Genomic DNA, 56,129 nt, shown 5'->3' on the forward strand with positions numbered 1-56,129 from the left:
CGCGCCGAAGCTCACCGAGCGGTCGTCCTGGAGCAGGACAGGGCGGTCGGGGGTGCGGTCGGCGCGGCGGACGAGCAGGTCCCAGAGGGTACGGGAGGTGCTGAGCGCGTGCGCGGTGTCGTTCACGTCGGCCCCCTGTCCAGCTGACGGCTAGTCAGATAGTGGGGTGAGCGTAGGGCTCGGCGCCTTGTCGGTCCAGGGGTGCGGGACTAGCCTTCCCTCAGCGCGCTATCTGACGGAGCATCAGATCCGTATCTCCGCGGAGGGGACCCATGACCGAACTGCCCCGCATCATCAGCGTCGACGACCATGTGATCGAACCCGCGCATCTCTTCGAGACCTGGCTGCCGAAGAAGTACCGCGACCGCGGCCCCAAACCCCTCACCGCCGGGATCGGCGAACTCGCCTACGTCGGCGGCAAGTACCAGATCACCATGGACCCGGACGGCCCGCCCACCGACTGGTGGATCTACGAGGACCTGAAGTTCCCGTACAAGCGCAACATCGCCGCCGTCGGCTTCGACCGCGACGAGATGACCCTGGAGGGCATCACGCGCGCGGAGATGCGGCCGGGCTGCTGGGACCCCGCCGAGCGGCTGAAGGACATGGATCTCAACCACGTCGAGGCGTCCCTGTGCTTCCCGACCTTCCCGCGCTTTTGCGGACAGACCTTCGCCGAGGCGCACGACAAGGAGGTCGCGCTGGCCTGTGTGCGCGCCTACAACGACTGGATGGTCGAGGAGTGGTGCGGGGACAGCGGCGGCCGGCTCATCCCGCTGTGCCTGATCCCGCTGTGGGACGTCGAGCTGGCGGTGGAGGAGATCAGGCGGAACGCGGCCCGCGGAGTGCGGGCGGTGACCTTCTCCGAGATCCCCACCTATCTGGGGCTGCCGTCCATCCACTCCGGCTACTGGGACCCGTTCTTCGCGGTCTGCCAGGAGACGGGGACGGTCGTCAACATGCACATCGGTTCGTCCTCGCAGATGCCGGCCGCGTCTCCCGACGCCCCGCCCGCCGTCCAGGCCTCGCTGTCCTTCAACAACGCCATGGCCTCGATGATGGACTTCCTGTTCAGCGGCGTGCTCGTGAAGTTCCCGACGCTCAGGCTCGCCTACTCCGAGGGGCAGATGGGCTGGATCCCGTACGCCCTGGAACGCGCCGACGACGTCTGGCAGGAGCACCGCGCCTGGGGCGGCGTCCGCGACACCATTCCGGAGCCGCCGTCGACGTACTACTACCGGCAGATCTACTGCTGCTTCTTCCGCGACAAGCACGGCATCGCCTCGCTGGACGTCGTGGGGCGCGACAACGCCACCTTCGAGACCGACTATCCGCACGTCGACTCCACCTTCCCGCACACCAAGGAAGTGGCCCTCGACCACGTCAAGGGCCTCGACGACGAGACGGTGTACAAGCTGATGCGGGGCAACGCGATCCGCATGCTGGACCTCGACCTGGACCGCTGATGGACCTGTCGTACACGCCCGAGGAGGAGGACTTCCGGGAGCGCCTGCGGGAGTGGCTGGGCAAGGTGCTGCCCACGCTGCCGCCGAAACCGTCCCCCGACGACTGGCCCGCCCGGCGGGCCTACGACCTCGGGTGGCAGCGGATGCTGTACGACGCCGGATACGCCGACGTCCACTGGGACGCCTCCCCGACCATGCGGCTGATCTTCCTGGAGGAGACGGAAAAGGCGGGCGCCCCCTATGTGGGGGCCAACTTCGTCGGGCTGCTGCACGCGGGGCCGACCATCGCCGCCGAGGGCACGGCCGGGCAGCGGGCGCGCTGGCTGCCGCCCATCCTGCGCGGCGAGGAGGTGTGGTGCCAGGGCTTCAGCGAACCGGACGCCGGATCCGACCTCGCGGCCCTGCGCACGCGCGCGCGCAGGGACGGCGACGACTACGTGGTGAGCGGGTCCAAGATCTGGACCTCGCACGCCGAAGTCGCCGACTGGTGCGAACTGCTGGTGCGGACGGATCCGGAGGCGCCCAGGCACCGTGGGATCACCTGGCTGGCCATGCCCATGGACGCGCCGGGCATCACCGTACGGCCGTTGCGGACGCTCGCGGGGTCGGCCGAGTTCGCCGAGGTGTTCCTCGACGACGTGCGCGTGCCGATTGCCAACCGGGTGGGGGACGAGAACGACGGCTGGCGGGTGACCATGGTGACGCTGTCGTTCGAGCGGGGGACGGCATTCGTGGGCGAGGTGGTGGCCTGTCGGCGCGTACTGGGGGAGCTGGCCCGGCAGGCGCGCGCGAACGGACGCTGGGACGATCCGGTGCTGCGGCGGCGACTCGGCCGGCTGAACGCGGAGTTCCGGGCGCTGTGGCGGCTGACCCAGTGGAACGTGAGCGAGGCGGAGGCGTCGGGCAGGGTGCCCGGCGTGGGGGGTTCGGTTTTCAAACTGAGGTACTCGCACGCGCGTCAGGAGTTGTACGACGCCGCGGCCGACGTCCTGGGCACCGAGTCGCTCGACCTGGACCGGCCCTGGGTGCTCGACCGGCTGTCCTCGCTGTCGTACACCATCGCGGCCGGCACCTCGCAGATCCAGCACAGCATCGTGGCCGAACGGATCCTCGGGCTGCCGAAGGGACGCTGACATGCGCTTCCAACTGACCGAGGAACAGCGGGCGTTGCGGGACACCGTACGGCAGCTGCTCGTGCGGCGCTTCGACGACGAGGCGCTCCGGGCGGCCGTGGAAGCGCCCGTCCTGGACCGGGGGCTGTGGCGCGAGCTGGGCGCGGCGGGGTTCTTCGCGCTACGACTGCCCGAGGCGGACGGCGGGGTCGGACTCGGGCCGGCCGAGGCCGTGCTGGCCTTCGAGGAGGCCGGACGGGCCCTGCTGCCCGGCCCGTTGCTGGCCACGCATCTCGCGGCGGGCGCGGTGCCGGGGGCGGCCGACGGGTCGGTCGTCGTGGCGGCGGTCGACGGCAGCGGGCTGGTGGAGTGGCTGACGCAGGCCGACGTCGTGCGCGGGGACGCACACGGGGCCGTACCCCTGCGGTCGGTGGACCCGCTCACGCCGCTGCACCGTGTGCCGGAGGCGGCCGGGGCCGCGGTGGTGACAGGCGTGCGCGGCGCGACGAGGCCGCCTGGGGCGAAGGGTTCGCGCACGCCCCCGCACGCGGAGCCGGCGCCTCTGGGCGCGGCGGATCCGACGGCCGTGCTGCTGACCGCCGCCGAGCAGCTCGGCAGCGCCGCTCGCATCTGTGAGCTCGCGGTGCAACACGCCCGTACCCGCACGCAGTTCGGACGTCCGATCGGCGCCTTCCAGGCCGTACAGCACTTGTGTGCGCAGATGCTGGTCCGCGTGGAGGTGGCCCGTGCCGCCGTGTACGCGGCGGCCGTCACCGCCGACCCCGTGGACATCGCCGCGGCCCGGCTGCTCGCCGACGAGGCGGCCGTGCGCGGTGCCCGCGACTGCCTTCAGGTGCACGGCGGCATGGGCTTCACCTGGGAGGCGGAGGTGCATCTGCATCTGAAGCGCGCCTGGGTGCGAACCCACCGTGCGGGAGGCGGTACGGAGAGTGAGGAGCTCTTGGCGCAGGATCTGTCAACCGGGGTGGACGGACACGGCGCTGGGCTGCGGACTCGGTGACCAGGTCGCCGCGCGTGTCGCGGATTGTGGCATACCGGTATCACTGAGCGTTGATATCTCCTTGTGTCCCAGGTGTGACTCGTCACGTCCCGGAGTCGAAGGTCCGCTCCGGTACCTTGTGTGGGATGCGAGTGGTTCCGAGCGCGAGCCGTGCCGGTGTTGCCCCTGGGGCGGCTCCGGATCCAGCGGTGCGCGCCGCTGCTCGCCCGGCGGGAAGGCCCTGTTCCACCGCCTGTTCGACCCCCCGCGACGAGCGTCGCACAGTATGCCGCACGGATACTCCTTCGCGCTGGAATATGCCCGAAGCGCTTGTTGGGGTGACTGTGCGCCAACCATGCTGGTTCGTAAGGGAGTCACATTCCGTGAACCCTGCCCTCGCTGTTGTTCTGGTCATGCAGAAAATGGCTACGATCGTGGCCCTCGTGAGGCGCGAGCCTTTGTGTCCACCGGTTCGGATGGTGTGAGCGGTGCAGGTGCTTCAAGTGCAGCTGGAGATCCGGCCCGACCCCGCAGAAGTGGGGCGCGCCCGCAGATGGACGCGTTCACGGCTCGCCGGGTCCGGTATAGAGGCCGACGAACAGCTTGCCGAGATCCTGGTCCTGCTCGTCTCCGAACTGGTCACCAACGCCGTGGTGCACACCGGCTGTCCGGCCGTTCTGAGGCTGTCCCTGCCCCAGCCGACCGCCGAACCGGCCACCGTCCGCCTGGAGGTGGCCGACGGCAGCACACAGGCCCCGCTGCCCCGGTGGGTGGACGGCGAAGCGACCGGCGGCCGCGGCCTGGCGCTCGTCGACGGCCTCGCCGACCGCTGGGGCTGGAGCCCCGAAGGTGTCGGCAAGCGCATCTGGTGCGAACTGGACCGCTGTGCCGAGTCCCGGACGGCCGCGGTGGCATGCGGGGGCGACCGGGCTCCCGGATACGAGGGCTTCGAGGGGTACGAGGGGCTGGCCTACGAGGCGGTGTGAGGCGACCGGGTCCGGTTGTGCCGGTTTCCGCAAAGGCCGCGGCAGGTCCGGTCAGGGTCGGGGCAGGCCGGGGGCACGGTTGCAGCGGCGCCGGGCTTTTCGGGTCGGGTGAGGGGTGGCGCGCCGGGATGTGCTTCCATGCGCGCCTGCGTCAAAAAGGGCGTAAGTCGTAAATCCCCGAACGGGTGTTGACGTCACGTGACGGGTTGATCACGCTGTTGCTCAGCGATTCGCCGCGAGGGGACGACGAGGGTTTCGGTGACGGGAGCCCTCGGCGAGTGCGGGTCGCGATTCGGCGTCGGTTCTCTCCGGGCCAAGAGGGGCCGATGGGAATCCCTCCCGCTCATGGGGTCCCCCGCTCGAGCGAAGTCGAGCGTGGGGGAGAAGCCGAGAGCGGGAGAGGGCACGCCGGAGTCGGATGGCGGCGCGTGGTGCGGTGCTCGGGGCGGGCGCTGTCGCGTCGCCAGCCGGACTCACCCGGATCACCTACAGGATCGCGACCGGCGCCACCGGCGTCCCGGTCGCGCCGACGAACGGTTCGGGCATCGCCGACAGCAGGAATGTGTAGCGGTTCGTTTCTCCACAGGCTGTGGACAACTTTTCGAGATTCCAGTTCTGGCCCTGCGGCATCCCCATCTCCACCAGGTGCAGCGCATGCACGGGAAGCCAGAGATTCTCGATCTCGGGCGGAAATATCTCAAACGTGAGCGTGTCGTTCGCCACGGCCGCCACATCGCGCGCGTGGAACCACTCCGGCGTCCGGATCGACAGACCCGGCGACGGATATCCGTATCCGTGTTTGTCGCCGGCGAGACAGACCTGCACCTGCCCGGTCCGTACGAGGACGATGTCACCGGCGCGCACGCGCGTACCGGCGAGTTCCTCGGCCGCGTCCAGATCCTCCGGAGTGACCGCATGCCCGCCCGGGAGCCGGTCCGTCCCCCGCGCGCGGGCGACGTCCAGGAGCACCCCGCGCGAGACGATGTGCCGCGCCTTGTCGATGCCGCCGAATTCCGCCCCGCCGTGCGCGGTGATGGTGCCGGCCGGGCGGCCGTTGTAGAGCCTGCCGGAGTGCGAGACGTGGGTCAGCGCATCCCAGTGGGTCGCCGCCTGCAGGCCCATGGTCACGGCGTCGTCGCTGCACGCGACCGTGCCCGGCCCGAACAGTTCCTGGTTGATCTGCACCATGACGTGCAGGGGATTGACCCGCCCGGGGATCATCCCGGTCTGCACGCCGTCCTGTTGGAGGGGCAGGGCGAGGGGGACGCGGCGTCCCGTGCGGACCTCGGCGGCGGCCGCGCGGACGACCTCGTCGGTGATCAGGTTGAGCGTCCCCCGCTCGTCGTCCGCCCCCCAGCGGCCCCAGTTGTTCACGCGCCCCGCGATGTCGTGGAACTCGACCGGCAGTGACATGAGCCCTCCCCGGGGCTTGTCTCCAGGTGTCTGGCGGGGCAAAAATCTAACGGGTCGTCAGAAACTGCGGGAAGGGGCCGGGCGTGGGGAACTTCTTGGCCGGCAAGGTCGTCGCCGTGACCGGGGCCGGACGGGGCATCGGGCGGGCGGTCGCGCGCGCGGCGGCCGCCGAGGGAGCGCGCGTCGTCGTCAACGACTACGGGGTGGCCGTCGACGGGGCCTTTCCGACCAGCGAGGTCGCCGAGGCCGTGGTCAAGGAGATAGAGGCGGCGGGCGGGGAAGCGGTCGCGGTGGCCGACGACATCTCCACGATGGCCGGTGGTCAGCGGGTGGTCGACGCGGCGCTGTCGTCGTACGGACGGCTCGACGGCGTCGTCTGCGTCGCCGGGATCCTGCGCGAGCGGATGCTGTTCAACATGACCGAGGAGGAGTGGGACCCGGTCCTCGCCACCCACCTCAAAGGGACGTTCACGGTGTTCCGGGCGGCCTCGGCGGTGATGCGCAAACAGCGGTCGGGGACCTTGATCGGCTTCACCAGCGGCAACCATCAGGGGTCCGTCTCGCAGGCCAACTACAGCGCGGCCAAGGGCGGAATCATCTCGCTGGTACGGAGCGCCGCGCTCGGCCTGCACAAGTACGGGGTGACCGCGAATGCCGTGGCGCCCGTGGCCCGTACGCGGATGTCGGCGAACGTGCCGATGGAACTGGCGGAGATCGGCGAGCCGGAGGACGTCGCCGCGCTCGTGGCCTACCTGCTGTCGGAGCGGGCGCGGGAGGCCGGCATCACCGGGCAGGTGTACACGATCGCCGGCCCGAAGATCGCCGTCTGGGCCCAGCCGAGGGAGCTGCGCGCCGCGTACGCCGAGGGCTCCTGGACGCCGGAACGGATCGCGGACTTCCTGCCGGGGACGGTGGGGGTGGATCCGATGCCGATGCTGTCGCAGGTGGCGGGGATGGAGAAGGCGGCGCGAGAGGGGGGCCGGCCGAACGCCCAGTAGCTCGGGGGGATGCGTCGTGCGGCGGGTGCGGGGTCGTTCTGGCTGGTCGGGGCCCGCGCGGCAGAGCCGCATATGTCACAGCCCCGCGCCCCTGGGGTCGCTGGACGCACCCCATGCTGAGAGGAGACCCCGTGGACTTCGGATTCACGGCAGAGGACGAGGCATTTCGAGCCGAGGCGCGAGAATGGCTCGCCGCCCATGCCGACGGCGCCCCGGACCGCCGTACCTGGGAACGCACTCTCGGCAAGGCGGGTTGGATAGGCCTCGGCTGGCCCGAACCCGGTTACGGCAACCGCACCGCCACCCTCACCCAACAGGTCGCCTGGGCCGAGGAGTACGCCCGCTCGCCCGCCCCGCCGCGCTCCGGCCACATCGGCGAGAACCTCCTCCCCCACCCTCCTCGCCCACGGCACCGAGGAGCAGAAGGCCCGCTTCCTCCCCCCGGTCGCCGCCGGGGACGAACTGTGGTGCCAGGGCTACAGCGAGCCGGACGCCGGCTCGGACCTGGCCGGAGTGCGCACGACGGCCGTACGCGAGCCGGGCGGCACGTCGTACCGGATCACCGGCCAGAAGATCTGGACCTCCCTCGCCCACGAGGCGGACTGGTGCTTCGTACTGGCCCGCACCGAACCCGGCTCGCGACGCCACCACGGGCTCAGTTTCCTGCTGGTGCCCATGGACCAGCCGGGCCGGATCGAGGTCCGCCCGATCCGCCAGATGACCGGCACGAGCGACTTCAACGAGGTGTTCTTCGACGGGGCGCACGCGCGCGTGGAGCATGTCGTCGGCGGCGAGGGCGGCGGCTGGCGGGTCGCGATGAGCCTGCTCGGGTTCGAACGCGGGGTCTCGACGCTGGCCCAGCAGATCGGGTTCGCCGAGGAGCTGGGGCAGGTGGTGCGGGCCGCCCTCGCCTCGGGTGCGGTGGCCGATCCGGTCGTACGGGAGCGGCTCGTGCGGCAGTGGGCGGAGCTGCGGACGATGCGGTGGAACGCCCTGCGGACACTGGGCGGTTCGGCGGACCCGGGCGCCTCGAGCGTGGCCAAGCTGCTGTGGAGCGGCTGGCACCAGCGGCTCGGGGAGCTGGCGATGCAGGTGCGGGGTGCGGCGGCCGGGGTGGGTCCGGCGGACTGGTCGGACTCGGCGCCGTACGAACTCGACGCGATGCAGCACCTGTTCCTGTTCTCCCGGGCCGACACCATCTACGGCGGCTCGGACCAGATCCAGCGCACGATCATCGCCGAGCGCGCGCTCGGCCTGCCGAGGGAACCGAAGGGCTGAGGGGGCGGTGTGATGCGGGGCGTGGTGTTCGACGGGCAGCGGGTCGAGGTCGTGGACGACCTGGAGGTACGGGATCCCGGACCCGGTGAGGTGCGGGTCGCGATCTCGGCGGCCGGGCTGTGCCACAGCGACCTGTCCGTGGTGGACGGGACCATTCCCTTTCCTGTGCCTGTGGTGTTGGGGCATGAGGGGCGGGCGTGGTGGAGGCGGTGGGGGACGGGGTCACACATGTCTCGGTCGGGGATCATGTGGCTCTGTCCACGCTTGCCAACTGCGGTACGTGCGCGGACTGTGACCGGGGGCGGCCGACCATGTGCCGGCGGGCGATCGGCCGGCCCGGGCAGCCGTTCACGCAACGTGGGCGTCCTGTCTTCCAGTTCGCGTGCAACTCGGCGTTCGCCGAGCGGACCGTGGTCAAGGCCGTGCAGGTGGTTCGCATTCCGAAGGACATTTCCATGCCTTCGGCCGCGCTCATCGGGTGCGGGGTGCTGACGGGGGTCGGGGCCGTGCTCAACCGGGCGAAGGTGGACCGCGGGGACAGCGTGGTCGTGATCGGGACCGGTGGCATCGGACTCAATGTGCTTCAAGGGGCACGGATCGCGGGTGCGCTGCGGATCGTCGCCGTCGATGCCAATCCGGCCAAGGAGGCGGTGGCGCGGCAGTTCGGGGCGACCGAGTTCCTGACCTCGACGGAGGGGGTGCGGGAGCTGCTGCCCACGGGGGCGGACCACGTCTTCGAGTGCGTCGGACGGGTGGAACTCGTCCGGCAGGCGGTCGGTCTGCTGGACCGGCACGGGCAGGCGGTCCTGCTCGGTATGCCGCCGGCCGGGGCGGAGGCGTCCTTCGTCGTGGCGTCCATGTTCCTGGACAAGTCGATCCTGGGATGCCGTTACGGGTCCTCGCGTCCGCAGCGGGACATCGCGCTGTACGCCGAGTTGTACCGGGACGGGCGGCTGCTGCTCGATGAGCTGGTGACGCAGACCTATCCCGTCGAGGAGTTCGAGCGGGCGGCGGCGGATGCGGAGGCGGGGAAGGTGGCTCGGGGGGTGCTGACCTTCTGAACATGCCAGAGGTTTTCCACAGGCGCCGGAAAACTCCTGGGGCGCTGTCGGTCCCAGCCCTTAGCGTCGACGCATGACCTATCGAGACGTGGCCTCCAAGCAGGTCCTGATCTGGGCCTGTACCGCCGTCGCCTCCCGTCTGCCGGTCGCCATGGCGCCGTTGGCCCTGGTGTTCCTGGTGCGGGAGCGGCCCGGTGGCTATTCGCTGGGGGCGGCGCTCGCGGCGGCCTATGTGATCGGCGAGATCATCGGGGCGCCGGTGCTCGGAATGCGGCTGGACCCGGCGCGCGGCCGTCGGCACCTGGCCTTCGGGCTCGCGGGCGGGGCGGTGGGGTTCGTGGGGCTCGGGGTGCTGGCCGGGGCACACCCCGTCGTGCTGGGGGCGTTCGCGTTCCTGGCCGGTGCGGCTCCCGCCGCTGCGGCCGGCGGGCAGCGGGCGCTGCTGACCTCGCTGGTCCCGGAGCGTGCCGTGGCGCAGGCGCTGTCCGCCGAGTCGATGCTGATGTCGGGCGTGTGGGCCGTCTCCCCGGTCGCGGTCGCCGGCCTCGCCCTCGGGGTGGCGCCACGGGTGCCGCTGCTCCTCGGGGCCGCCCTGATGGCGTCGTCGATCGCGGGCCACTGGCTGCTGCCGGCCGGCTGGGGCAAGGGGGAGCAGGTTGGGGAGGCAGGGCGGTTCAGGGTCTTGATACGCGCCTGGCCGGTGTACGTCACGGGCGCGGCCAGTCTCACCCTGCTCGGCCTGGCCGAACTCACCCTGCCCGCCCTGCTGGAGCAGCGCGGCATCGGTGTCGGCTGGTCCGGGCCGATGCTGGCGGGGCTGGCGGTGGGAGCGGCGGTCGGCGCGTTTCTGTACGGCCTCCGGGCGTGGCCGGGGCGGCTCCGGGCGCGCAGTGTGGTGCTGATGTGCGGCATGTCGGTCTTCGTGACCCTCGCCGCGCTGATACCGGGGGCGGCCGGGATCGCGGTCGCCCTCGTCCTGGCGGGCACGCTGCAGTCGGGCGCGTTGATCACCCGCAACCTGTCCCTGCGCGAGGCCGTGCCACCGGGTGCCGTGGCCGCGGGTTACTCCGTGATGTACGCGGCCGCGGGCGCGGGGTACGCGGCGGCCGGCTCCCTGGCCGGCGGCCTGCTCCAGCTGGTGGCGCCGTCCACGGCCATCCTGGTCGGCGTGCTGCTGACCCTGCTGCTGACGGCGCTCGGCTGGTGGGGAGAGGTCCGGCGGGACCGCTCAAGTGCCGCTGGCGACCTGCCCGTTGACACCGTCGTTGCCGGCGCGGAAGGTGCGCCGGTAGCTGGTGGGTGTGACACCGAGCGCCGCCTGTAGGTGCTGCCGCATCGACTGGGCCGTGCCGAAGCCGGCGTCCCGGGCGACCTGGTCGACGGAGAGGCCGGTGGTCTCCAGCAGGTGCCGGGCGCGTTCCACCCGCTGCTGGGTGAGCCACTGGCCCGGGCTGATGCCGACCTCCTCGCGGAAGCGGCGGGTGAAGGTGCGGACCGACATGGACTCCTGGTCCGCCATGTCGCGCAACTGGATCGGCTCGTGGAGGCGGCCGAGCGCCCAGGCGCGGGCCGTGGTCGTGGTGGCCAGCTGTGGCTCCGGCACCGGGCGCTGGATGAACTGCGCCTGGCCGCCCTCGCGGTGCGGCGGTACGACCGTGCGGCGGGCCACGTCGTTGGCGACGGCGGTGCCGTGGTCGCGGCGCACGATGTGCAGGCACAGGTCGACGCCGGCCGCGACGCCTGCGGAGGTCAGGACGTCGCCGTCGTCGACGTACAGGACGTCGGCGTCCACCTTGATCTGCGGGAACAGGCGTTGGAGGCGCTCGGCGTCGGACCAGTGGGTGGTGGCGGGCCGGCCGTCGAGGTGGCCGGCGGCGGCGAGGACGTACACGCCGGTGCAGATGGAGGCGAGCCGGGTGCCGGGGCGGATGTGCGCGAGCGCGGCGGCCAGCTCGGGGGTGAGCACGCCCTGCTCGAAGACCGGGCCGAGTTCGTACGACGCCGGGACGATCACCGTGTCGGCGGTGGCCAGGGTCTCCGGGCCGTTCGCGACCGTGATGTCGAAGTCGGCGTCCGTCCGGACCGGGCCCGGCGGCCGGATCGAGCAGGTGACGACCTCGTACAGAGGGCGCCCCGCGGCGTCCTTGGGGCGTCCGAAGATGCGGTGCGGGATGCCCAGCTCGAAGGGCAGCGCGCCGTCCATGGCGAGGACGACGACACGGTGCGGACGGAAGTATTCCCCGGTGGGCTGCTCGGTGTGCCGCTCGATGGCCATGGCCCGATCCTAGCGAATGCTGTCCTTCGGGCCACTCGATCGGAGTGATCGCAGACCGGATGCTCTATGGCGTGACCCAGACAACCGACGCCACCACAGCCGTAGAGGAATCCGGTACCAGCAAGAAGCGGCGCCCGCGGCGGAGCCGCACCCTGTCACTGCACCGTGCCTGGTTCGTCGCCGCCGTCACCTTTGTGACGATCATCGGCGCGGCCGCCTTCCGTTCCCTGCCCGGCCTGCTCATCGACCCGCTGAACCAGGAGTTCGGCTGGTCGCGCGGCACGATCGGCGCCGCGGTCTCGATCAACCTCGCGCTGTACGGGCTCACCGCCCCCTTCGCGGCCGCGCTGATGGACCGCTTCGGCATCCGGCGGGTCGTCGCCGGGGCGCTGACCCTGATCGCCCTCGGTTCGGGCCTCACGTACTGGATGACGGCGGCCTGGCAGCTGCTGCTGTGCTGGGGCCTGCTGGTCGGGCTGGGGTCCGGCTCGATGGCGCTGGCGTTCGCGGCGACGGTCACCAACCGCTGGTTCACCGAGCGGCGCGGCCTGGTCACCGGCATCCTCACGGCCGCCTCGGCCTCCGGCCAGCTGATCTTCCTGCCCGTGCTGTCCTGGATGGTCGAGACGCACGACTGGCGCCCGGCCGCGGTGACGGTGGCCCTGGCGGCCCTCGCGGTCGTCCCCTTCGTCTGGCTGCTGCTGCGCGACCACCCGGCCGACGTGGGCCTGAAGCCGTACGGGGCGAAGGAGTTCGTGCCCAAGCCGGAGCCCGTGCCGGGCGCCGCGCGCCGTGCGGTCACCGTGCTGCTGAAGGCGGCCCGCACCGGCCCGTTCTGGCTGCTCGCCGGCACCTTCGCGATCTGCGGCGCCTCCACCAACGGCCTGATCCAGACCCACTTCGTGCCCGCCGCCCACGACGAGCACATGCCCGTCACCACGGCGGCCTCACTGCTCGCGGTCATCGGGGTGTTCGACGTGGTCGGCACGGTGGCCTCGGGCTGGTTCACCGACCGCTTCGACGCACGCCGCCTGCTCGCGGTCTACTACGCCCTGCGCGGCATCTCGCTGCTGTTCCTCCCCATGCTGCTCGCGCCGAGCGTCCACCCCCCGATGCTGTTCTTCATCGTCTTCTACGGCCTGGACTGGGTCGCCACCGTCCCGCCCACCGTGGCGCTGTGCCGCGAGCAGTACGGCGACGACAGCGCGATCGTCTTCGGCTGGGTCCTCGCCTCCCACCAGGTCGGCGCGGCGCTCGTGGCCTTCCTCGGCGGTGTGGCGCGGGACGTCTTCGGGTCGTACGACATGGTCTGGGTCGCGTCCGGAGCGCTGTGCGCGGCGGCGGCGCTGATGTCGCTGGTGATCAGGCGGCGGCCGGCCGCGGTACCGGCGGTGGCTTGATCAGTGGCTTGAGCGGTGGTGGCGGTCTAGAGGAAGCGCCCCTTGTGGAACAGCAAGGGACGGCCGTCCTCCTCGCCCGTCCCCAGTGCGTCCACCCGGCCCACCACGATCAGGTGGTCGCCGCCCGTGTGCACCGCGTGGATCGTGCAGTCGATCCACGCGAGCGCGCCCGCGAGGCGCGGTGAGCCGGACGCGGGCGCGGCGTCGTGGGCGACACCCGCGAACTTGTCCGCGCCGCTGACCGCGAAGCCACGGCACAGCTCGCCCTGGTGGTCCGCCAGGACGTTGACGCAGAAGACGCCGGCGCGGGCGATGCGCGGCCAGGTCGTCGATGTACGGCCGACCATGAAGGCGACGAGGGGCGGGTCGAGGGACAGGGAGGAGAAGGACTGGCAGGCGAAGCCGGCGGGGCCGGACTCGCCGTCGGCGGCGGGTGCGGTGACAACGGCCACGCCCGTCGCGAAGTTCCCGAGCACCCGCCGGAACTCGGCCTGCCCGACCGGCGCGCGCTCGTCCTCGCCGACACAGCGGAGCTCGGGGCGCGGCAACGGCTCCACGGGCGCCGCCGCCCCGGCCGCCCGGAGGTAGCGGACGGCGGCTTCGGCCATGCCTGCTTGTCCCATCACGCCCATCATTGAAGCTGACGGTACGTCAGATGGGAAGGGCCGTGCGGCGCGCGAAGGGCCCCGCGTACCCTGCGCGCATGGGGTGGGGAGAAGGACGGCAGAGGCTCGCGCGTACGGGGCTGACCTGGGACTGGGCCGAACTCACGGAGCTGCCCGCCCGGTCCGGGGACTGGGACTACGGCAGGTGCGACGGCGCCGGCACCTGGACCCTCGACCGGAAGGGCCGCAACGACCTCTACGCCGAGGACGGCCCCGACGCGGGGGAGCTGTGGATCCTGGCGCGGGACTGACTCAACGGCCCCTGAACTCCGCATTCCTGCGCTCCACGAAGCTCGCCACGCCTTCCTGGGCGTCCTTGGTCGTCATGTTGATCTCCTGTGCGGCCGCCTCCGCGGCGAAGGCAGTGGCGCGGTCGCTGTCGAGGGAGGCGTTGACGAGCTGCTTGGTCAGGGCGAGGGTGCGGGTCGGGCCGGCGGCGAGGCGGGCCGCCCACTCACGGGCCGTCTTGTCCAACTCCCCGTCCGGGACGACACGGTTGACGAGCCCGAGGCGCTCGGCGTCGGCCGCGGTGAGCGCGTCACCGAAGAACAGCAGCTCCTTCGCCCGTTGCGGGCCGATCAGGCGGGGGAGGAGATAGGCGCCGCCGCCGTCCGGTACGAGTCCCCGGCGTACGAACACCTCGATGAACCGGGCCGATTCTGCCGCGAGGACAAGGTCGCAGGCGAACGCGAGATGTGCGCCGATGCCCGCCGCCGTGCCGTTCACCGCGGCGATCACCGGCTTCTCGCAGTCGAGGACGGCGGCGATCAGGCGCTGGGCGCCGAGCCGGATCGTACGGGTCACGTCACCGACGACCGGTTCACCGGCCGCGGCTGCCCTGCGCAGGTCCGCGCCCGCGCAGAATCCGCGTCCCGTTCCGGTGATCACCACGGCCCGTACGTCCGGGTCCGCGGAGGCTTCGGAGAACCGTCGGATGAGGTGTTCGCGCTGGTCAGGGGTGATGGCGTTGAGGGTTTCGGGGCGGTTGAGGGTGATGCGGCAGACCTGATTGTCAGTGGCGTGCAGTATCAATGACTCAGCGGAAATTTCCGACGACACCGGATTCTCCGCAGGATTCACGTCTGTACGGGGGAAATCAGGCATGTTCATCTCAGCGGCACCCATGTCAGCGGCACACCACCAACGCGTCCAGCGCCACCGCACCCTGCCCCCGGGGCAGCACCATCAGCGGGTTGATGTCCAACTCGGACAGCTCGTCCCCGAGTTCCAGCGCCATGCGCTGCACCCGCAGGATCACCTCGACGAGCGCGTCGACATCGGCCGGTGGCCGCCCCCGCACCCCGTCCAGCAGGGCCCGCCCGCGCAGGTCGCCGAGCATGTCCCGCGCCTGGTCCTCGCCGAACGGCGGCACGCGCACCGTCGCGTCCCGCAGCACCTCCACGAGCACACCGCCGAGCCCGACGGTCACGGTCGGCCCGAACAGATCGTCGTGGGTGACGCCGACGACCATCTCGACGCCCTGCTCGACCATCTGGCACACCAGGACGCCGTCCAGCGAGACGCCCTCGTAGCGGGCGATGTCGGTCAGCTCGCGATAGGCGTCGCGGACCTGGGCGGCGGAGGTCAGCCCGATTTTCACCAGGCCGAGCTCCGTCTTGTGGGCGAGCTGCGCGCCGGACGCCTTCATCACCACCGGGTAGCCCACCAGCCCCGCCGCCCGGACGGCCGCCGCCGCGCTGGTCACCAGCTGCTCGCGCGGCACCCGGATCCCGTACGCCCGCAGCAGCTGCTTGGCCGCATGCTCACTCAAGCGCTGCCCGGCCCGCATCAGTTCCCGCGCCTTGCGGAAGGAGGGCGAGGGGGTGCGCGGCGCCTCGTCGAAGGGGGAGCGGTAGTCACGGACGAAGCGGTGGTGGGCGAGGTGGGCGCGGACGGCGGTGAGACAGTTGCCGACGGTGCGGAAGGTGGCCACCCGCGAGGACCCGAGCAGCACTTCGCGGTACGCCGGTTCCGTGCCGACCGGCGACCCCCACACCACGCACACCAGCTTGTCCGTCCGCTCGGCCGCGTCCACCAGGTCCCGCACGAGCCGGTCGCTCAAGGGCGGGAAGGGCCCGGTGATCGGACAGATCAGCACCCCGACCTCGGGGTCGTCCAGGATCGCGTCGATGATCTTCCGTCCGCGCCAGTCGCCCACCGGGTGACCGCCGTTGTCGACCGGGTTGGCCACGCTGAGGTACTCCGGTATCCACTGGTGCAGCTCGGACTGCCTGGCCTCGGAGAGCACCGGCAGCCGCAGCCCCGCCGACACCGCCAGGTCGGCGACGTGCGCGCCCGTGCCGCCCGAGATCGAATAGACGACGACACCGTCGGCGCGCGGCGGGCGGGCGCGGGCCAGCAGAGCAGCGGTGTCCTGCAGCTCGTCGAGCCCGTCGACCCGGATCACCCCGTACTGCCGCATCGCCGCGTCCACCACCGCGTCCGCGCCGGTCAGCTTGCCGGTGTGCGAGGCGGCCGTACGGGAACCGGTCTCGGTGCGGCCCACCTTGACCGCGACGACCGGCACCCCGCGCCGGGCGGCCCGGTCGGCGGCGAGCAGGAAGGAGCGGCCGTCCTTCAGGCCCTCCACGTAGGCGGCGATGGCGCCGACCTCCGGTTGTTCGGCGAAGTAGGAGAGGAAGTCGGCGGCCTCCAGGTCGGCCTCGTTGCCGGTCGGCGCCCAGTGGGACAGACGGACGCCGAGCTCCTGCAGGGCGAAGACGGGACGGCCCTGGTGCCCGGACTGGGTGATCAGGGCGATCGCCGGCCCGTCCAGGTCGTCGCGGAACTTCTCGAACGCGTTGAGGTTGGTGTTCGGCCCCAGCAGCCGCATCCCCGACCGCCGGACGGCGGCGGCGAGCCGGTCCTGCGCGGCCGCGCCCTCCTCGCCCGTCTCCGCGAACCCGGAGGCGAAGGCGACCGCGAACCGCACCTTGGCCTCGGCGAGTTCCTCGATCACGGGAAGGGGGTCGGCGACCAGCAGTACGGCGAGATCCACCTGCTCGGGCAGGTCGGCGACGGAAGGAGCACACGGTATGCCGAAGACGGACTCGCGGGTGGGGTGCACGGGGTGCAGTCGCGCCCCGACCCGCCCGGCCCACGCGACCAACTGCCGCGTGATGCCGGTGTTCGGACGCCCGTCGGCGTCCGAGGCGCCGATCACGGCAACGGACTCGGGGCGGAAGAAGCGGTCCAGATCGGGGACGTCGGCGTACAGCGGACGGCCGCTGACATCGAGGTCGTCCACGTCCGCCGGACGGCCGTGCACGGCGGGGCCGGGCCGCTGCTCGCCGCAGGCGATGGCCCGGGCCCGGCGGGAGTCGGTGGTGAGAGTGCCGTGGGTTGATCCAAGCATCGGTCCGCCCGCTCCTGTGTGACAGCCACCAACAACAACTAACTGACGCAATGTCAGATTACTGAACTGACGCACTGTCAGGAACTGGTGTGCAGGGGGCAATCGAGGGCGGAGCAAGCAGGAAGGGGAAGCGACGCCCGCTATAGCCGGGGCTTGACCTCGAAGCGGGGGTCGAGGTCGGGGTGGTCGACCCCGACAAGTTCGGTCACCAGGCGGTGGACTTGGGTCAGGTCGTGCAGGAGGGCGCGGGTTTCCTCGGGCGGTACGCCCGCTCGGCGGGCGATCTCGTCCAGGTGGACCGCCTCGCCGTCGTTGTCGGCCTGGGCGTTGGTTCATCCCTTCGTGGTCGTGATGGCCGGACGGCCGCCGGCCGCGGAGGTCATGGCAGGAGCGCGGCAAACGAGTTCGGGACCCGGGATTTCAGGTGCTGCCATTCGCCCTCGCTCACATGGCGTTCCAGAGATTTCAGGACGGTGCGCACCAGCTGCTCGTTGCCACCTTCGACCGCGTAGGGGAATTCACTGCGGATCCGTTCGAAGAATTCCTCGTTGCTCATCTTCACGGGGGTCTCAGCCGGCTTCCAGCCGTCGTAGTACATGCCCCTGATGATGGTCGGCAGCTGGGCGCCGAACTGTACGGCCGTCTCGACCGGGAGGCGATCCCGGAGGGGGTGCAGCACGGCACGCAGTGCCGCGTACGACTGCTTGCGCCGTTCCTTGGGCCATCCGAAGGCCTCTTCCACGTCTCTCAGGAGCCGGTTGGCCTTGTCCACCATGGTGTCGAAGGAGGAGAAACCTGTCTCAACCATTTCGTGGGCCTTTCGCTTGGGGCGCGTAGCTGGAGGGAGTCGACCTCTCCCGGGCTGATCCGTTGGGCCGGCTCCCTTCGTGTTTCGCGCGGCTGGTCATCGGGGATCGGGTGCGCTGCCGGGCCGGCCGGGCCCACCCGGCGGCGCGTAGCTGCCGTTCGGTAGGCGTGTGGCGCGGGCCTCCCGCTCTGCTTCACGCAGGGCCCGGCGGAAGCGGCCAGGGCCCCAGGAGCCTCCGAGCACGGCCCGTTCGAGTCGGTCGCGGCTGGTCGGCCCGGCGTCCTGGAGAGCCTGGGCGACCTGTTCGATCTCGTCGTCGAGGCGTTGTTCGGCCATGGCAGACGTACGGCTCGCCGTGCCGGCGGTGCCGACCATGCCCGGCGAGTAGAGGGCGCTGCCTGGTCCGGCGCCCGGGCGGTAGCGACGGGCTCCGGCGCGCTCCCGGTCCCGACGGCGGGCCGTGCGGTCGGCAATACGCAGCTCCCGCTCGTGCGCGGCCTGCCGGACGGGCGCGGGCAGGAGGCGGTCTCGTATGTCCTGCGGCGCGGGTTCGCCGCGCCAGGCTGCCTCGGCTTCCTCGGCTGTGAGCGGCCGGGCGATGTTCTCCAGGGACTGCTGTTCGGCCCTGACACCGAAGAAGACCTCGGCAATCCCGCCCAGAGCCATGGCCGCTGCTCCGACAAGGAAGCCGACGGCCACCAGCGTGGCGTCGCCGCTGTGAATGAAGTGGCCGAACAGAAGCGGGCCGGTGATGCCGCCCACGGCCGTGCCGACCGCGAAGAACAGCGAGATGGACAGGGCGCGGGTCTCCATGGGGAAGACCTCGCTGACCGTCAGATAGGCCGAGCTCGCTCCCGCGGAGGCCACGAAGAAGGTCAGTGACACCAGCAGGAAGAACCACCATGCCGTCAGGGAGCCGTTGATCAGCAGGACGGCGAGGACCGCTGCTACGACGGCCGAGCCGAAGTAGGTGCCCGCGATCATGGGTTTCCTGCCGACGGTGTCGAACAGACGGCCGAGGAGGAGCGGTCCGAGGAAGTTGGCGATCGCGAAGAGGGCCAGGAAGTACGGGACCGTGCCGGAGCCGATGTCGAAGAAGCCGGTCAGGATCGTGCCCAGGTCGAAGACGATCGCGTTGTACAGGAATGCCTGTCCGATGAAGAGCGCCAGTCCGAGGAGGGCGCGACGCGGGTACCGCTGCAGAGCCACGCGGGCGATCTCCGTGAACGGGATGACGTCACGCTGCCGCACGGTGACGGCCTCGCCCGGTTCCGGCAGCTCCAGGCCGGTCTCCTGGCGCACTTCGGCCTCGATCCGGTCGACGATGCGTTCGGCCTCGTCCTGGTGCCCGTGGATGAACAGCCAGCGCGGACTCTCCGGTACGTGGCGGCGGACCAGCATGATGCCCAGGCCCAGAATGCCGCCGAGACCGAAGGCCAGCCGCCAGCCGAGGTCGGCTGCCAGCAGACTCTCGTTGAGGAGCAACACAGCGGCCAGGCTGCCGAGCGCGGCGCCGACCCAGTAGCTGCCGTTGATGGCCAGGTCGACCTGCCCCCGGTTGCGGGCCGGGATCAGCTCGTCGACGGCCGAGTTGATCGCGGCGTACTCGCCGCCGATGCCCATGCCGGTGACGAATCGGGCGAGGTAGAGGTACCAGGCGTCCTGGGCGAACGCGGTCGCGACGGTGGCGAGGATGTAGATGCCGAGGGTGAGCATGAACAGCTTCTTGCGCCCGTAGCGGTCGGTGAGCCGCCCGAACAGGAGCGCGCCGGCACATGCGCCTGCCACGTAGATGGCGGCGGCGGTTCCTATGTCGGCGCTGGTGAGGTCGATGCCGCTGCCCGGCTCGGTCATGCGTGAGGCGACCGCGCCGACGATCGTCACTTCGAGTCCGTCCAGAATCCAGACGGCTCCCAGTCCGACGACGATCCGCCAGTGGAATCGCGACCACGGCAGCCGGTCGAGCCGGGCCGGAACCCTGGTGGTGACAACTCCGAGTTCGGCGGTGGTGGTCATGCCATGCCTTCCCGTCCGGGACAGGGGCTGTTCGCTGTAGAGGGACCGGACAGGCCGGATGGGTCCGGTCTGCATAGGGTGGTCATCTGTGCTGCGCTGCCACCTTCTCGGACACCGTTTTCGCTTCCTCGCGGAGGGCGACACGATGCTCTGGCGCTGCGCCCGTGGGTGCGGAGCGGAAGGGAGCAAGCGGTACCCGACGGCTGAGGACGCCGAGCGTTACGCGCGGGCGTTCGATCGCGAGGACCGGGTGGACATGGGCCGGCGAGCACCGCTGGGTCTGCTCCCGCTGCGGCTGCTGCGCGCCTGGCGTCTGCGGCGCCGAAAGGAAGCCGGTGGGGAACCGGGTGCCAAGTCTCCGCCGCAGTGAGCCGCTGTGGTAGGCGACGTCGTTCATGGCCATCAGCCCGGGCAGCGAGTCTGCCTGGCCTGGCCACGGTGCCGGATCGGTGTCCGGCACCGCCGCGTTCGGCATCTCAGGAGCTGCTCTCGCCGCTCTGGCCTGTCTCGCTGATCTCGATGTGCCGGGGTTTGGCAACCTCCGCCTTGGGCACGGTGATCGAGAGCACCCCGTCCGACATCTGTGCCTTGATCTTGTCGGTGTCCAACTCTCCGGGCAGCCGCAGCCGGTACTCGAAGGCTCCGGTGCGGCGTGTGCTGCGGCGCAGGACGCCCTTGCGTTCCTTCTCCTTGATCTCCCCGGTGACCACCAGCTCCTGGCCGCTGGCTTCGACGTCGACGTCCTTGCTCTTGACGCCGGGGAGTTCTATCTCGACATGGAACGCTTCGTCGGACTCCGTGACATCCGCCAGCGGCGTCCACGCGACTGCCGGCGCCGCGCCGCCCACCGTGGATTCGATCAGCCCGCTCATCTCGTTGACGAGTTGGTCGAACTCCGTCAGCGGATTGCGTGCCCATGCGAGGGGCCTGTCCTGCATTACGCCACCGCGGTGGCGCCGGACGGGCGTAGCCATGCCAATCGCCTCCATCTCCTTGTTGTGATCTCATCGCCCGCTCTGTGTCATGCGAGCCATGCGGACTCCTTGGGACGGGTGTGTGGGGAGCTGTCCGTGCCGCCGGGTACGGGCGTGTGGCCCAGGTAGCGGTGCACAAAGTGGATGCTCATCGCGCCTTCGCCGACCGCGGAGGCCACTCGTTTCACCGAGCCGCTGCGAACGTCACCGGCCGCGAAGACGCCCGGCAGGCTGGTCTCCAACGTCAGGCAGTTGCGGCCTTGGCTCTGCCACAGTTCGGGGACGGAGCAGGCCTGGGCCTCGGCCCCGGTGAGCACGAAGCCGCGTGCGTCGAGGACGAGCGTGCCGGACAGCCATTCGGTGTGGGGGTCGGCGCCGGTGAAGACGAACAGGGCACGGACCTCGACCCGGTGGTGCTCCCCGGTGCGGTGGTCGACCACGTCGACCGCCTCCAGCACCTGGTCGCCGATGGCCTCGGTGACCTCGGTGTGCAGGAGCACCCGTACCCGTGGGTGGCGTTCGATCTGGTCGATGAGGTAGCGGGACATGTGCGCGTCGAGGCTCGGCCCGCGGACGAGCAGATACACCTGAGGTGCGTAGCCGGCGAGGAAGAGTACGGCCTGGCCCGCGGAGTTGCCGCCGCCGACCACGGCCACGGGGTCGGTGCGGCACTGCTGGATCTCGTAGACGGTGGCCGAGTAATGGACGCTCGTGCCCTCCAGGCGTTCGATGCCGGGCACGTGGAGACGGCGGTAGCGGGCTCCGGTGGCCAGGACGACGGCGCGGGCGGTGATCTCGCTGCCGTCGGCGAACGCCACGGCGTAATGGCCGTCACGCGGCTCCAGGCGGGTCGCCTCCGCCGGAACGCTGATCCGGGCGCCGAACTTGTCCGCCTGGAGCACTCCGCGCTCCGTGAGTTCGGCGCCGGAGATACCGGAGGGGAAGCCGAAGCAGTTGTCGATGCGCGAGGACGTCCCGGCCTGGCCGCCGGTGGCCATGGCCTCGACCACGGTCGTGCCGAGGCCCTCGGAGGCGGCGTTCACCGCGGCGGCGAGACCTGCCGGGCCGGCGCCGACGATGAGCAGGTCGCCGCGGCCGTTGCCCGCGGGCAGGGGTGACAGGCCGATGAGCCGCGCCAGTTCGGCGTTGCTGGGGTTGCGCAGCAGGGTGGTGTCACGCCAGATGACCAGCGGCGTCTGCTCCGGACCGACGTCGAAGCGACGTAGCAGCGCCTCCGCCTCCTCGTCCGTCTCGAGGTCGACCCAGCGGTGCGGCAGCCGGTTGCGGGCGGCGAACTCGCGCAGCCGCCGGGTGTCGGGCGAGTAGCGCGAGCCGATGATGCGGAAACCGGCTCCCTGCCCGACGAGCAGGGCACGGCGGCCCAGGCAGGCACGCAGTATCAGGTCGCCGAGGTGGGAGTCCCGGGTCACCAGGTGACGCAGCTGGTCGATGGACAGGGCGAGGATCTCGCCGGGCTCGCGGACCACGGCGGTGTAGAAGGCCACCTGTCCGTTGAGCAGGCCGAGTTCGCCGATGAAGCGGCCGGGGCCGTGCACGCGCAGCAGGTGTTCGTCGGGCGTGCCGTAGTCCTCGACGATGGCGACGGAGCCGCTGAGGACGACGTAGAACGTCTCGCAGCGCTCCCCCTCCCGGATCAGCACGTCACCGGCGTTCACCGAGCGCCGCCGGCCGTGCTGCGCCAGGCGGGCCATCTGGTCGTCCGACAGGCGGGGATAGGCACCGTAGACGTCGGGGGTCTCGAAGGGGACGGTCTCCTCCGCCTCGTCCGGCACCGGCACCGGCGCTGCGCGCTGCCGCGTCTCGTCGCCGGACATCACACGAACGCCTCGTGGACGAAACACCACCGCCAGTCCTCGCCGGGCTCCAGCGAGGCCGCGATCGGATGGCCCTCGGTGGCGGCGTGACGGCGGGCGTGCCGGTTCGGGGAGGAGTCGCAGCAGCCGACGTGGCCGCAGGTCAGGCAGAGCCTGAGGTGTACCCAGGGGGAGCGCGTGGCCAGGCATTCCTCGCAGCCCGGGGCGCGCGGGGCGACGGGGCGTACGAGTGCGAGGTGGGGGTCGGTCCGTACGGTCATGCTCCATCGCCCTTCTGAGCCGGCTCGCGGCCCGCGATCGACCGCTCCACCCACTGCCGCAGGGCAGGCGCCGGCGCGGCCCCCGCCTGCCGGGCGATGGTCTGCCCCTTGTCGAGGACCAGCAGCGTCGGCACCGCCTGGACCTCGAACCGGCGTGCCAGGCGCGGGTTCTTGTCGACGTCGACCTTGACCAGCTTGATCTTTCCTGCGAGATCGGTCGCGACCTTCTCCAGCGCGGGGCTCACCATCCGGCAGGGGCCGCACCATGTGGCCCACAGGTCGACGACGACGGGCACGGTGGCCTGCTCGACGACCTCGGCGAAGTCGTCGTCGCCCGCGTCGACCATCCACGGCAGGGGCTGTTTGCAGTTGCCGCAGGTGGGGCGGCCCTCCGCGGCCGCGGGCACCCGGTTGGTGCGCCCGCAGTGCGGGCAGGTGACGTTCGTGGCCTGCAGAGTGCTCATGCCGCCCTCGCCTCGCCCACGTCCTCGGGCTGATCGTAGGTGACCACCAGTTCGCCGTTCTGGGCGTCGACCCGGACGGTGGCGCCGTCCTGGACGTCGCCACGCAGCAGGGCCCGTCCGACGAGGGTTTCGACCTCGTGGGAGATGTAACGGCGCAGGGGCCGTGCCCCGTACACCGGGTCGTAGCCCTGGTGGGCTATCAACTCGCGTGCCGCGTCTGTGAGTTCGACGGTGATGCGACGCTCGGCGAGCCGACGGCGCAGCTCGTCGAACTGCAGCTCCACGATCCGCTCGATCTGGGCCTCGCCGAGCGGCTTGAACAGCACGATGTCATCGACCCGGTTGAGGAACTCCGGCCGGAAGTGGCCGCGCAGTTCCCCCATGACGAGCGCCCGGGCGTCCGGCTTGATCTCCCCTTCGGCGGTGGCGCCGTCGAGGAGGTGCTCGGAGCCGATGTTGGACGTCATGATGATCACGGTGTTGCGGAAGTCGACGGTGCGGCCCTGGGAGTCGGTGATGCGGCCGTCGTCGAGGACCTGCAGCAGGGTGTTGAAGACGTCGGTGTGCGCCTTCTCGATCTCGTCGAACAGCACGACCGAGTACGGCTTGCGGCGCACGGCCTCGGTGAGCTGGCCGCCCTCTTCGTAGCCGACGTATCCGGGTGGCGCCCCCATCAGACGGCTGACGGTGTGGCGCTCCTGGTACTCGCTCATGTCGAGGCGGACCATGTTCTCCTCGGAGTCGAACAGGGCCCGGGCGAGCGTCTTGGCCAGTTCGGTCTTCCCGACGCCCGTGGGGCCGAGGAAGATGAACGAGCCGATGGGCCGGCGCGGGTCGCGGATGCCGGAGCGGGCCCGGATGATGGCGTCGGCCACCAAACTGACGGCCTCGTCCTGGCCGATGACCCGCTCGCGCAGGATCTCGTCCAGTCGTAGCAGCTTCTCCCGCTCGCCCTCCTTGAGGCGGGCGACGGGGATACCGGTCCAGGCGGCGACGATCTCGGCGATCTCCTCCTCGGTGACGACCTCACGCAGCAGCCGGTTCTGGCCCTGCTTGGCGGCGAGTTGCTCCTCCTCGGCGGCCAGGCGGCGCTCCAGGTCCCGCAGACGGCCGTAGCGCAGTTCCGCGGCGCGGTTGAGGTCGTAGTTCCGTTCGGCCTCCTCCGCCTCGTGACGGACCTGCTCCAGCTCCTGGCGCAGCTCCTGCACCCGGCGGATGGCCTGCCGTTCCGCCTCCCACTGGGCGTGCTTGGCGTCGGCCTCGGCGCGCAGGTCGGCCAGTTCCTTGCGCAGCTCCTCCAGGCGGGACTTGCTGGCCGGGTCGGTCTCCTTGGACAGGGCCGCCTCCTCGATCTCCAGGCGGGTCACCCGGCGAGTGATCTCGTCGAGTTCGGCGGGCATGGAGTCGATCTCGGTCCGCAGCCGGGCGCAGGCCTCGTCGACCAGGTCGATGGCCTTGTCGGGCAGGAAGCGGTCGGTGATGTAGCGGTGGGACATCGTCGCCGCCGCGACCAGCGCGGTGTCCTGGATCTTGACGCCGTGGAAGACCTCCAGGCGTTCGCGCAGGCCGCGCAGGATGGAGATGGTGTCCTCCACGCTGGGCTCGTCGACCAGTACCTGCTGGAAGCGGCGTTCGAGGGCGGCGTCCTTCTCGATGTGCTGCCGGTACTCGTCGAGCGTGGTCGCACCGATCATGTGCAGTTCGCCGCGGGCCAGCATCGGCTTGAGCATGTTGCCCGCGTCCATGGCTCCTTCGGCGGCGCCCGCGCCCACGACGGTGTGCAGCTCGTCGACGAAGAGGAGGATCCGGCCCTGCGCTGCCTTGACTTCGCTGAGCACGGCCTTGAGCCGTTCCTCGAACTCGCCGCGGTACTTGGCGCCGGCCACCAGCGAGCCCATGTCGAGGGCGAACACCGTCTTCTCGCGCAGACCCTCGGGCACGTCACCGCGCACGATGCGCTGGGCCAGGCCCTCGACGATGGCGGTCTTGCCGACGCCCGGGTCCCCGATGAGGACGGGGTTGTTCTTGGACTTGCGGCTGAGGATCTGGGTGACGCGGCGGATCTCCGCGTCCCGGCCGATGACCGGGTCCAGCTTCCCGGACCGGGCCTCGGCGACCAGGTCGCGACCGTACTTCTCCAACGCCTCATAAGCCACTTCGGGGTTGGCGGAGGTGACCCGCTGGTTGCCACGGACCTGGGTGAGCGAGTTCAGGAACGACTCGCGAGTCACGCCGTGCTCTTTCAGGAGCCGTCCGGCGGCGGTCGCCGAACCCTCCTCGGCCAGGGCGAGCAGCAGATGCTCCACGGAGACGTACTCGTCCTTGAGGCGTTTGGCCTCCCGCTCGGCCGCATCCAGCAGGCGGGCCAGGCGCTGGGTGACGAAGACCTGCCCGGGTGCCGCGCCGGGGCCGGTCACCCTGGGTCGCCGGGAGAGATCTTCCTTTACGGCCGCCCTCAGTTCCTTGGGCTCGGTGCCCGCCTGGTGCAGCAGCCGCGGGACCAGGCCCTCCTCCTGGTCGAGGAGGGCGAGCAGCAGGTGTTCGCCGTCGACCTCCGTCTGCCCCATGCGGACGGCGGCGGTCTGGGCCTCCTGGAGGGCTTCTTGGGACTTCTGGGTCAGGCGGTTCATGTCCATGGTGGTGGATCACTCCTCGTGCCGGCGCGGCGCAGCGCGGCTTCGAGCAGGCTGATGCGGTCGAGCAGGTCGAGCACCAGACCGAGGGATGCGTAGTTCAGGCACAGCCCGGTGCGCAGCCGCTGGACGCGGGCGAGGGCGGCCGGAGCCGTGGGGGCGAACACCAGCCGTCCGGAGGCGTCGCGCTCTGCGTCCACCAGTCCCAGGGCCACGAACCGGCGGATCATGTCGGGATGTAGGCCCGAGCGGCGGGCCACGGCCTCCAGGGAGAGCCGGGCAACGGGCACGAGCGCGTACTGGACGCGCGCCCCTGCCGGAGCCGTCCGCGACGCCGCCTGGCGCCCTTGGGCCGGTCGATCGCTCATCGGGTTCTCCTGGGATCGAAGGAGGAGACAGCGGCGAGCTCCTCGAACAATGCACGTTCACGGTCGCCGAGCCGGGGCGGCACCATGATCCGGAGCTCCGCGTACAGGTCGCCGCCCGTGCCGCGCGGTCCCGGCATGCCCTCGCCGCGCAGCCGCAGCCGCCGCCCGCTGGAGGACCCGGCGGGAACGGTCACCTTCGCCGTGGCGCCGCTGGGAGTGGGCACCGGCACGGTCGCGCCCAACGCGGCCTCCCACGGGGTGATCGGCAGCTGCACATGGACGTCCCTGCCCTCCAGGCGGAACACCGGGTGCGGCTGGATCCGCACCCGCAGGTAAAGGTCCCCGGCGGGGGCGTCGCCGCTGCCCCGGCCGCCCTGGCCGGCGAGCCGGATGCGCTGCCCGTCGGTGACCCCGGCCGGCACGTCGACCTCGTAGCGCCGCTGCCCGGAGGGCCCGGCGAGGGTGACCGTGCGGCGGCCGCCACGGTAGGCCTCCTCCACGGTGAGCGGCAGTTCGGCCTCCTGGTCGGCTCCCTGTACTCGCATCCGTCCGGCGCCGAAGAACGACCCGAACAGGTCCTCGAAGTCGACGCCTTCCTCGCCGAAGCCGGTGGTGCCGTACCGCACCCGGGGGCCACCGCCCGTGGCCCAGCGGAAGCCCCCGCCGGCTCCCGCACCGGCGCCGACCCGTTCCTCCCAGTCCTCGGGAACCTTGCGGAAGTCCTCGCCGAAGCGGTCGTAACGGGCCCGCTGTTCCGGATCGGACAGCACGCTGAAGGCCTCGTTGATCTCCTTGAACCGCTCCTCCGCCGAGGGGTCCTTGTTGATGTCGGGGTGGTACTTGCGGGCCAGGGAGCGATAGGCGCGCTGGATCTCGTCCCGGTCGGCGGTGCGGGGGACGCCGAGTACTTCGTAGAAGTCGCGTGCCATGGATCGTCACTCCCGCTTGGCGACGCTCACGGCGGCCGGCCTCAGCTGCCGATCGGCGTCTCCGTAGCCGGGGCGCAGGACCTGCACCACGGTGCCCGGTTCGGCGTCGGCATCCTGGACCACGCCGACGACCTCGTGCCGGGTGGGGTCGAAGGTGACGCCCGTCTCGTCGTGGCGCGGGTAGCCGAGGCGTTCAAGGGCGCTCACGGCCTGGTCACGCACGGCCCGTACGCCCTCGACGATCGCGCCGGGATCGGCGTCGGCGTGGCTCAGAGCGAGCTCCAGGTTGTCGATGACGGGCAGGAAGGCCGCGGCCGTACGCGCCCGCTCGGCAGCGCGTTCCCGCTCCAGCTCCCTGGCGTGCCGCTTGCGCAGGTTGTCCAGGTCGGCGAGGGCACGCCGCCAGCGGTCCTCGACCTCCTTCAGCGCGGCCGCGTACTCGTCGTCGGGTGTGCCCGCGCCGGTCGCGGCGTCGGGTCCGGGTTCGGCCTCCTCCGTCGGAGGGCCTGGCTGCGGCAGGTCTGCGCGCGGGGGCTGTACGGCGTCTTCCGGCGGCGGATCGGGGGCTCGGTCCTGGGCAGGGGTCGGCATGGCGGGCACCTCAGCCCTTGTCGAACTCGGCGTCGATCACGTCGTCGTCGCTGCCGGTACCACCCGGCGCGGCCCCGCCCGACGCGGATCCGTCCGGAGAACCGGCGTCCGTCGGGCCGCCCGCGGTCGCGCCGGCCTGGTGGGCCGCGAGTCCGGCGAAGACCTGTTGGAGTTCGGAGATCAGCGGCCGGACCTTGTCGACGCCGGCCTCGTTCTTGACCGCGTCGCGGGCCTCCCCGACCAGCATCTCGGCGCGGGCCTTCTCGTGTGCGGGCGCGGCGTCGCCGAGCTCGCCGAGGCGCTTTTCGACCTGGTAGGCGATCGCGTCCAGTTCGTTGCGGGCATCGACGGCCTCGCGCAGGGCCTGGTCCTCGCTGCGGTTGCGTTCCGCCTCCTGGACCATGCGCTCGACCTCGCTGCGGTCGAGGTTGGAGCTCTCGCTGATGGTGATGCCCTGTTCCTTGCCGGTGTCCTTGTCACGGGCGGTGACGTTGAGGATGCCGTTGGCGTCCACGTCGAAGGTGACCTCGATCTGCGGTTCTCCGCGCGGAGCCGGGCGAATGTCGGTCAGCTGGAAGCGGCCGAGCACCCGGTTGTCGGCGGCCCGCTCGCGCTCGCCCTGGAGGACCACCACGTCCACGGCGGGCTGGTTGTCCTCGGCGGTGGAGAAGGTCTCGGTACGGCGCACCGGGATGGTGGTGTTCCGTTCGATGATCTTCGTCATCACGCCGCCACGGGTCTCGACGCCCAGCGAGAGCGGTGTGACGTCGAGCAGCAGGACGTCCTTGACCTCGCCCTTGAGCACCCCGGCCTGGATCGCGGCGCCCATGGCCACGACCTCGTCGGGGTTCACGCTCATGTTGGGCTCCTTGCCGCCGGTCAGTCGTTTGACCAGGGTCTGGACCGCGGGAATGCGGGTGGAGCCGCCGACGAGGATGACCTCGTCGACGTCGTTCTCGCTGACCTTGGCGTCCTCCATGGCCTGCTTGACCGGGCCGAGGCAGCGCTCCACCAGGTCGCCGGTGATCTGCTCGAGGGTCGACCGCATGATCGTCGTGGTCAGGTGCTTCGGACCGGAGGCGTCGGCGGTGATGAACGGCAGGTTGACCTGCGTCTGGGTCACCGAGCTCAGCTCGGTCTTCGCCTTCTCCGCGGCCTCGAAGAGCCGCTGCAGCGCCTGCGGGTCCTTGCGCAGGTCGATGCCGTTGTCCTTCTGGAAGCTGTCGGCGAGGTGGTCGACGAGGCGACGGTCGAAGTCGTCGCCGCCCAGGTGGCTGTCGCCCGCGGTTGCCCGCACCTCGACCACACCGTCACCGACGTCGAGGATGCTCACGTCGAAGGTGCCTCCGCCGAGGTCGAAGACCAGCACCGTCTCGTGCTGCTTCTTGTCCATTCCGTACGCAAGGGCTGCCGCGGTCGGCTCGTTGATGATCCGCAGGACCTCCAGCCCGGCGATCTTGCCCGCGTCCTTGGTCGCTGTGCGCTGGGCGTCGTTGAAGTAGGCGGGTACGGTGATGACCGCCTCGGTGACGCGCTCGCCCAGCTGCTTGCCGGCGTCGTCGGCGAGTTTGCGCAGCACCAGGGCGCTGATCTCCTCCGGTGCGTACAGCTTGTCGCGCACCTTGAAGCGCGCGTTCCCGTGCTCGTCGGGTACGACGTCGAAGCCCACGGCCTTGGCTTCGTCGGAGATCTCGTCGTAGTGCCGGCCGATGAACCGCTTGGCCGAGTAAATGGTCCCCTTGGGGTTGAGGATCGCCTGGCGCCGGGCCAGCTGCCCCACAAGGCGCTCGCCGGTGTCGGTGAAGGCCACCACGGACGGTGTCGTGCGGTTGCCCTCGCTGTTGGGCACGACCGTCGGCTCGCCTCCCTCCCAGACGGCGATCACCGAGTTGGTGGTACCCAGGTCGATTCCGACTGCCTTGGCCATGAGGAACTCCTTCCGAGGCGAGGGCCGCGTCCGTCGGCGATCGTTCGCCCTCCGAGCCATGCGCGGCCGGTTTTCCGCAGTCGTTCAGGTGGCGGCGGCACCGCCATGAGGCCGGCCGCTCTTCCAGACCCCGTCGGACTTGGTCGCGTCGGCCCCGCTGTCCGGTCCGGCCAGCAGCCGGACCGCCTCGTCGGCGACGTCTTCGTCCGCCATGACGTCGTACCGGCTCGGTTGCATGGAGCGGATGGAGGCGAAGTCCCGGCGACCGCCCTGCGCTGCGTGCAGCACCAGGCCGAACAGGGCACCGACGATCGCTCCGAAGATCAGGCCGTACAGGGCGAGGAGCAGCCCGGAGAGCACTGGATTCACCCAGTTCAGCAGCCCGAATATCCAGCCGATGAGCACGCCGGGCAGCGCGCCGCTGGCCGCTCCGTGCAGCGCGGCCCCGCCGTAACCCAGACGACCGGTCACCTGTTCGACCAGGCGGACGTCCTGGCCGATGATGGCCACCCTCTCAACGGGAAAGCCCTGGTCGGACAGGTGGTCGACGGCGCGTTCGGCTTCCTGATAGGTCGGGTACGAGGCGATGGTCCTGCGGGCCTGCTCGTTCATCGGCCCAGTCCTTCCTGTCACCGGTTCGCCAGTGGTCCCCGCACACCCAGACTGGCCACCGGCGGGGGCGCCGCGCCTGCGCCTCGCGGAGTGAAAAGTGGCCTGTGCCGTCGGTCCGGGAGGACAAGGTGGCAGTGGGGTGAGCCCAGGGCAGTGGGGTACTCAGGGTATGGCTGAGCCACATCTCCGACGTCGGTGCGAACGGGTGATCTCATGGCCGCCGACCGTCCTGCACGAAGGTTGTGCCATCGCCTCTCCGACCGAGAGGAGAGCCGTTCCCCAGGCGGCGCTCGCCGCTCGGCGGACGAGCAGCCCGGATCCCACCAGCTGCCCGGAGAACTCGACCCGCACAGGCTGCTGGAGCTGTCTCAGAAGTTGTTCGGCAGCACGGACGGGAGCGACGTCCTGCGCCTGGCCATGGTCCACGTCGGTTCCCTCGGCCCGTTCCGGGCCGAGGCCGGCTACCTCATGACGGGCCACGAACTCGTCCGTGCACCATCGAAGGACGAGCAGGCCGACGAGCCGGTCGATCGGCGGGTTCGTGAGCTGGCCGAGGCGGACGGCCCCGTGGTCTTCCCAGGGCGGCGCTGGGGCTGGGCGTTCGGTCTGCGGGAAGCCGGTGGTCTGCTCGGCTATCTGGTGGTGTCGTCCCGGCTCCTGCCCGGCCGGCGGGACCGCCTGCTGATCACCGCGCTCGTGCGGCTCACCTCGGCAGCTCTGTCCCTGGCGGCCGCGCGGCGCCGGCTGTACGAGGACGCCAGGGAGCTGAGCCGGCTGCGGGTAGAGCTGGTCACGACGCTGGATGAGTTGGACTCCCTGCGGACCGAGCTGCACCACCAGAGGATCGTGCACGACGCGTTCGCCCGAGTCGCGATCCTGGGCGGCGGCGAGGACGCCCTCACCCATGCCTTGTACGAGGTCACCGGTCTGCCGACGCTGCTCGAGGACCGCTTCGGGAACCTGCGGTCCTGGGCGGGCCCAGGACAACCGGACCCCTATCCGACGCTGGCCCCGGAGCGTCAGGAGGAGATGCTGCGGCAGGTCGCTCACGGGACGGGACCGGTCCGGGTCAGGAACCGCCTCGTTGCCGTGGCCCGCCCGCACGGGGAGATCCTCGGCGTGCTGGCCGTCGTGGACCCCGAGGAGAGGGCGGACGAGCACACCGAGTTCGCGCTGGACCACGCCGTGGGGGCGCTCGCCCTGGAGTTGGCGCATCAGCGCAACCTGGCCGAGGTCGAGCTTCGGCTGCACCGCCAGCTGGTCGACGATCTGCTGGAGGGCACCGAAGAGGCGAGCGCTTATGCCAGGTCCGCAGCTGTCGGCCACGACCTGCACCGCGCGCAATACGTCGTGGTGGTGCGCTGGCGAAGCGGAATGGCCGACGACTCCTTCACGCGCGCCGTCGAACGAGCGGCAACCACGGCGGGCTTGAGACCGCTGGTCACCCGCCGCGGTGACCAGGTGGTGCTGCTGACCGCGACGAGTCCGGACGGCGAAGCCCTGCACGCGGCACTGACCCGGGAGTTCGGAACAACCGCCGGCGCCATCGGAGTAAGCCCGCGCTGCGACACCCCGAGCGGCATCCCCCGCCGCTACCACGAGGCACTGCGGGCGCTGGAGGTGCGGCAGCAGTCGCGCGAACAGGAAGGCACGACGTTCTTCGACGACCTGGGCCTGTACCGGATCCTCGGGCCCGGCAACGACTTCCGGGAGCTCGACGCGTTCGTACAGGAGTGGCTGGGCCAGCTCATCGACTACGACGCACAGCACGGTGCGGACATGGTGGCGACACTCGCGCAGTACTTCGACTGCGGCGGCAATTACGACGAGACCGCCGCAGCGCTCTCCGTCCACCGCAGCACTCTGCGCTACCGGCTCCAGCGCATCCGCGACATCGGCGGCCTCGACCTGGCGGACGTGGACACTCGACTCAATCTCCAGGTGGCGACGCGGGTGTGGAAGATCATGCTGGGCGGGCGGGGATGACCGAAGGCACGCAAGGCGCGACCGCCAAGTGCCGGTGCCCGATCAGGCAGCTCCCACAGCCGCCCGGCGCGACCTCGCGCCGCTGCCGCTCCGCCATGCCTACGCGGGCGCCGACGCCCCATCGCACCCCGGGAGGCGGGACACGCGTCCGGCGCTCCGCTTGGCGATGGTCCGGGCGATCTTCTCCGCGTCGATCGCCAGTTCGCGGAGCATGCCGCTGATGGGGTTGGTGTAGCCGGTGAAGTAGAGGTCGGGGGCGTTCTTCGGGGTGCGGGCGCCATGCACGACGGGTCTGCCCCGGTCGTCGAGGACGTCGAGGTGGCCGACGAGGGGCTCCAGCGCGCGGACGTAGCCGGTGGCCGCGATGACGGCGTCCGGGCCGATTCGGTTGCCGTCGGCGAGGAGCACCTCATCCTCCTCGAAGGCCTCCACGGCGGCGACGATCTCGACCTTGCCCTGGCGCACCGCGTCGATGAGGCCGACGTCCTGGACGGGGATCGCGCCCTCGGTGACCCGGCTGTACAGGCCGGTGTCGGGGCGGGGCAGGCCGTGGGCGGAGAGGTCCGGCACGCTGACCTTGGCCAGCGGGCGAGCGAGCCGGTCGACCAGGCCGACCGGCAGCCGGCGCACCAGGACGCCGGTGTACTGGGCGGCCCAGCCGGCGGTGGAACGGCGGACGATGTGCGGCGCCGTGCGCACGGACAGCCGTACCCGCTTCGCCCCGCCCTCGACCAGGTCGACGGCGATCTCGGCGCCGGTGTTGCCGATGCCGACGACCAGGACGTCGCGGCCGGTGTAGGGCCCGGCGTTGCGGTAGGCGGAGGCGTGCAGGAACTCGCCGGTGTAGGTGTCGCGGCCCGGCCAGTCGGGGACGCGGGGCGTGTGGTTGTGGCCGGTGGCCACCACCACCGCGCCGCCGGTCAGTTCGCGGCCGCCGGTGGCGTGCAGCAGCCAGCCGGTGCCGTCGGGTGTGCGGTCGACGCGGGAGACCTCGACACCGGTCACGATCTCGAGTTCGTGGTGCTCGGCGTACTTCTCCAGGTAGCGGATCACGTTGTCCCGGGAGACCCAGCGGCCGAAGCGGCGCGGCACCGGGAGCCCCGGGAGGGCGGACAGGCGGCGGGTGGTGTGCAGGTGGAGCCGGTCGTAGTGGTTCCGCCAGGACGCGCCGACCCGGTCGGACTTCTCCAGGACGACCGCGCGTATGCCCTGGGCGCGCAGTGCATGGGCGGCGGCGAGTCCGCCGGGGCCGCCGCCGATGACGTAGACGGGGCGGGGATCTGTCGTGGCCTGCGCGGGCGCGGTGGAGTCGGGCATGTCCCGGAGCGTAATCAGATGCCGGGTTGATGGGTCTCGGTCAAGACCGGAATTGGTTGCGGATCGATCACAGGTGGGGAGGAGTGGGTGAGGCTTGTGGCGTAGAGCGAGCGGTTGTGTGCGTGCGGGGGAGGCGTGCGGGGCCTGCTTCCGGGCTTCCGTCGCCCGGATAACTGACGTACCGTCAGATCCATGGATGCGATCTGGCTCACCGGTGCCGAGTGGCTGGCCGTGCTCCGCATAGGGCTCGGGCTGTGGTGGCTGGAGAGCTGGCGGCACAAGGACAGGAAGGGCTGGTTCGAGCGGGGCACCGGGATCGCCTGGGCCGCGGATGTGGCCGCCAAGCACCGCTGGAACGCGGTGCGTTCGGGGTTCGAGGTCGTCGTCGCGCCCCGGCCACGCCTGATGGCATACGTCGTCGTGTACGCGGAACTCGCCCTGGGAATCGGGCTGATCGCCGGATTCCTGACTCCGCTCGCCCTCGTCGGCGGACTGCTGCTCAACGTCCTCTATTTCACGCTCATGATCCACGACTGGGCGGAGCAGGGACAGAACTCGATGATGGCGCTGATCTCGCTGGTGGCTCTGTTCGGGATGTCTTGGCAGACCTGGTCCCTGGACAGCGCGTTGGGACTCTTCCGATGAGGTACGACCTCCCGGAGATCGACGCCTTCACGCGGACGTACTGGGACGCGGCCGCGCAGGGGCGGCTGCTGGTGCGGCGGTGCGGGGCGTGCGGGCGGGCGCACCACTACCCCCGGGAGTTCTGCCCGCACTGCTGGAGCGAGGACGTGACCTGGCAGGAAGCGAGTGGCCGCGGCACGCTCTACACCTGGTCCGTCGTCCACCGCAACGACCTTCCGCCCTTCGGGGAGCGCACGCCGTACGTCGCCGCGGTCGTCGACCTCGCCGAGGGGCCGCGGATGATGACGGAGGTCGTCGACTGCGCGGAGGGCGAGCTGCGGGCCGGGATGGAGCTGACGGTCGCGTTCCAGGAGGGTGTGCCGGTGTTCCGGGGTTTGCCGTAATTCCGGGTGAGCGGACAGGGGCCGACGGGATTGAATGGGCCGATGTCCCTCATACGTGCCCAGTCCTCGGTCGCCCGCCCCTTCCCCGAACTGAACGGCCACGGTCTGCGCCTGTGCCGCTGGGACCCCCGCTCCGACGCCGATGCCGGGACCTGGCTGCGCGGGCTGTCCGACCCGGACTTCCAGCGCTGGAACACCCCCCTGAAACCGATCACGGACCTCGACGACGCCCGCGCCTCCCTCCGGGCCAAGGCGGAGAACTGGGCGAACGGCATGAGCGCGTCGTTCCGCATCACGGACGCCGCCACGGGCACGACCCTGGGCCATATCGGCGTCAACGAGATCGACCACGTTTTCCGCGTCGCCCGCGTCGGCTACTGGACCCTCCCCGAGGCCCGCGGCCGGCACGTCGCCACCCGCGCCCTCACCCTGGCCGCCCACTGGGCCCTGACGGACCTGGGCCTGCACCGCCTGGAGCTGGGCCATGCCCTGGGGCACGACGCCTCCTGCCGTATCGCCGAGCGGTGCGGCTTCCCGTACGAGGGGACCCTGCGGGGCGCGATGTGGGAGGCCGGGCGGCGCGACGCGTTCCGGGACGTGCACCTGCACGGCCGTCTGGCGACCGACCCGGCGGTGGAGCCGTGACCGCGGACTTCGGCCGGCGTTCCACCGAGGATCACGGCCACAGCAGCTGACGGCTCCAGCCGTCCTCCGTACGCCGGTAGGCCAGCCGTACGTGGCGTCGCCGGGCGTCGCCCTGGAAGAACTCCACCTCGTCCGGCTGGAGGCGGTAGAGCGTCCAGGTCGGCGCCGGGGTGTCGGGGTCGTCCTGAGCCCGGGTCCAGGCCGCCTCGGAGGCGAGGGTGAGTTCCTGGAGGGAGGCGAGGGGTTCGCTCTGGTGGCCCGTGAGCGCGGCCGCCAGTGCTCCGGTGGAGCGGGCGTGCAGGTCCGCCTGGCCCTCCTCGGCGGGGGCGGTCGTCACCGGGCCCCGGACGCGGATCTGACGTCCCTGGACGGGCCAGTAGAAGCTCAGGGCCGCGTACGGGCGGGCGGTGAGGTGGCCGCCCTTGCGGCTGGTGACATGCGTGGCGAAGGACCAGCCGTGGGCGTCGGCGCCGTGCAGCATCACGATGCGTACGTCCGGCCGGCCCTCCTCGTCCGCCGTGGCCAGGGACATGGTGTGCGGCTCGGGCTGGCCCGCCGCCACCGCCTGCGCGAACCAGCCGGTGAACAGGGGGAGGGGTTCGGCGGGTGCGGTGGCGGGGTCGAACGGCGGCAGCTCGGTGACCTCCGGGTCCCACACCCGCAGCGACCTCAGCAGCTCATGAAGATCCGGTTCCATGAGCCGAGTATCCCCGCGTCGACGGAGCGCCCACGGAGTGGACCCCTACACCGTTCCGAGGTCCGAGGAGACCCACCGCTCGGGCCGCATGCGGATGATGACGTTCTCGCCGTGGTTCTTCAGGGCGAACTCGACATAGCCGTCGACCTTCTCGGCCGGGAGGTAGCGGGCGGAGAGCTCCCGGAGCTGTTCGACGGTCGCGGAGGTCGTGTCGACGACCGGGCCCTCGACGGAGACGTAGCGGATGGTGGGTTCGACGCGGTCGACCATCAGGGTGAAGCGGCCGGCCGCCTTGATCAGCTGGTGCTTGCGGGAGTCGAGCCCGGTCATGATCCACACGTCACCACCGGGTGCGTACTGGTACCAGATCGGCACGGTCAGCGGCGCCCTTCCCGCCTCCCCGTTCACCGCGAGCGCGGCGATGTGCGGCTCGGCCAGAAACTGCTCGCGTTCCTCACGGGACAGTGCCATGTTCGCTCTCCTTCGAGTGCTCCAGGTCCGCGGATTCCGCTTGTCCGTGTCAGCATGCCGCGGGCCGTCCCGTATTCCGGGATGCGCAGCCGGTGAGTCGACACGGGACGGATTTCAGCCGCGGGCCAGGACGTGCCGACGCAGGACCGGCTCACTCACGTCCCAGAACCACCGTCCCCGAGGAGCAGAACCAGCCCCCCGTCCCCGAGGCACCCCCAGCCGGGGCAGCCCTCCGTCCCTGGGCGCGCACCTGGCGCTCGCCTGCCTCCCCCCGCAACTGCCGCACCGCCTCTCACCAGCAGGAACAGCCCGCGCATCCCGGGGTGCCGGCCGACAGACCGCCCCCGTCGGTGTTCACCGGCAGTTCCCCGCCTCGACCCTGAGCCGCCCCTTCTCCACGAACGCCCCGCCCTCGCCCTTCCCGCAGAAGCCGAGGTCCTCCAGCGTCACCAGGGTCATGTACGTGAACGCGTCGTAGATCTCCGCGAAGTCGACCTCCTCCGGGCGCACCCCGGCCCGCTCGAAGGCCAGCCGCCCGCTCACGGCCGCCGGGGACACGGTGAAGTCGGGCCACTCGGACATCGCGGCGTGCGAGACGTGCTCGCCGGTGCCGAGGATCCACACCGGAGCCGTACGGCAGTCCCGTACGTACTCCTCGGCGGCCAGCAGCACCGCCGCGCCGCCGTCGGAGCGGATGCAGCAGTGGAGCTTGGTGAAGGGGTCGGCGATCAGCGGGCCGGACAGGACGTCGTCGACCGTGATCGGGTCCCGGAACATGGCCTCGGGGTTGAGGGCTGCGTTCGCCCGCGCCTGGACGGCGACCTCGGCCAACTGCTCGATGGTCGTGCCGTGTTCGATCATGTGGCGGCGGGCAGCCATGGCGTACTTGGCGATCAGCGTGTGGCCGTAGGGCACCTCGAACTGGAGCGGACCGCGGGCGCCGAAGGAGAGGGTGCCGGTGCGGCGGCCCGCCCTGACGTCCGCGCGGGCCGTCGAGCCGTAGGCCAGCAGCACCGCGTTCGCATGACCGGCGGCGATCGCGTCGGCCGCGTGGGCCGCCATGACCTCCCAGGTGGAGCCGCCGACCGAGGTGGAGTCGACCCAGGTCGGGCGCAGGCCCAGGTAGTCGGCCACCTCCACGGGCGCGAGCGTGCCCGTGCCCGCGGAGGCGAAGCCGTCGACCAGCGCGCGGTCCAGACCCGCGTCGGCGAGGGCCCGGCGGGCGGCCTGGGCGTGCAGGGTGTACGGGGTTGCCTGGTCCACACGGCCGCAGGAGGACAGGGACACGCCCACCACGGCGACTCTCCGGGTACGCATGGATCTGACGGTACATCAGATAGCTGTCCCCCGGCAGGCCTGGGCATCCTCGTCCCGCCGCCCTAATATGACGCACCGTCAGATCAGGGAGGCCCTCACCCATGGACGCCAGCTTCACCCCCGAGCAGGACGAGATCCGCCGCACCCTCCGTGACCTGCTCCGCCACACCTGCGGCCCCGAGCAGCTGCGGGCGGCCCTCGACACCCCGGCCGGACACGACCCCCGCCTCTGGACCGACCTCGCCGCCCGCCTCGGCCTGCCCGGCCTCGCGCTGCCCGAGACCTACGGCGGGGTCGGCTGCTCGGCGACCGAGCTCGCCCTCGCCGCCGAGGAGACCGGCCGGGCGCTCGCCCCCTCCCCCCTCCTCGCACGGCCGTCCTCGCCGTCCCCTCCTCCTGGCCCTCGCGCGGACGGCCAGCGCGCCGCCTGCTGCCCCGCATCACTCCGGCCGCCTCACCGCCACCCTCGCCGTACCCGGCGCGCACCTCGCCACCCCTTGCGCTGACCGGCGCCAACCGGGGCGACTGGCGGGCGGCGGCCGGGCGGGCGGCGTGCAGGCGCGGCGCGGGCGGCTGGCGGTTGTACGGGGAGGTCGGTCAGGTGCTGGACGGGCACAGTGCGGGGCTGCTCGTGGTGGCCGCGCATGCCGGGGGGTTCGCCCGTTCGCGGACCCTGTTGTTCCTGGTGCCGGGGGATGCCGCTGGGCTGGTCCGCGTACGGCAGACCGCCCTGGACGCGACCCGGCCGCAGGGACGACTGCAACTTCGCGACGTGGCAGCCGAGTTGCTCGGCGAGGAAGAGGCCGATGTCCTCGCCGCCCTCGCCGCCGTGGGGAACACCGCCGCCGCCGTCCTCGCCGCCGAGGCCGTCGGGGCGGCCGACCGTGCCCTGGAGCGGACCGTCGGACATGTCGTGCAGCGGGTGCAGTTCGGGCGGGCCATCGGCTCGTTCCAGGCGGTCAAACACCGCCTGGCCGACGTGTACGTCCAGGTGCAGGCGGCCCGCTCGGCGGCGTACTACGCGGCCTGGGCGGCCAGCCGCGGTGAGGCCGTCGGCGGGCTCGCCCTCGCCCAGGCCCTCCAGGCGCTGCGAACCGCCGCGGCCGAGGGAATCCAGCTGCACGGCGGCCTCGGCTTCACGTGGGAGCACGACGCGCACCTGTACTTCAAGCGCGCCGCCGGCGACGAGCTGCTCTTCGGGCCCGTCCACCGGCTGCGCGCGCACGCCGCCGACGCGGCGGAGCTGTTCGACGGGAGGGCGGCCGCGAACAACATGGCGGGCGGTGGTCCACTTGGGTGAACCACCGCCCGCCTGACAGGACTTGGGATGGGTAAAAGCGTCTTCCGTTGCTCCGGGCTACTTGGTCGGTTTCCGGCCGGTGATGCCCAGGTGCACCAACAGTGCAAGGTTCGGTTTGAGTTCGGCCTGTTTGACACCCCAGGACTGGAAGCCCTTCTGGTGCGAGGCGACCGCCGCGAGCATCGCGACGATCGAACCGGCCATCGCCGCAGGGTTCACGTCCTTGTCGACCCGGCCCTTGGACTGCAACTCGGCGACCGCGTCGACCAGGGAGTTGTTGACCGAGTTCAGGATCTTCATGCGGATCTTGTAGAACCGTTTGTCGCCCTCGGCCGCACCGAGGTCGACGACGCGCAGGATCGCGTCGTTCTTCCGCCAGAACTCCAGGAAACCGTCGACGAGTTCCTGGGCCGTCTGCCAGCCGGCCTTGCCGGTCCACGAACGGCCCGCCAGCAGCTCCGTCAATCCGGCGCCCTCGGCGGCCATTTCCTCGGCGATCTCCAGGACGGCGCCCTCGACGTCCGGGAAGTACTGGTAGAAGGTCGCGGGCGAAGTGCCCGCCTTCCTGGCGACATCGATGACTTTGACGTCCCGGTAGGGGGAGGAGCTGAGCATCTCGCTGAGGCAGTCGAGCAGCTTCTGCCGGGTCGCCTGCCCACGCCGACCGGCCACGCGGCCGTCGACGGTACGCACTTGTCCTGTCATGTCGTCAGCTTACCGAGGGGTGATCGGAGCGCTATTCGGCCGACTGCAAATGGGGTGCACGGGGGAAATGGGGGTGGTGTGGCTGATGGGCGGGGTGCGTCGAAGGACGTTAGCTTGACAGCATGGCCGAAAATGGGGCATCTGTGCGTGAAGCGGCGTACGCGGAGGGCGTCCCCTGCTGGGTGGACGCACAGCTCCCCGACGTCGAGGCGGGAAAACGGTTCTACGGTGAGCTCTTCGGGTGGACCTTCGAGGAGTCGTACGGCGGCACCGTGTGGGCGTACCACGACGGCGAGCCCGTCGCCGGGCTCGCGCACAAGCCGGACGGCCGCCTGCCCACGGTCTGGACAGTGTCCTTCGCGACGCCGGACGCCGAGGCTCTGTGCCGGCGGATCCTGGCGGCCGACGGCCAGATCGTCACCGCACCGATCCCGGTCGGCGAACTGGGCGTCGCCGCGCTCGCCGCCGACCCCGAAGGTGCGGTCTTCGGTCTGTGGCAGCCGGGGACGCACCAGGGGTTCGGGCGGCGCCACGAGCCCGGCAGTTTCGCCCGGGTCGAGCTGTACGCCCGCGACCCCGAGGCCGCGGGTGCCTTCTACGGGGGCCTGTTCACCGACGCCCTGTTCGGGACGGACGCCGAGCCGGACTTCGGGCGCACCCCGCTCACCGAGGTCTTCCCGGCCGAGATGCCGCCGCACTTTCTGGTCCACTTCCGAGTCGAGGACTGCGATGCTGCACTCGGGACGGTGAACCGGCTCGGCGGCCGCATCCAGGCGGGACCGTTCGACACTTCGTACGGAACGGTGGGCGTGGCCTCGGACGACCAGGGGGCCTCGTTCGCGGTGCTACAGCGCTGACGTGCACCTCTTTGTCGCGCTATAAGGCGAGACACCCGATATGTCGCTGGGTTCGCAACCTGTGGCCCGGACAGGAAGAATCGGGGTGCGTGCCGCCACGGCGGTGCGGTGGTGAGACGCTGCACGCGGTCGCGTACATATGTGGGTGACGCGGCTCGTACGGGGAGGTGGCAGGCAAGTGGTGGATCAGCTGACGCAGCACGATCCGCGGCGGATCGGGCCGTTCGAGGTGCTGGGACGGCTGGGTGCCGGCGGCATGGGGCTGGTCTATCTCGCGCGCTCGGCGTCCGGCCGGCGCGTGGCGATCAAGACCGTCCGGACGGAGCTCGCCGAGGACCAGCTGTTCCGCGTCCGTTTCACGCGCGAGGTCGAGGCGGCCCGCGCGGTGTCCGGCTTCTACACGGCGGCCGTGGTCGACGCCGACCCGCGGGCGGCCGTGCCGTGGCTGGCCACCGCATACGTTCCCGCGCCCTCGCTCGAGGAGATAGTGAACGAGTGCGGGCCGCTCCCGGCCCAGGCCGTGCGCTGGCTGGCCGCGGGCGTCGCCGAGGCGCTGCAGTCGATCCACGGGGCCGGGCTGGTCCACCGTGACCTCAAGCCCTCGAACGTCCTCGTCGTCGAGGACGGCCCCCGGGTGATCGACTTCGGTATCGCCTCCGGCGTCTCGAACACCCGTCTGACCATGACGAACGTGGCCGTCGGTACCCCCGCCTACATGTCGCCCGAGCAGGCGAAGGACTCCCGCTCCGTCACCGGTGCCAGCGACGTCTTCTCGCTCGGCTCCAAGCTCGTCTTCGCCGCCACCGGCCATCCGCCCTTCCACGGCGCCAACCCGGTCGAGACCGTCTTCATGCTGCTGCGCGAGGGCCCCGACCTCGAAGGCCTGCCGGACGAGCTGCGCCCGCTGATCGAGTCCTGTATGCAGATGGACCCCGCGGCCCGCCCCACCCCCCGACCTCCAGGCCCAGCTCGCCCCGCACCTGTTCGGCTCCGGCTCCGACGACAGCGGTACGGCGTCGGCGTGGCTGCCGAGAAGGCCGTCAGCCTGATCGAGGCCCGCCGGGCGGCCGCCTCCTGTCAGACCCGCCTCCGGCTCGGGCCGCAGCTCCGGCCGGCCGCACGCCGTGCCGCCCCCGCCGCCCACGCCCCCGTCGTCCCGGCGCCCGCGCCCGCGGCCCCCGTGTCCGCCCCGGTCGGCGCCCCCGACAGCGGCCCGTACGGCTGGCCGGCGCCGCGGTGCCCATCGGCCCCGGCCCGCGCGTCGCCGACGCCCGTGCCGCCGCCGTCAAGGCGCCCCCGCCCGAGGCGGGCCTGGCCGCGTCCTGGGCCAAGCCCCGCCCCGGCGTCAACGGCGCCGAACCCGCCGTACCGGCGCCGCAGCCCGCACCCCCGGAGAACCCGGCCGGCTGGCGCCCCTGGCGGTTCCGTATGTCCAACGACGTCTGGGGCACTCCGGCCGTCGCCGACGACCTCGTCTACGTCACCTCCTTCGAGGTGCACGCCCTGGACGTGGCCACCGGCCGGCGCCGCTTCAAGACCCGGGACGTGGCCTGGTCGATGGCGGTCGCCGACGGACGGATCCACGCCTCCGACGGCCCCACCCTCTTCGCCCTGGACGCCCGCGAGGGCGCCGACTTGTGGCGGCTGTCGACGGACGCCTGGGTGTACTCCCTGAAGGCCGACCGCGGCACCGTCGTCACCGGCACCCGCGGCGGGGGCGTGCAGGCCTGGGAGGCCGCCAGCGGCCAGAAGCTGTGGGAGATCACCGGCTGCCAGAGCGACTTCGAGTCCCCGGAGGCCGGGCCGGCCCTGCACGACGGCACGGTGTACGTCTGGCAGGACGCCCGGCTGCGCGCCCTGGACGCCCGCACCGGCGACGAGCGCTGGTCGTACCCGATCGGCGACGCGGCCTCCTGCGGCGGCGTACCGGTCCGTGTCGCCCCCGCATCCGACGGATACGTGTACGTGTCCGCGGGCACCCGCGTCCTCGCCGTCGACGTGGCCGGCGGGCACGTGCGCTGGCACTTCGAGGCCCCCGCGGTCTTCCTCTCCCCGCCCGCCTTCGCGCCCGGCCCCGCGGTCACCGGCGGCGGCGTCTACCTCGCCGACTACCTCGGCACGGTGTACGCCCTCGACGCCGCCGACGGCCGCGACCGCTGGCGTATCGCCACCGAGTCGCGGGCGTCCACCGAACCGGTCCTGGTGGCCGCCGGTCACGTCCACGTCGGCAGCGGCACCGGCCTGTACACGCTGGACGCGGTCACCGGCACCCCCAAGTGGCGTTTCCAGGCGGGCGGCGACATCGTGGGCGCACCGTCGGTCGCCGAGGGACGTATCCACTTCGGCTCCACCGACCACCTGCTGTACACCCTGAAGGCCGACGACGGCCGACTGCGCTGGAAACTCGCCACCGGCGGCGAGATCACCGGTTCCCCGGTCGTCAAGGACGGCATCGTGTACGCGTGCAGCAAGGACCGCTGCGTGTACGCGCTGGACGCGGAGAAGGGCACGGGCACGGCCCGCACCGCCTAGGGCCTGTCCGGCGGATCATGCCGCAGACGCGGGTTCCGGCACGCCCTCCCCCACGCTCGGCTTCGCTCGAGCGGGGGGACCCTCATCGCGTCGACGCCCTCCTCCGCCTTGCAGCTGGACGCACCAGAACCCGCTCACCTGCGCTATCAGGGTGTGGTCGATTTCCTGCGACCTGATCCGCCGGACAGGCCCTGGTGCCGCGGGACGGCCGTCGTACCAGGCGCACGGAAGGGTTCCTGACGGCGGCCGTCGCTCGGGCGAGCAACCGGTCTTCACCGTGCTCATACCCGACGCTACAGCGGGTGCGTGACGGTCGCCAGGCGGTGACATGGCCGTGACAGAAGATCCAGTAGCGTGACGGCATGGATCTTCGGGGGCGCACACTCAAACTCACGGCGATGGCGGCGTTGGTGGTCCTGACGCTGACCGGTTTCTCGACGGGACGCGGCCACGGTAACGGCAGTGGCGGCGGCGACGGCGGGGGAGGGGGCGGTTGCAGCAGCTCCAGCCAGGACCACGACAGTTCGTCGTCGACGTCCGGTGGAGGTACCTGGTCGGGCACGGACGACGACGATGACGACTACGGCGGTACGTCCGGCAGCAGCGGCTACAACGACTCCTACGGTGACGACAACACCGGCTCCTCCGGCTCCTCCGGCTCCTCGGGCTCCGCCGAGACGCTGCAGAACGCCTCGGTGAAGCCGGTCAAGTGCGTCACCGGCAAGGCCCCGTACTCCAGGGTCGAGATCACCAACCCCAACGCGAGCACCGCCACCTTCGCCGTCGACGTCACCTTCGAGAACCGGGCGGGCGGCACCGTCAAGCAGGAGACCTGGTTCCTCGAAGTGCCCGGCCGCGACAAGCTCACCGTCGACATCGAGTCGAGCAACAGAAGCCGCGCCGCCGAAGTGACCGGCTGCGACGTCGACGAGGTCGCCGAGCCGGACACGCCCTAGCCCTCACCGCGTCCGGTGTTCCCGGCGCCGGCCGCGGAACAGCTCCGTCTGCAGCTCCGCCGGCGCATTGCCCAGCGCGATCAGCGCCGGCGCCTGCGCGAACGCCGTCGCCAGGGCCGCCTCCCGGGCCGCCCACAGGGCCCGCACGGTCCCCTGGACGGCCTCAGGAGGGTACCCGGCGAGCACGGTGGCGCAGGCGGTCGCCGCTGCCAATGCCTCGCCGGACGGGGTGACTTCGGACACCAGCCCCACCTCGTACGCCCGCCGCGCCGAGATCCGCTCCGCGGTACCCATGAGCGCCATCCGGGCGACCTCCCCGTACGGCATCCGCTGCGCCAGCAGCATCGACTCGTACGCACTGACCATGCCGTACGTGGTGTGCGGGTCGAAGAAACTCGCGCTCGTCCCGGCGATGACGAACTCCGCCTCCCCGAGCAGATAGAACGCCCCGCCGCAGGCCATTCCCTCCACGGCCGCGACGACCGGCTTCCACAGGTCGTTCGCCTTCGGCCCCACGCTCAGCAACGGATCGTCCGCCATGTACGGCGAGTTGGGCTGGGGAACCTCGGCGCTTCGGTCGACGCCGGTGCAGAAGGCCCGCTCCCCGGCCCCGGTGAGGACGACGGCCCGCACGGAGTCGTCGTACCGGAACTCCCCCCACGCAGCGGAGAGTTCGCCGGCCAGGGCGAGATCGATGGCGTTGAGCCGCTCGGGCCGGTCGAGGGTGACGACGGCGACGCCGGTGTCCTTGTCGGCGGTGACCCGCAGGCCGCTCATCCGTACACCCACTGCGGAACCCCGGCGTCGGTGAAGACGACCCGGACCCTCGCGCCGATCCGAACGCGGTCCGGCGGAACGGAGTCGAGAGGGGCACCGGCATGACTGACGAGGTTGCCGACCAGCCGTATCCTCGGCGCCTCCGCCACCTCGACGACAATCACGTTGTACGGCGCCTGCTCGGCGTAGTCGGGCAGCAGCGGCGGATGCGGGACGACGTACGACCAGATCCGCCCGAGCCCGGACATCCGACGCCACTCGGACGCGAACGACTGGCAGTGCGGGCAGCAGGGCCGGGGCGGGAAGCGCAGTTCACCGCAGTCGGCGCAGGCCTGGACACGCAGCTCGCCCTGGGCGGCGTACCGCCAGAAGGGGGCGCCGTCGGGGTCGATGACAGGACTCAGCATGCTCCTCAACTCCTCAGCAGCAGGGCGGAGGTGGGTACCCCCTCGCCGGCGGTGACCAGGCAGGTGGCGGCGCCCGGGACCTGGGCGGTACCGGTGCCCCGCAGCTGCTTCACGCCCTCGGTGATCAGGTTGAACCCGTGGACATAGGCCTCGCTGAGCCCGCCGCCCCCGGTGTTCAGCGGCAGCCGCCCGCCGATCTCGAGGGCGCCGCCCTCCGTGAAGGCGCCGCCCTCACCCCGGTCGCAGAAGCCGTAGCCCTCCAGGGAGAGCGGTATGAGGGGCGTGAACGCGTCGTAGATCTGGGCGACGTCCACGTCCTGCGGGGTGAAGTCGGCGTGCTTCCACAGGTGCCGGGCGGCGGTCCAGGCGGGCCCGGTGAGCGGGTCGTCGTTCCAGTAGTTGACCATTCCGTGGTGCTGGGCGGGCAGGCCCTGGGCGGCGGAGTGGACGTAGACGGGCCTGCGCCGGCAGTCCCGGGCGCGCTCGCGCGAGACGACGACACAGGCCAACGCCCCGTCCGTCTCCAGGCAGTTGTCGAAGAGGCAGAGGGGTTCGCTGATCCAGCGGGAGGTCATGTACATCTCGCGGGTGAGGGGGCGGTCGTACATCACCGCGGCGGGGTTCTGGTTGGCCCGGTTGCGGCAGGCGAGGGCGACGTTGAACAGGTGATCCCGGGTGGCGCCGTACTCGTGCAGATAGCGGCGGGTGAGCATGGCGATCTCGTCGGCCGGGCGGAGCAGCCCGAAGGGGCGGGTCCACTGGGCGGGTGTGGGGAGTTGGGCGGTGGTGTTCGTCCAGGGCCGCGGCCCGCTGCCCCGCTTCCGGGACCGCCAGGCGACCCCGACCGTGGCCTGCCCAGTGGCGATGGCGGCGGCGAGATGGGCGACGGTGGCGCAGGAACCGCCGCCGCCGTAGCCGATCTTGCCGAAGAAGGTGAGGTCACCGAGCCCGAGGGCCTTGGCGAGCTCCACCTCGTCGGTCTCCTCCATCGTGTACGAGGCCAGGGCGTCGACCTCGCCCGGAGCGATCCCGGCGTCGTCCAGGGCGGCGAGGACGGCACGGCAGGCGAGGGTCCGCTCGTCCTCGGGAAGCTGCCGGGCGAAGGCGGTCTGCCCGATCCCGACGATGGCCGTCGCATCCTTCAGCCCTGCCATGAGCACACCTCCACGCCGGAACCGGCTTGCTGACAGTCCGTCAGGCTAGCGCTAATCTGACGGACAGTCAGCTACGTGTTCGGGAGGCCGGTGTGCGCGGAGACGTGGAGTGGGGCAGCATTCCGGGGCTGGTACGGAGCGCGGCCGAGCGGTACGGCGACGCCGAGGCGGTCGTGGAGGGCCGGACGAGGATCTCGTACGCCGAACTGGGCGCCCGCGTGGAACGCGCGGCCGCGGCCTGCCTGGCGAACGGGGTGTCGCCGGGGGACCGCGTCGCCATCTGGGCGCCGAACTCACTGGACTGGATCGTCTCGGCGCTGGGCGCGGTGTCGGCCGGGGCGGTCCTGGTCCCGCTGAACACCCGCTTCAAGGGCACGGAGGCAGCCGACGTCCTGCAGCGCAGCCGGGCCCGCCTGCTGTTCGTGACGGGCACGTTCCTGGGCACGTCGTACGTGGCGTCGTTGCGGCGGGCCGCGGGGGAAGGGCCCGGGAACGGCCGGGGCCCACTGCCCGGACTGCCCTCCCTGGAGCAGGTGGTGGTCCTGTCGGACGACGCCCCGGCCGACTTCCGCACCTGGAAGGACTTCCTGGCGAGCGGCGACACGGTACGGGAGTCCGCCGTACGCTCCCGCGCATCCCAGGTCGACCCGTCCTGGCCGTCGGACATCATCTTCACCTCGGGCACGACCGGCCGCCCCAAGGGCGCGGTGATCACCCACGCTCAGACCCTCCGCGCATACGAGGTGTGGAGCGACCTGGCCGGCCTGCGCCACGACGACCGCTACCTCATCGTGAACCCCTTCTTCCACACCTTCGGCTACAAGGCCGGCATCCTGGCCTGCCTGATGCGCGGCGCGACGATGATCCCCCAGCCGGTGTTCACCGCGACGACCGCCCTGGCGAACATCGCGGCGGAACGCGTCTCCGTCCTCCCCGGTCCGCCCGCCCTCCACCAGTCCCTCCTGGACCACGCCTCCCGCGACGCCCACGACCTGTCGGCGCTGCGCCTGGTGGTGACCGGCGCGGCGGTGGTCCCGCTCCGCCTGGTCGAACGGCTGCGCGGCGAACTCGGCGTGGAGACGGTCCTCACGGCGTACGGCCTCTCCGAAGCGAGCGGCATCGTCACGATGTGCCGCCGCGGCGACGACCCCACGGTGATCGCATCGACGTCCGGCCGGGCCGTCCCGGGCACGGAGGTACGGGTCGATGCTCCCTTCGGCACCCCCGGCGAGGTCCTCGTCCGCGGCTTCAACGTCATGCGCGGCTACTTCGAGGACCCGGCGGCCACGGCGGAGGTCCTGACACCGGACGGCTGGCTGCGCACCGGCGACGTGGGCGTCCTGGACGAGGCGGGCAACCTGCGCATCACCGACCGCATCAAGGACATGTTCATCGTCGGCGGCTTCAACGCCTACCCCGCGGAGATAGAGCAGGTCCTCGGCCTGCATCCGGACGTGTCCGACGTCGCCGTCATCGGCGTACCGGACGCTCGCCTGGGCGAGGTCGGCAAGGCGTACGTGGTACGCCGCGCGGGGGCCGTACTGACCGGGGACGACCTGATCGCATGGGCACGCCGGGAGATGGCGAACTACAAGGTGCCGCGGACGGTGGAGTTCGTGGGGGAACTGCCGCGGAACGCGAGCGGGAAGGTGGTGAAGGGGGAGCTCAGGGCACGCCGGTGAAGAGTCACCTGGAGGCGGTTTCCGCCTTACGGTGCTGCCGCGGCCGGGGCGGCGGACCCAGGTCACCGGAGTGCACCGAGCGGGCGTCGACGGAACCGGACCGGCGCCGCCACCCGCCGGGCACCTCGGCCATGACGAGCCCCAGGGTGACCCAGAACAGGCTGTCGATGCGGTCGAGGTTGGCCGGGTGGTCCAGCATGCACATCAGGAAGAAGCCGGTCAGCGCGGCCAGCCCGACCGTGCCGATCACCGACTTGGCCCGGGCGGCCCGGGCGGCCGAGATCCAGGCGACCACGGTCACGGAGAGGATGGCGAGCAGACCGAGGGGCCCGGTCTCGACGAGCCAGTTCAGCCACAGGTTGTGGGCGTGCACGAAGACCCGGTCGCCGTCCGCCCCGGCCGATATGACGGCCCCCGACCGCCCGAGGCCCACGCCCAGCGGATTGTCCGCGGCGATGTCCAGGGCCGCGTTCCAGGCCTGCCCGCGCACGCCGAGCGAGTCCCCGGCCCGCGACACGACGGCGATGGCAGCCCCCGCTCCGACGAGTATCACGAGCCCCACCCCCGCCAGGATCCGCCGCTGGGCCCGGTCGGCGAGCCGCGGCGCCAGCCAGTAGGCCCCGCCCAGCACCAGCAGCCCGGCCGCCCCGCCACATACCCGGCACGGGAGAAGGTGGTGAGCAGTGCCCCGTGTCCCAGGGCGCCGACGAGGACGATCGCGGTACGGGCGGTCCGCTCGTCCACGGACACGGCGGCGAGCAGCACGAACGGCAGCAACAGGACCAGAAAGGCGGCGAGCAGATTGGGATTGGCGAACGTCCCGACGGCCCGTATCAGCGCCCCGTCGCCGCCCGTCGCACAGGACACGTCGGCGAGGAGGCCGGTACGGCAGAAGCCGGTCGGCGTCTCATTGGTCACCTGGGAGAAGGCCACCGCCCCGGCCGCCGCCACACCGGCCAGCGCGAGCAGCCCGACCGCCCGCCAGGACTCGGGCTGGGTGCGGCGCAGACCGACGACCAGGTAGTAGCAGCCGACGACGGTGAGCAGTCCGCGCAACGGCGCGGTGGGATGGCCGCCCAGGTAGGTGACGGCCAGAGCGGTGAGGAGCAGCGCGGCGACGGGCAGGTCGAGCCGGGTACGAAAGTCACGCAGCCGGGCCCGGGCACGCCCCCGCACGGGCACGATCAGCGCGATCAGCCCGATCACCAGCAGCAGCCGCACCGGCGTCACGACCCCGACGAGCGGGTCGTCCGGAAAGAAGTCGGTCGCACCGTCCACCAGCACGACGGCCGCCACAGCGAGCGGCACGAACTGTACGAACTGAGCAAAGGCCCCCGGCAGTCCAGAGCCGGTCGCCGCGGAGGTCCGGTCGTATGCCATGGCACCCGAGCGTGGCGGCGCGGGACGTACTGCGGGTGTCGGAGTTGCTAACGGTGCGGAGCGGCTGGGGGGCCGGGGCGCGGATTCGGTCTCGCTGGCGGGGTGGAGTGGGGTTGGGGTGGAGTGGGGTGGTGGCGGACGGTGGTGCGGCGGGACGCCGGCCGGCGACGGCGTCCCGCGGCGGGTCGGTCTGGCTGCCGGTGATCAGCGATCAGCCGTCAGCCGCCGAGGTGTTGGCCGACGGTAGCCGTTCATCCGAAGGCACGCACGGCCTGGTAGTACGTCCACGCCGTGCTGTTGCAGGCGGTCTTGGTCCCGCCGCTGTAGTTGTTGCAGACGCGCTTGAGGTCCTCGTAGAAGGCGCTGTCCAGGCGGGCCTTGTTGGCGTCGAAGGCGCCTGCCGCCTTGTAGTTGCGGTAGCCGAAGTCGTGACGGGCGCAGGACATGGCGAAGGGGAAGCCGAACGGGTTGTCCGGCGAGGAGGAGCAGTAGTCGGTCGACCAGTCGAAGGCGTACGCCGACCAGGCGGCCTGGTTCGTACGGGCGGCGGCCCAGGTGTTGTAGCTGGACGCGCTGGTCTGCGTCCAACTGGCGAGGACCTGCGGCTTGTCGGCCGGAGCGGCGGTGGCGGCGGTCGCGGTACCGACGACGGCGACCAGGGAGAGAGTCGAGGCGGCAAGAGCAGTGGCGAGTCTGCGGTGCATCCCACACCTCCATGAGGCTGCTGCCCGCCCATCGGGCAACAGGTTCATGACAAGAGGATCGGCATCGCACCCATGCCTTTACACCTCATGTGCCCTAATGGGCCATTAACTCTTGGACATGACGGGCGTTCAACACATGAACGGACACCGGGAGTTAGCAGTCTCTGCGGCACCCGCCGACTGGTGAGGTGGCCGTCGGGGCCGCCCGCTTCTTTGTCAGTGTCGTGCTTCCGCGAGGCGAGTAAAGGGCGCTCCACTCCGCTGCGCTGCGTTCCGCGTCGGCTGCGCCGATCGGCCTGCGGCCGACCCTTGACTCGGCTCGCTCCAGCACGGGTGAGAAGCGAGCGGGCGGCCCGGAAAGGCGGGTGCCCAGGTCGGCCGGCCATGCGGGTGGGGTGGGGGTTGGCCGGGGTGGGGGCGCGTCAGCGTCTCGCATGCACGCCGGGTGGGGTTGGCGGCTTGCGGATGGTGGGTGGCTGGGGCGCGTCGGCAGGGGTGGGGCACGCCGGGTCGGCTTGGCGGCATTCGGCCGGTGGGTGGTTGGGGCGCGTCGGCAGGGTGGGGCACGCCGGGTCGGCTTGGCGCATTCGGCCGTGGTGGTTGGGGCGCGTCGGCAGGGTGGGGCACGTCGGGTGGGCTTGGCGGCAAGCGGCCCGGTGGGGGGGCTGGGGCGGACGCGGCAGTCCGTCCGGGCATGCCGGGTCGGCTCAGCGGCATCGGGCCGGTGGATGGTGGGCGGGTGGCAGCGTCCGGGATCTGTGACTGGCAAGGCGTCCCCCGTGGCTCCGGTGCCAGACGCTGGCACTGGCACTGGCGCTGTCGCTGTCGCTGGACCAGCAATTGGCCGCTTTCGGCCACCCAGCAGGGGAGAAAGCCCAGGTGGGACTGCCTGCCCGTGGCCCAAATCGGCCAATTACCTGCCGGGGTGCGGTCCGTGAGGCTGGTGTGACAGCAGTGACCTGCCAGGGCGCCACCGGCGAGTCCGCGTCCCCGCCCCGCGTCCCTGCCCCGCCCGCGGGGCCTCCCGCCGGGCGGAGGCCGCCAAGCCGACCCGGCCTGCCCCACCCCTGCTGGCGCACCCCAACCACCCACCACCCGCAAGCCGCCAAACCGAGCCGGCGTCCCCCCACCCCGCCGCCGCGACCCCCCACAAGCCCACCGCTCGCCGCCAAGCCCACCCGGCGTGCATGCGAGGCGCGACCGCGCCCGCCAACCCCGGCCCGCTCCGCAGCCGACGGAGGTGGCCGCCCGCCTCGGCCACCGCCTTTCCGGGCCGCTCGCTCGCTTCTCACCCGTGCTGGAGCGAGGCGAGTCAAGGGTGGCCCGCAGGGCCATCGCCGAAGGCGACGCGGAACGCAGCGCAGCGGAGTGGAGCGCCCTTTACTCGCCTCGCGGAAGCACGACACTGGCCAAGAAGCGAGCGGCCCCGACGGTCACTGAACGTCGTCGACGAGGTGAGGTCGGCGTTCACTTCGGGGCACTGCGGTTGTCGCCAATGCCGTACGGATCTGCTGGATCACCTGCGCGGGGCGGTGGAAGACGTCCTCGGCGGTGAAGCGGAGGACGAGTCGGACCTCGGGGCACTGCTGGAGCTGGTTGAAGCGGGCCACGTCGCGGCGATGGGAGTTGCGGGTGCCGTGATAGGCGTACCCCTCGATCTCGACGGCCAGGCCTGCCTGGCGGAAGAGGAAGTCGAGAATGATGCGGCGGCCGCTCGGGGTGCGGAGTTCGACTTGGGACTCGGGGCGTAGTCCGGCGTCGTACATGCGCAGGCGGGCGATGGTCTCGGCCGGCGATCCGGCGCGGGGGTCGCATAGGCGCAGCCACTTGAGGGCTCGGGTCGTCCCACGGTGAGAGGTGTCGAGAAGCGCGGCGGAGATCGCGTCGAGGTCGGTCAGCGGGGCGCGGCGTACGCCTCCGACCCTGCGACAGGTGAGGGCTGACTCCACGGCGACGACCGCCTCGTCCCTCGGCTCGGTCCGCAGCAGGTCGGCGACCGTGCGCACCGCCCCGGTGACGCGTAGGCCCTGCCGCTCCGCCACGTCTCCGTCGCTGAGAGGGATGCGATGCACGCGCACGCCCGCGCCCCCGCGTCGGAGGGCCAGGGCCGGGTCGGTGAACTCAAGAGGTGCGCGAGTGGCCGGGGTGAGCGTCTCGATCCGCCAGAGGGCAGCCGCTGAACGGTGGCTGACGACGAGCCTCGGCCTGAGCAACTGCGCTGCTCGGAGCCGTGTGTGCCAGTCCTGCCCCCGCCCCGGCTCGATCCAGGTGCCGTTCTGGAACTGCGTCCAGCCCTCGGCCCGGAGAGCCCGGAGAAGACTCCGTGCAGGCCAGCCGGCGGCGACCGCACGCGAGGTGAGAAGGACGCCTCCCTGCGCCAACTTCTGCAACGCCGTTCGCTCCACCCCACCAAGATCGCAAAGTTGGCGGTGCTTCCGTCCGCCCTGTGGATAACCTCGCTTGCCTCTCCGTGGAGACAGGAGGAATTGGCCGGTTTCGGCCAGCCGGAGGGGCTGTCGGGAGGGAATCGAAGGGTGGGTTGGCCGAGAGCGGCCAATCATCGTCGGCGTGAGGGCCTGAGTCGAGCGTATGTCACTGCTCTTGGCACACCTCGGCCGCGACGGCACCCCCTCCGTGCCGTCGCGGCCGGTCCCCGTTGAAGAAGGACTCTCAGGCCTCTTCGCCGGTGACGTGCGTGTCCTGCGGCTTGGCCGTGCCGCCGTCGGTGCTCGTCACGTGGGTGTCGAGCGGCTTGGTGGTGCCGTCGTCGACGTCCGTGACGTGGGTGTCCTGCGGCTTGACGGTGCCGTCGTCCTTCTTCGCTGCGTCGGCCATGGTGTCCAACTCCTGTAGCAGTGGTGGATGGGCCCGCCCGGCAACTCCCCCGTGGGTCGCCGGGCGGGTTGTACAAGGCCGTTCACCCTAGTGGTGAGGCCTGCGCCCGACCCGTCTGCCCCCCGACGCGACGGATCGTCATGCAGGAGAGAGTGCCGGGTGGCGATAAACGAACGATGAACGCGCCCTCATGGAGCTCAAGCGGCGGCCAGCGCCAGGAGGGAGCGCACCTCTGAGGCCTCCGGCGAGCTGAGGTTCTCGTAGATGACCAGGGCTTCTCGCCAGCATACTTGCGCCCTGCCGACCTGCCCGAGAGCACTGAGCGCCCGCCCGAGCACGGTCAGGACGTTGCCGCGCCGCCATTCGCCGCCGATGCCGCGCAGCACGGTGAGCGCGCTCTCGGCATTGGAGGCGGCCTTCGCCGGGCGCTGGGCAGCGAGGTCGACCTCGGCGAGCCGGAACAGCGTCATACCTTCCCAGAGGCGTTGCCTGCTGTCCCTGAATGCGCCCAGGGCCTCCTGCAGTTGAGAGGATGCGGCGTCGGTCTGTCCCGCCTGAGCCAGGGCGAGGCCGAGTGCGTAGCGGCCGTTGGCGCCGCGCAGGGCATGCCCCAGGCGGTCGTATATGTCAGTGCCGCGTTGGGCGAGTTCGATCGCACTGGAGGTGCGGCCGACAGCCAGGTGCGAGCGTGAGAGGTTGCACAGGGCGCTGGCCTCGCCGGGGAGATTTCCGTCGGACCGGAAACTCGCGATCGCCTCCTGGAGGTACGCGGCCGCTTCCGTGTGCCGGTTCTGATAGATCGCGACGACCCCGCGATGGTTCGGCACCCAGCAGCTCAACGCGGGGTCGGTGATCTCCTGCGCCAGTCGCATCGCGTGCTCCGCTTCGCTGTCCGCCTGCTCGAAGCGCCCACCCGCGAGGTGGGCCTCGGTCAGCGTCGTGCGGGACCGCGCCTCTACCTGGTCGTTTCCCGCGGCCTGCGCCGAGTCGCGCGCGAAGGCCGCGACTGTCTCGTACTCACGAGAGTTCGCGCCGGACTCGGCGAGATCCTTCGAAGCCCAGAGGAGGTCCACCGCACGTTTCAGGCTGCCCTGCCCGATCGACTGACGTACACAGGCCAGCAGACAGTTCGCCTCGGCATACAGCCAGTCCTGGGCCTGATGCCGATCCTCGAACGTCAGCCCCTGGTACTCGGTCGGCTCCAGATGATCCACCAACCGATCCCCGGGCCGCTCCCTCGCATAAACCCCAGCCGCAGTGGCCAGATAGAAGTCCAGCAACCGCGACAGCGCCGCCTCGCGCTCGCTCGGTGGGTGCTCGTCGCGTTCGGCGCACGCACGCGCGTAGAGCCGCACCAGATCATGGAAGCGGTAGCGGCCGGGCGCCGCCGACTCCAGGAGTGACGTGTCGACGAGGGACTCCAGCAAGTCCTCCGTCTCCTCCACCGGCAGGTCCAGGACCGCCGCAGCCGCCGCCAGGGAGATGTCCGGTCCGTCTGCCAGCCCCAGCAACCTGAACGCCCGCGCCTGGGCCGGCTCCAGTGCCCCGTACCCCAGCTCGAAGGTCGCCTTCACTGCCAGGTCCCCGGCCTGCAACTCATCCAGCCGGCGTCGCTCGTCCGCGAGCTTCGCCGCCAGTACCGACACCGTCCAGGTGCGCCGGGCGGCCAGCCGGGATGCGGCGATCCTGATGGCCAGCGGCAGGAAACCGCACGCCGCCACCACGTCGAGGGCGGCCTTCCGTTCCGACGCGACCCGTTCCTCGCCCACGATCTTGGTGAACAGCGACAGCGCCTCGTCGGGGGACATGACGTCGAGGTCGACCAGGTGGGCACCGGCCAGGTCCACCATCCGGACGCGGGAGGTCACCAGTGCCGCGCAGCCGGAGGTCCCCGGCAGCAGCGGGCGTACCTGGGCGGCATCGCGGGCGTTGTCCAGCAGTACGAGTACACGTCGGCCGTCCAGCACCGACCGGTACAGCGCCGAGCGCTCCTCCAGGGAGTCCGGGATCGCCGAGTCCGCCGTCCCCAGAGCCCTGAGGAACGAACCCAGTACCGTCTCCGGTTCCGCCGCCCGGGCGCCGGCGCCCTGCAGATCGACGTACAGCTGCCCGTCCGGGAACGCCGAGCGCGCCTGGTGGGCGACATGGACCGCCAGTGTCGTCTTGCCCACGCCGCCGATGCCGGCCAGCGCCGAGACCGCCATCACCCGGCCCTCCGCCGACGCCAGCACCTCGCTCAGCTCGGCGACGAAGGAGGAACGGCCCGTGAAGTCGGGGACAGTTGCGGGGAGTTGGGCCGGGCGGACGGGGGTGGAGGCCGGCTCCGCAGCCGGTGCCGACGGTTCCGCCAGGCCGGGGTCCGCCTGGAGGATGCGGTGCTGCAAGTCCTGCAGGCCCGGGCGTGGGTCCACCCCCAGCTCGTCCGCCAGCAGCCGCCGCGTGTCCGCGTACACCGCCAGCGCCTCCGCCTGCCGGCCGCTCCGGTACAGCGCCAGCATCAGCAGCTCACGCAGGCGTTCGCGCAGCGGATGCGCCGCCGTCAGTGCCGTCAGCTCCGACACCGCCTCCGCATGGCAGCCCTGCTCCAGGTCCATGTCCAGGCGGGATTCGAGGAGTTGCAGCCGCCATTCCTCCAGCCGGACCCGCTGGGCCTCCGCATACGGCCCCGGTACGCCCGCCAGCGCCTCGCCGTCCCACAGGGCCACCGCGCGCCCGAGCAGCTCGCGCGCCCGGCACAGGTCTCCTGCGCTCTTCGCCTTCTCCGCGTCCGTCGCCAGGCCCTGCGTCACCGCCAGGTCCAGCGCCCCGTCCGCGACGGAACGGATCGCGTAGCCGCCCGACTCGCTCACCAGGACGCCGGCGTCCAGGACCTTGCGCAGCCGGGAGGCGTACGTCCGCAGGGCCGCCAGTGCCTGGGACGGCGGCTCCTCGCCCCACAGTGCGTCGATCAGCT

47 protein-coding genes and 5 pseudogenes (2 of these 52 only partly in view) are annotated in these 56,129 nt (G+C 71.4%); 19 read left to right on the top strand and 33 right to left on the bottom strand.

Annotated features, from left to right (window positions below):
• Positions 1-126, bottom strand: partial view of an AMP-binding protein gene (locus tag StrepF001_RS00250; RefSeq protein ID WP_129796331.1) — the beginning only. Its footprint begins 1,383 nt before the window's first position; only the first 126 of its 1,509 coding nucleotides appear in the window; it begins with the start codon at positions 124-126; its stop codon lies off the left edge, out of view.
• Positions 127-272: 146 nt separating this feature from the next.
• Between StrepF001_RS00250 and StrepF001_RS00255 the strand changes: the two genes are divergently transcribed.
• From StrepF001_RS00255 to StrepF001_RS00275, 4 genes are all read left to right on the top strand, one after another.
• Complete coding sequence (locus StrepF001_RS00255) at positions 273-1,466, top strand: amidohydrolase family protein (RefSeq protein WP_129796332.1); 1,194 nt, start codon at positions 273-275, stop codon at positions 1,464-1,466.
• A complete protein-coding gene (locus tag StrepF001_RS00260) occupies positions 1,466-2,599 on the top strand; it encodes an acyl-CoA dehydrogenase (protein ID WP_129796333.1) in 1,134 nt (377 codons plus the stop codon). Before StrepF001_RS00255 ends, StrepF001_RS00260 begins: the two co-directional genes overlap by 1 nt.
• 1 nt (position 2,600) lies before the next feature.
• Complete coding sequence (locus tag StrepF001_RS00265; protein ID WP_129796334.1) at positions 2,601-3,599, top strand: acyl-CoA dehydrogenase family protein; 999 nt, start codon at positions 2,601-2,603, stop codon at positions 3,597-3,599.
• Positions 3,600-4,081: 482 nt separating this feature from the next.
• The gene (locus tag StrepF001_RS00275) at positions 4,082-4,564 is read left to right on the top strand and encodes an ATP-binding protein (protein ID WP_129797462.1); all 483 of its coding nucleotides are present in this window, start codon (positions 4,082-4,084) and stop codon (positions 4,562-4,564) included.
• 486 nt (positions 4,565-5,050) lie between these two features.
• Here the strand turns inward: StrepF001_RS00275 and StrepF001_RS00280 are convergent, their stop codons facing one another.
• Positions 5,051-5,977, bottom strand: coding sequence for a cyclase family protein (locus StrepF001_RS00280; protein WP_129796336.1), 927 nt, complete (start codon positions 5,975-5,977; stop codon positions 5,051-5,053).
• An 83-nt stretch (positions 5,978-6,060) separates the two neighbouring features.
• Here StrepF001_RS00280 and StrepF001_RS00285 point away from each other — a divergent pair, with 83 nt between their 5' ends.
• The 4 genes and pseudogenes from StrepF001_RS00285 (at position 6,061) to StrepF001_RS00300 (ending at position 10,638) form a co-directional block, all read left to right on the top strand.
• Positions 6,061-6,975, top strand: coding sequence for an SDR family NAD(P)-dependent oxidoreductase (locus StrepF001_RS00285; protein WP_129796337.1), 915 nt, complete (start codon positions 6,061-6,063; stop codon positions 6,973-6,975).
• 131 nt (positions 6,976-7,106) lie between these two features.
• Positions 7,107-8,253 (top strand): annotated as a pseudogene (locus StrepF001_RS00290) (acyl-CoA dehydrogenase family protein).
• A 12-nt stretch (positions 8,254-8,265) separates the two neighbouring features.
• Positions 8,266-9,314: pseudogene (locus StrepF001_RS00295) on the top strand (Zn-dependent alcohol dehydrogenase).
• 73 nt (positions 9,315-9,387) lie between these two features.
• On the top strand, positions 9,388-10,638 hold the full coding sequence (locus tag StrepF001_RS00300; RefSeq protein WP_129796338.1) for an MFS transporter: 1,251 nt from the start codon (positions 9,388-9,390) through the stop codon (positions 10,636-10,638).
• Here the strand turns inward: StrepF001_RS00300 and StrepF001_RS00305 are convergent.
• Positions 10,543-11,589: a helix-turn-helix domain-containing protein gene (locus StrepF001_RS00305; RefSeq protein ID WP_129796339.1), complete on the bottom strand. Its 1,047-nt coding sequence runs from the start codon at positions 11,587-11,589 to the stop codon at positions 10,543-10,545. The two genes, StrepF001_RS00300 and StrepF001_RS00305, sit on opposite strands and share 96 nt — an antisense overlap.
• A 59-nt stretch (positions 11,590-11,648) precedes the next feature.
• Between StrepF001_RS00305 and StrepF001_RS00310 the strand changes: the two genes are divergently transcribed.
• Positions 11,649-12,989: an MFS transporter gene (locus StrepF001_RS00310; RefSeq protein WP_129796340.1), complete on the top strand. Its 1,341-nt coding sequence runs from the start codon at positions 11,649-11,651 to the stop codon at positions 12,987-12,989.
• Between the two features lie 26 nt (positions 12,990-13,015).
• On the opposite strand, the gene StrepF001_RS00315 is transcribed toward StrepF001_RS00310, so the two are convergent.
• Positions 13,016-13,612 (bottom strand): flavin reductase family protein, encoded by a 597-nt coding sequence (locus tag StrepF001_RS00315; protein WP_240797207.1) that lies wholly within the window; start codon positions 13,610-13,612, stop codon positions 13,016-13,018.
• Positions 13,613-13,692: 80 nt separating this feature from the next.
• On the opposite strand from StrepF001_RS00315, the gene StrepF001_RS00320 reads away from it, so the two are divergent.
• Entirely contained in the window at positions 13,693-13,905 is a 213-nt protein-coding gene (locus StrepF001_RS00320) for a hypothetical protein (RefSeq protein ID WP_129796341.1), read from the top strand.
• A gap of 1 nt (position 13,906) precedes the next feature.
• Here the strand turns inward: StrepF001_RS00320 and StrepF001_RS00325 are convergent, their stop codons facing one another.
• The 15 genes from StrepF001_RS00325 to StrepF001_RS00395 form a co-directional block, all read right to left on the bottom strand.
• On the bottom strand, positions 13,907-14,758 hold the full coding sequence (locus tag StrepF001_RS00325; RefSeq protein ID WP_129796342.1) for an enoyl-CoA hydratase-related protein: 852 nt from the start codon (positions 14,756-14,758) through the stop codon (positions 13,907-13,909).
• Between the two features lie 22 nt (positions 14,759-14,780).
• On the bottom strand, positions 14,781-17,009 hold the full coding sequence (locus tag StrepF001_RS00330) for an acetate--CoA ligase family protein (protein ID WP_129796343.1): 2,229 nt from the start codon (positions 17,007-17,009) through the stop codon (positions 14,781-14,783).
• Positions 17,010-17,388: 379 nt separating this feature from the next.
• Positions 17,389-17,817: a DUF2267 domain-containing protein gene (locus StrepF001_RS00335; RefSeq protein WP_129796344.1), complete on the bottom strand. Its 429-nt coding sequence runs from the start codon at positions 17,815-17,817 to the stop codon at positions 17,389-17,391.
• Positions 17,818-17,913: 96 nt separating this feature from the next.
• Positions 17,914-19,833, bottom strand: coding sequence for an MFS transporter (locus StrepF001_RS00340; RefSeq protein ID WP_129796345.1), 1,920 nt, complete (start codon positions 19,831-19,833; stop codon positions 17,914-17,916).
• Positions 19,834-19,915: 82 nt separating this feature from the next.
• Positions 19,916-20,308, bottom strand: a complete 393-nt coding sequence (locus StrepF001_RS45335; RefSeq protein WP_165396110.1) for a hypothetical protein — start codon at positions 20,306-20,308, stop codon at positions 19,916-19,918.
• Between the two features lies 1 nt (position 20,309).
• The gene (locus tag StrepF001_RS00350) at positions 20,310-20,807 is read right to left on the bottom strand and encodes an Hsp20/alpha crystallin family protein (protein WP_129796347.1); all 498 of its coding nucleotides are present in this window, start codon (positions 20,805-20,807) and stop codon (positions 20,310-20,312) included.
• 47 nt (positions 20,808-20,854) lie between these two features.
• Positions 20,855-22,642 (bottom strand): FAD-dependent oxidoreductase, encoded by a 1,788-nt coding sequence (locus tag StrepF001_RS00355; RefSeq protein WP_129796348.1) that lies wholly within the window; start codon positions 22,640-22,642, stop codon positions 20,855-20,857.
• The gene (locus tag StrepF001_RS00360) at positions 22,642-22,902 is read right to left on the bottom strand and encodes a UBP-type zinc finger domain-containing protein (RefSeq protein WP_129796349.1); all 261 of its coding nucleotides are present in this window, start codon (positions 22,900-22,902) and stop codon (positions 22,642-22,644) included. Before StrepF001_RS00360 ends, StrepF001_RS00355 begins: the two co-directional genes overlap by 1 nt.
• On the bottom strand, positions 22,899-23,366 hold the full coding sequence (trxA, locus tag StrepF001_RS00365) for a thioredoxin (protein WP_129796350.1): 468 nt from the start codon (positions 23,364-23,366) through the stop codon (positions 22,899-22,901). The genes StrepF001_RS00360 and trxA overlap by 4 nt, the downstream gene beginning before the upstream one ends.
• Complete coding sequence (gene clpB, locus StrepF001_RS00370; protein ID WP_129796351.1) at positions 23,363-26,002, bottom strand: ATP-dependent chaperone ClpB; 2,640 nt, start codon at positions 26,000-26,002, stop codon at positions 23,363-23,365. The genes trxA and clpB overlap by 4 nt, the downstream gene beginning before the upstream one ends.
• Positions 25,993-26,367 (bottom strand): chaperone modulator CbpM, encoded by a 375-nt coding sequence (locus StrepF001_RS00375; RefSeq protein ID WP_129796352.1) that lies wholly within the window; start codon positions 26,365-26,367, stop codon positions 25,993-25,995. The genes clpB and StrepF001_RS00375 overlap by 10 nt, the downstream gene beginning before the upstream one ends.
• Positions 26,364-27,296, bottom strand: coding sequence for a J domain-containing protein (locus tag StrepF001_RS00380; protein WP_129796353.1), 933 nt, complete (start codon positions 27,294-27,296; stop codon positions 26,364-26,366). The genes StrepF001_RS00375 and StrepF001_RS00380 overlap by 4 nt, the downstream gene beginning before the upstream one ends.
• A 6-nt stretch (positions 27,297-27,302) precedes the next feature.
• On the bottom strand, positions 27,303-27,887 hold the full coding sequence (locus tag StrepF001_RS00385; RefSeq protein WP_129796354.1) for a nucleotide exchange factor GrpE: 585 nt from the start codon (positions 27,885-27,887) through the stop codon (positions 27,303-27,305).
• 10 nt (positions 27,888-27,897) lie between these two features.
• Positions 27,898-29,814 carry a molecular chaperone DnaK gene (dnaK, locus tag StrepF001_RS00390; RefSeq protein ID WP_129796355.1) on the bottom strand — a complete coding sequence of 639 codons (1,917 nt, stop codon included), beginning with the start codon at positions 29,812-29,814 and terminating at the stop codon, positions 27,898-27,900.
• Between the two features lie 84 nt (positions 29,815-29,898).
• Complete coding sequence (locus StrepF001_RS00395; RefSeq protein WP_240797208.1) at positions 29,899-30,426, bottom strand: general stress protein; 528 nt, start codon at positions 30,424-30,426, stop codon at positions 29,899-29,901.
• Positions 30,427-30,843: 417 nt separating this feature from the next.
• On the opposite strand from StrepF001_RS00395, the gene StrepF001_RS00400 reads away from it, so the two are divergent.
• Positions 30,844-32,412 carry a helix-turn-helix domain-containing protein gene (locus StrepF001_RS00400; RefSeq protein ID WP_240797298.1) on the top strand — a complete coding sequence of 523 codons (1,569 nt, stop codon included), beginning with the start codon at positions 30,844-30,846 and terminating at the stop codon, positions 32,410-32,412.
• Positions 32,413-32,511: 99 nt separating this feature from the next.
• Here the strand turns inward: StrepF001_RS00400 and StrepF001_RS00405 are convergent, their stop codons facing one another.
• Positions 32,512-33,729 (bottom strand): NAD(P)/FAD-dependent oxidoreductase, encoded by a 1,218-nt coding sequence (locus StrepF001_RS00405; protein WP_129796357.1) that lies wholly within the window; start codon positions 33,727-33,729, stop codon positions 32,512-32,514.
• Between the two features lie 192 nt (positions 33,730-33,921).
• On the opposite strand from StrepF001_RS00405, the gene StrepF001_RS00410 reads away from it, so the two are divergent.
• Genes StrepF001_RS00410 through StrepF001_RS00420 form a run of 3 tightly spaced genes read left to right on the top strand, consistent with a single transcriptional unit; the run spans position 33,922 to position 35,402 of the window.
• Positions 33,922-34,374 carry a DoxX family membrane protein gene (locus StrepF001_RS00410; RefSeq protein ID WP_129796358.1) on the top strand — a complete coding sequence of 151 codons (453 nt, stop codon included), beginning with the start codon at positions 33,922-33,924 and terminating at the stop codon, positions 34,372-34,374.
• Positions 34,371-34,757: a Zn-ribbon domain-containing OB-fold protein gene (locus StrepF001_RS00415; protein ID WP_129796359.1), complete on the top strand. Its 387-nt coding sequence runs from the start codon at positions 34,371-34,373 to the stop codon at positions 34,755-34,757. The genes StrepF001_RS00410 and StrepF001_RS00415 overlap by 4 nt, the downstream gene beginning before the upstream one ends.
• A gap of 42 nt (positions 34,758-34,799) precedes the next feature.
• Positions 34,800-35,402: a GNAT family N-acetyltransferase gene (locus tag StrepF001_RS00420; protein WP_129796360.1), complete on the top strand. Its 603-nt coding sequence runs from the start codon at positions 34,800-34,802 to the stop codon at positions 35,400-35,402.
• 31 nt (positions 35,403-35,433) lie between these two features.
• Here StrepF001_RS00420 and StrepF001_RS00425 read toward each other — a convergent pair whose 3' ends face one another.
• From StrepF001_RS00425 to StrepF001_RS00435, 3 genes and pseudogenes are all read right to left on the bottom strand, one after another.
• Positions 35,434-36,099 (bottom strand): pyridoxal 5'-phosphate synthase, encoded by a 666-nt coding sequence (locus StrepF001_RS00425; RefSeq protein WP_129796361.1) that lies wholly within the window; start codon positions 36,097-36,099, stop codon positions 35,434-35,436.
• A gap of 45 nt (positions 36,100-36,144) precedes the next feature.
• Complete coding sequence (locus tag StrepF001_RS00430) at positions 36,145-36,570, bottom strand: pyridoxamine 5'-phosphate oxidase family protein (RefSeq protein WP_129796362.1); 426 nt, start codon at positions 36,568-36,570, stop codon at positions 36,145-36,147.
• Between the two features lie 151 nt (positions 36,571-36,721).
• Positions 36,722-37,887: pseudogene (locus StrepF001_RS00435) on the bottom strand (acetyl-CoA acetyltransferase).
• Between the two features lie 101 nt (positions 37,888-37,988).
• Between StrepF001_RS00435 and StrepF001_RS00440 the strand changes: the two are divergent.
• Positions 37,989-39,187, top strand: a pseudogene (locus StrepF001_RS00440) (acyl-CoA dehydrogenase family protein).
• Positions 39,188-39,244: 57 nt separating this feature from the next.
• Here StrepF001_RS00440 and StrepF001_RS00445 read toward each other — a convergent pair.
• Positions 39,245-39,892, bottom strand: a complete 648-nt coding sequence (locus StrepF001_RS00445; protein WP_129796363.1) for a TetR family transcriptional regulator — start codon at positions 39,890-39,892, stop codon at positions 39,245-39,247.
• A 122-nt stretch (positions 39,893-40,014) separates the two neighbouring features.
• On the opposite strand from StrepF001_RS00445, the gene StrepF001_RS00450 reads away from it, so the two are divergent.
• The 3 genes and pseudogenes from StrepF001_RS00450 to StrepF001_RS00460 all read left to right on the top strand — a co-directional run bounded on the left by StrepF001_RS00450 (position 40,015) and on the right by StrepF001_RS00460 (position 44,237).
• Complete coding sequence (locus StrepF001_RS00450) at positions 40,015-40,749, top strand: VOC family protein (protein WP_165396111.1); 735 nt, start codon at positions 40,015-40,017, stop codon at positions 40,747-40,749.
• Positions 40,750-40,927: 178 nt separating this feature from the next.
• A pseudogene (locus StrepF001_RS00455) lies at positions 40,928-43,281 on the top strand (serine/threonine-protein kinase).
• Between the two features lie 362 nt (positions 43,282-43,643).
• Positions 43,644-44,237 carry a hypothetical protein gene (locus StrepF001_RS00460; protein ID WP_129796364.1) on the top strand — a complete coding sequence of 198 codons (594 nt, stop codon included), beginning with the start codon at positions 43,644-43,646 and terminating at the stop codon, positions 44,235-44,237.
• Between the two features lie 3 nt (positions 44,238-44,240).
• Here the strand turns inward: StrepF001_RS00460 and StrepF001_RS00465 are convergent, their stop codons facing one another.
• From StrepF001_RS00465 to StrepF001_RS00475, 3 genes are read right to left on the bottom strand one after another with little or no spacing between them, the layout of a single operon-like run.
• Complete coding sequence (locus StrepF001_RS00465) at positions 44,241-45,014, bottom strand: enoyl-CoA hydratase/isomerase family protein (RefSeq protein ID WP_206306741.1); 774 nt, start codon at positions 45,012-45,014, stop codon at positions 44,241-44,243.
• Positions 45,011-45,421: an OB-fold domain-containing protein gene (locus StrepF001_RS00470; RefSeq protein WP_129796366.1), complete on the bottom strand. Its 411-nt coding sequence runs from the start codon at positions 45,419-45,421 to the stop codon at positions 45,011-45,013. Before StrepF001_RS00470 ends, StrepF001_RS00465 begins: the two co-directional genes overlap by 4 nt.
• Positions 45,422-45,426: 5 nt before the next feature.
• Entirely contained in the window at positions 45,427-46,575 is a 1,149-nt protein-coding gene (locus StrepF001_RS00475) for a lipid-transfer protein (RefSeq protein WP_129796367.1), read from the bottom strand.
• A 92-nt stretch (positions 46,576-46,667) separates the two neighbouring features.
• Between StrepF001_RS00475 and StrepF001_RS00480 the strand changes: the two genes are divergently transcribed.
• Positions 46,668-48,257, top strand: coding sequence for a FadD3 family acyl-CoA ligase (locus StrepF001_RS00480; RefSeq protein WP_129796368.1), 1,590 nt, complete (start codon positions 46,668-46,670; stop codon positions 48,255-48,257).
• 4 nt (positions 48,258-48,261) lie between these two features.
• Here StrepF001_RS00480 and StrepF001_RS00485 read toward each other — a convergent pair whose 3' ends face one another.
• The 6 genes from StrepF001_RS00485 to StrepF001_RS00500 all read right to left on the bottom strand — a co-directional run.
• The gene (locus StrepF001_RS00485) at positions 48,262-48,888 is read right to left on the bottom strand and encodes an O-antigen ligase family protein (RefSeq protein ID WP_165396112.1); all 627 of its coding nucleotides are present in this window, start codon (positions 48,886-48,888) and stop codon (positions 48,262-48,264) included.
• A complete protein-coding gene (locus tag StrepF001_RS45340; protein WP_165396113.1) occupies positions 48,807-49,637 on the bottom strand; it encodes a hypothetical protein in 831 nt (276 codons plus the stop codon). The genes StrepF001_RS00485 and StrepF001_RS45340 overlap by 82 nt, the downstream gene beginning before the upstream one ends.
• A gap of 251 nt (positions 49,638-49,888) precedes the next feature.
• Positions 49,889-50,341, bottom strand: coding sequence for a phospholipase (locus tag StrepF001_RS00490; protein WP_129796370.1), 453 nt, complete (start codon positions 50,339-50,341; stop codon positions 49,889-49,891).
• Positions 50,342-51,774: 1,433 nt separating this feature from the next.
• Positions 51,775-52,731, bottom strand: a complete 957-nt coding sequence (locus StrepF001_RS00495) for a DUF559 domain-containing protein (protein ID WP_240797211.1) — start codon at positions 52,729-52,731, stop codon at positions 51,775-51,777.
• A gap of 280 nt (positions 52,732-53,011) precedes the next feature.
• Positions 53,012-53,176: a hypothetical protein gene (locus StrepF001_RS45345; RefSeq protein ID WP_165396114.1), complete on the bottom strand. Its 165-nt coding sequence runs from the start codon at positions 53,174-53,176 to the stop codon at positions 53,012-53,014.
• Between the two features lie 197 nt (positions 53,177-53,373).
• Positions 53,374-56,129, bottom strand: the 3' portion of a protein-coding gene (locus StrepF001_RS00500; protein ID WP_129796372.1) for a BTAD domain-containing putative transcriptional regulator. 196 nt of this gene lie beyond the right edge of the window; the window shows 2,756 of its 2,952 coding nt (coding positions 197-2,952); its start codon lies beyond the right edge, outside the window; the stop codon is at positions 53,374-53,376.

The organism is Streptomyces sp. F001 (genome assembly GCF_004187715.1).
Classification (GTDB): Bacteria; Actinomycetota; Actinomycetes; order Streptomycetales; family Streptomycetaceae; genus Streptomyces; species Streptomyces flavusporus.

What these genes read in the sequence shown, in the direction of transcription:
- StrepF001_RS00255 (WP_129796332.1), top strand. Translation starts at nt 273, where the DNA reads ATGACCGAACTGCCCCGCATCATCAGCGTCGACGACCATGTGATCGAA.
- StrepF001_RS00260 (WP_129796333.1), top strand. Translation starts at nt 1,466, where the DNA reads ATGGACCTGTCGTACACGCCCGAGGAGGAGGACTTCCGGGAGCGCCTG.
- StrepF001_RS00265 (WP_129796334.1), top strand. Translation starts at nt 2,601, where the DNA reads ATGCGCTTCCAACTGACCGAGGAACAGCGGGCGTTGCGGGACACCGTA.
- StrepF001_RS00280 (WP_129796336.1), bottom strand. Translation starts at nt 5,977, where the DNA reads ATGTCACTGCCGGTCGAGTTCCACGACATCGCGGGGCGCGTGAACAAC.
- StrepF001_RS00300 (WP_129796338.1), top strand. Translation starts at nt 9,388, where the DNA reads ATGACCTATCGAGACGTGGCCTCCAAGCAGGTCCTGATCTGGGCCTGT.
- StrepF001_RS00305 (WP_129796339.1), bottom strand. Translation starts at nt 11,589, where the DNA reads ATGGCCATCGAGCGGCACACCGAGCAGCCCACCGGGGAATACTTCCGT.
- StrepF001_RS00310 (WP_129796340.1), top strand. Translation starts at nt 11,649, where the DNA reads ATGCTCTATGGCGTGACCCAGACAACCGACGCCACCACAGCCGTAGAG.
- StrepF001_RS00315 (WP_240797207.1), bottom strand. Translation starts at nt 13,612, where the DNA reads ATGGGACAAGCAGGCATGGCCGAAGCCGCCGTCCGCTACCTCCGGGCG.
- StrepF001_RS00320 (WP_129796341.1), top strand. Translation starts at nt 13,693, where the DNA reads ATGGGGTGGGGAGAAGGACGGCAGAGGCTCGCGCGTACGGGGCTGACC.
- StrepF001_RS00325 (WP_129796342.1), bottom strand. Translation starts at nt 14,758, where the DNA reads ATGCCTGATTTCCCCCGTACAGACGTGAATCCTGCGGAGAATCCGGTG.
- StrepF001_RS00330 (WP_129796343.1), bottom strand. Translation starts at nt 17,009, where the DNA reads ATGCTTGGATCAACCCACGGCACTCTCACCACCGACTCCCGCCGGGCC.
- StrepF001_RS00335 (WP_129796344.1), bottom strand. Translation starts at nt 17,817, where the DNA reads ATGGTTGAGACAGGTTTCTCCTCCTTCGACACCATGGTGGACAAGGCC.
- StrepF001_RS00340 (WP_129796345.1), bottom strand. Translation starts at nt 19,833, where the DNA reads ATGACCACCACCGCCGAACTCGGAGTTGTCACCACCAGGGTTCCGGCC.
- StrepF001_RS45335 (WP_165396110.1), bottom strand. Translation starts at nt 20,308, where the DNA reads ATGCCGAACGCGGCGGTGCCGGACACCGATCCGGCACCGTGGCCAGGC.
- StrepF001_RS00350 (WP_129796347.1), bottom strand. Translation starts at nt 20,807, where the DNA reads ATGGCTACGCCCGTCCGGCGCCACCGCGGTGGCGTAATGCAGGACAGG.
- StrepF001_RS00355 (WP_129796348.1), bottom strand. Translation starts at nt 22,642, where the DNA reads ATGTCCGGCGACGAGACGCGGCAGCGCGCAGCGCCGGTGCCGGTGCCG.
- StrepF001_RS00360 (WP_129796349.1), bottom strand. Translation starts at nt 22,902, where the DNA reads ATGACCGTACGGACCGACCCCCACCTCGCACTCGTACGCCCCGTCGCC.
- trxA (WP_129796350.1), bottom strand. Translation starts at nt 23,366, where the DNA reads ATGAGCACTCTGCAGGCCACGAACGTCACCTGCCCGCACTGCGGGCGC.
- clpB (WP_129796351.1), bottom strand. Translation starts at nt 26,002, where the DNA reads ATGGACATGAACCGCCTGACCCAGAAGTCCCAAGAAGCCCTCCAGGAG.
- StrepF001_RS00375 (WP_129796352.1), bottom strand. Translation starts at nt 26,367, where the DNA reads ATGAGCGATCGACCGGCCCAAGGGCGCCAGGCGGCGTCGCGGACGGCT.
- StrepF001_RS00380 (WP_129796353.1), bottom strand. Translation starts at nt 27,296, where the DNA reads ATGGCACGCGACTTCTACGAAGTACTCGGCGTCCCCCGCACCGCCGAC.
- StrepF001_RS00385 (WP_129796354.1), bottom strand. Translation starts at nt 27,887, where the DNA reads ATGCCGACCCCTGCCCAGGACCGAGCCCCCGATCCGCCGCCGGAAGAC.
- dnaK (WP_129796355.1), bottom strand. Translation starts at nt 29,814, where the DNA reads ATGGCCAAGGCAGTCGGAATCGACCTGGGTACCACCAACTCGGTGATC.
- StrepF001_RS00395 (WP_240797208.1), bottom strand. Translation starts at nt 30,426, where the DNA reads ATGAACGAGCAGGCCCGCAGGACCATCGCCTCGTACCCGACCTATCAG.
- StrepF001_RS00400 (WP_240797298.1), top strand. Translation starts at nt 30,844, where the DNA reads ATGGTCCACGTCGGTTCCCTCGGCCCGTTCCGGGCCGAGGCCGGCTAC.
- StrepF001_RS00405 (WP_129796357.1), bottom strand. Translation starts at nt 33,729, where the DNA reads ATGCCCGACTCCACCGCGCCCGCGCAGGCCACGACAGATCCCCGCCCC.
- StrepF001_RS00410 (WP_129796358.1), top strand. Translation starts at nt 33,922, where the DNA reads ATGGATGCGATCTGGCTCACCGGTGCCGAGTGGCTGGCCGTGCTCCGC.
- StrepF001_RS00415 (WP_129796359.1), top strand. Translation starts at nt 34,371, where the DNA reads ATGAGGTACGACCTCCCGGAGATCGACGCCTTCACGCGGACGTACTGG.
- StrepF001_RS00420 (WP_129796360.1), top strand. Translation starts at nt 34,800, where the DNA reads ATGTCCCTCATACGTGCCCAGTCCTCGGTCGCCCGCCCCTTCCCCGAA.
- StrepF001_RS00425 (WP_129796361.1), bottom strand. Translation starts at nt 36,099, where the DNA reads ATGGAACCGGATCTTCATGAGCTGCTGAGGTCGCTGCGGGTGTGGGAC.
- StrepF001_RS00430 (WP_129796362.1), bottom strand. Translation starts at nt 36,570, where the DNA reads ATGGCACTGTCCCGTGAGGAACGCGAGCAGTTTCTGGCCGAGCCGCAC.
- StrepF001_RS00445 (WP_129796363.1), bottom strand. Translation starts at nt 39,892, where the DNA reads ATGACAGGACAAGTGCGTACCGTCGACGGCCGCGTGGCCGGTCGGCGT.
- StrepF001_RS00450 (WP_165396111.1), top strand. Translation starts at nt 40,015, where the DNA reads ATGGCCGAAAATGGGGCATCTGTGCGTGAAGCGGCGTACGCGGAGGGC.
- StrepF001_RS00460 (WP_129796364.1), top strand. Translation starts at nt 43,644, where the DNA reads ATGGATCTTCGGGGGCGCACACTCAAACTCACGGCGATGGCGGCGTTG.
- StrepF001_RS00465 (WP_206306741.1), bottom strand. Translation starts at nt 45,014, where the DNA reads ATGAGCGGCCTGCGGGTCACCGCCGACAAGGACACCGGCGTCGCCGTC.
- StrepF001_RS00470 (WP_129796366.1), bottom strand. Translation starts at nt 45,421, where the DNA reads ATGCTGAGTCCTGTCATCGACCCCGACGGCGCCCCCTTCTGGCGGTAC.
- StrepF001_RS00475 (WP_129796367.1), bottom strand. Translation starts at nt 46,575, where the DNA reads ATGGCAGGGCTGAAGGATGCGACGGCCATCGTCGGGATCGGGCAGACC.
- StrepF001_RS45340 (WP_165396113.1), bottom strand. Translation starts at nt 49,637, where the DNA reads ATGGCATACGACCGGACCTCCGCGGCGACCGGCTCTGGACTGCCGGGG.
- StrepF001_RS00490 (WP_129796370.1), bottom strand. Translation starts at nt 50,341, where the DNA reads ATGCACCGCAGACTCGCCACTGCTCTTGCCGCCTCGACTCTCTCCCTG.
- StrepF001_RS45345 (WP_165396114.1), bottom strand. Translation starts at nt 53,176, where the DNA reads ATGGCCGACGCAGCGAAGAAGGACGACGGCACCGTCAAGCCGCAGGAC.